Genomic DNA, 57,671 nt, shown 5'->3' with positions numbered 1-57,671 from the left:
TGAGCCAAACCTGACGACTGCCAAGGCAATGCTCCGAAAGAAACTTCATCAAAACCATTTTTCTGCAACCCTATCAAATACAGGCCACCGTCAAGGGACATTCCGTTTACCGCTGTACCCTTTTTCAATGCTACTGCCGCATCTTGAATAAGTGAACGGGTCAACAAAGGGGTATCATTACCCAGACAGATCACCGACTCATATCCTTTATCAAAAACCTCTTGTATGGAATTGGAAAGTCGTTCTCCAAAATTTAAACCGTACTGCTCCTGTTCTGTAAAATGAAAATAATCAATACCAGTAGATTTCACGGTTTGCATCACTCGGGTATTCAACACCTCCATAACGCCACTATGATGAGCCAGTTTTTTATGCAACGCATCTGCCTTTGCAGTTTGTGCAAAGAGAAGAATGGCGGTATTTGAAACTTGTTTTTTGATACGTATATATTAAGCAACCACTCCTTGGCAACTGCTTCCTGCTCCAGCGGTACAGCCGTAACAGTGTTGCGAAATTTGAATGGTACGATCGTTTAATAAATCTTCATTATAATCCTTAATGTGTTGGATCTTGTTAGCAACTTTAAGGTCCAACATCTGATTGAAATCACAATCGTACAGCCAGCCATCCCATGAAATAGAAATGGTGTTTTTACACATCAGGTTTTCTACTGCTGCTGGATTATATGCTTCTACAAGAGCATACATATAATCTTCATAATTCTCGCTTGCCACTAAGTAGTCTAAGAAACGTGCGATCGGCAAATTGGTGATGGCAAAAAGGCTGTGGAACTGGATATCAAAATCTGCTAACAAAGCCGCTTTCATTTCCTTTTCCATACTTGCTTGATTTCCTGGCAAATAAGCCCCGTTAGGATTGTAAACTAAGTCGAGCTTTAAGTCGCTGCCTGGCATTCCGTAACCGCGTTCATTGAGTTCTTGTAATGCCTTTATGGACTTATCAAAAACACCATCACCACGTTGTTTGTCTGTTTTTCCTTTGGTCCAATGCGGCATGGAAGAAACCACGTGAATGTTATGCTTCTTAAAGAAATCTGGTAAGTCGTGGTATTTAGGATTTGCTCTTATGATCGTTAAATTAGAACGAACGATAAAGTCTTTGATTCCGGCATCTGCAGCTTGTTCAACAAACCATCTGAAATCTGGATTCATTTCTGGCGCCCCACCGGTAAGATCTAAGGTGTGGGCTCCTGTTGTTTTAACTACGTCTAGAATTAACCTCATCGTGTCTCTAGTCATGATCTCTTGACGATCTGGACCTGCATCCACATGGCAATGAGCGCAAACTTGATTGCACATATAACCCACATTTACTTGAAGAATTTCTAAGGTATTAGGTCGTAAAGGCAACTCGCCTATTTCTTTAATTTTTTTAGCAAAAAATGGCAACTCTCCGTTTGAAAATGGATCGCCATTGAGGATCTCCATTTGCTTATTGATATTTGCTAAATCACTTTCTCTCTTTTTTAAAGAGGTTTTGGTATTTACAGCCATGAATTATGGTGTCTTTTGTTTAATTATTATGAAATTCGTGTCAACCAAATTATAGGTCGACCATTCGTTTTGATATGGTTGTACATAAATAGTCAGAATTATTTAAAAAGCTGTCACAAAATCATTTTTACAACATTAGTTAAGGGAACATTTATAATTTTATGGGAACTATTTATAAGTCGACAGGTTATTTTGAGTGGTACAAGCCTCATCCGTAACTCAAGTCCCCAACAGTGCAAGCGTTCCGACTTGGCTTCATTGAGTCAAATCCACCTTTACTTCACTCCGTAAAGCCCTTTTTGTTGTTGAACAGTAGTTTTTGTTCCTTTTCCAGCAGTCCCTCTGGTTTTCAGTTAGACAGACACCAATAAAAAACAGCTTTCACTAGTACTTAGATCAAATATAAATTACTAGCACGATCTCCTGAGATAGCAACTTGAAATATATGGCAAAGTGAAAATAATTTCTCAACCGACTTAGCTGCCGATGAATCTGCTTTAGCAGATTTTAGGGACAAGCGATACATACAACTTTGGTATAGCAGCCTAAACATCCTGCTTACATCTCTAGCTTGTTGACTTTATTCATCATTTGTACCCCGTGAACTAGCGTAGCTCCACCTTTAATTGCTCCGGCTACATGAACGGCTTCCATCATCTCTTCTTTAGTAATGCCTCTTTTTAATGCATCACTAGTGTAGGCGTCGATACAATAAGGACAATGTACGGCATGAGAAACGGCAAGTGCCATGAGTGACTTTTCTCTCGCACTTAAGGCACCTTCTTCAAACACTTTCCCATAATAGTCAAAGAACTTGGTCCCCAACTCCTCACTCCACTCTGTAATTTTACCAAATTTTTTAAGATCTTTAGGATCGTAATACGTCTTTTCCATGTTGCTTTATTTAAAAAATCGAAAGTAATACATCTCTATGGGAATTATTAATCTAACCGGTTCATTTCAAAAGAAAGTTTCTATAGGTGTTATCTAGACATGACTATATTTCGACCAAAAAAGCCCTCCAAACAGAAGGGCTTTTAACTCTTAATATATAATTGTTGTTACTTTTCTAAAGTAAAAATACGATAGCCATAAGGAGGAAGATCTAGGCTCGTCCCTTCTGTAAAGTTGACAGAACCGCCTCTTAACGCATCTGATATTTTTCCTTCTAAACCTTGTACTGCAGTCGATAGTCTTTCGTTTGAAAGGTTAGCCACATAGAACACTGTCGCTCCATCTTTTTCCCTTTTAATAGCGTATACGCTGTTATCGTCGCTTGTTTTTAGTCTCGTGTAACTGGCAGCATTTTTACCGCCGTTCAAAGCAGGATTGTTCACTTTAAGAGCTCCTAATTTTTTCATTAGTTCCCAAGTTTTTTGTTTTGTTTTTGGAATAGTATCCTTTTCAAAAAACTTTAAGCGATAATCCATATCGTATTCCTGACCAGAATAAATCAATGGCATTCCTGGAATCATATAAGAGAATGCTAACATGGTTTCTGCTGTTGCGCCCATTCGTTCTTTCACCGAACCATTCCACGAGTTTTCATCATGGTTGGTAATGAAATTCATAAGAATATCATCTTTCTCATAGTTCTTAGCATTGCGATCCATATAAGCATCCCATTTTTCAATAGAAGTTTTTCCTTGAGCCAACTCATTCATGATGTGATGTCCTTCCCAATTGTACCCCATATCAAATGCTTCTTTAAAAAGATCTTTCTTTTCACTTTCGGCCAACATAAATAGGGGCTTTTGATCTTGTAACTGTGCGTTAGCGTAGTTCCAAAACTCTGTAGGCACTTCATGAGCTACATCGCATCTAAACCCATCCACTTGGTATTCTGTAACCCAAAAAGACATGGCATAGGTCATGGCGTCCCATAAATCGCGATTTTCGTAATTAAGGTCGGCAGTATCGGTCCAGTCGGTTCCCGCTGGATGCATCATCTCACCATTTTCATCTTTGGTATAGAAGTCCGGATATTCCTCCATCCATACATGATCCCATCCGGTGTGATTGGCCACCCAATCCAAGATCACATACATCCCATTATCATGAGCAGTTGCTACTAATCTTGTAAGATCTGCTGATGTTCCTAAGTCTGGATTGATTTTCTTATAGTCTGCAACGGCATAGTAACTGCCTAAATATTTTTCTCGCTCTTTAGGATCCTTGATATCTTCAACGAGCAGATCTCCTTCTGCCTTTCTATTCTTTTCTGAAATAGGGAAAATGGGCATCAACCAGATCACCTTTACTCCTAATTCTTTAAGCTGTGGAATATCTTTAGTAAACTCATTAAAGGTTCCTTCTGGAGAATACTGCCTGATATTTGCCTCATAAATAATAGCGTTTTCTAGATCTTGATCCTGAATAGGACTGTACTCTTCTGTAATCGCTACGTCAACTACTTCCTTTTCTTCATTCTTACAAGCAAAAACAGCTGTTAAGGCAAGTAATCCTAAAATGTATTTTTTCATTCTTTTATTTTTAATTTGGTCTTTGTTGGTTCTCACTTATAAGTCAGATTCAAATGTACTCGTTAATTAATTTGTCGTGTTATCTTTCTTAGTTTTGATCTGTAAAATCATAAAGTTGCCAGGTTTTATCTGCAGGTATTTATCAGTTTCTATGGCGTTTATGGCGGTTCCGCTTTCGCGAAAGCGTGCATCATTTCCAGCTATATTCATACTAATGGCATTTTCATTAAATAAAACGGTGGTTTCTTCTCCAAAATAGCTGCGTTTGATCACTAGCAGCCCATTATTTTCTGCCATCACTTGTGTAGTTCCATAAAGTAAAGACATAGAATTGCGTCTCAAATGCACCAACTCTTGCACCAGTTGTCTCAAGTTCTTCTCCCGGTCTGAAAGTCCGTTAAACTTCATCATCTTGCGATTATCAGGGTCGTTTGCTCCTATGGAACCGTACTCGTCTCCATAATAAATAACCGGCACCCCGGGCATGGTCATATTAAAAGCTTGCAACATTCCCAATCGATCAAAAGCCGTAGAATCGCTCATCACTATGTCACGAGTCCAGCCGGCTTTTTTAGCATCTTCATCAAACGTTACATCACCACTCGCATAGCTGATAAACCTCGCTCGGTCTTGATTTCCAGAAATATTTCCCATTAAATGATGGTGGCCGTAATATTCCAATCCTTTTTGAAGGGTCTCCGTAAGATTTGCATAATTCCCGTCTTTTGTAGCAAATGCACTTACCGCAGCATCGTATTGATTGAAGTCAAATTGGGCATCTAACATTCCTGTGCTTACATAACCTCTTATCAAATCGTACGAACCGTAGGTTTCCCCTATTTGATAAATAGGCCGGTCGGTATTGTTACGTACTTTTTGAGTAAGTGTTCTCCAATAGGTTTCAGGAACGTGTTTGGTCGCATCATGACGGAAACCGTCTAATTTGTATTCAGTTACCCAATATAAAGCCGAGTCGGTCATTTTTTCTACGACTTCTGGTTGAGAGAAGTCTAGGGTAGGCATAAACGTATCAAACCAAGTCGTCAATCTATGGTCGTCCCAACGCTCTGTGTTTAAGCTTCCGTCTTCAAGGTATAAATTAGTCGCCCATTCTGGGTGTTCTTTATATAAAGGATGTTCTTCATGCACGTGATTTGCCACATAATCTAGAATGACATTCATATCGCGTTGGTGCGCTTCTTCAATGATTTCTTTCAGGAGTTGCTCATCTCCAAATCTGTAATCAATCTTGGTATTAGAAATAGGCCAGTAGCCGTGATAACCGCTAAACTTGGTGCGTGGCTCGGGCCACAAACCATAAGCCCCTTCTGGATTTTGAGTAATAGGGGATAACCAAACCGTATTGATTCCCAGGTCTTCAAAATAACCCTCTTTGATCTTTGCCAAAACACCCGCAAGATCACCACCCATATAGTTGGCTTTGGGCAAAATATCTGGATCTGGCACTGGCTTTGTATTGGATTTATCTGCGTCAAGGAAACGATCTACCATCATAAAATAAAGTACTTGCGCATGAAAATCATTACGAGCTAATTGAGTAGGGTCTTCTACTACTTGTGCATTTTGAACTGGAATCAATAAGTCGTTGGTACGTCCATTGGCATCGCTGGCATACACACGTACCAATTGTGTTTTTGAAATGCGCTTGGAGAAATCTTTTTTAGGCAATTGGACCGTATAGGTGTTTTCGTTAGTGGTTTTTACCGCTTCTATAAGCTGGTTTTCATAAAGTACAACCAACTGATCTAGTGGCGCAGAAGCTTGAAAAGTAAACGCTTGATCTAAGATTTCCCCATAAAAAAGCTGTGCAGGATCTGCCAGGCGACTGTTGTCTAACAACCGATTAAAACCACCCATACCATTACTAATGACACCAGGTTCATTTCCTGTTAGTGTCTCTTCCTTTCCATCTTCTAAGAATAGGTATTGAAACTTGCCTTGTGGGACAGTGGCTTTGTAAACCAATTGTTCTCCGTTATCCTGTAATTCTTTACTGGCCCAATTGGTAAACTCTCCTTTGATACGGACATTCTTAAAATTCCCATCATAAGGGATTTCAATAAGCTTAGTGTTGCTTTTAAAGACGGGAATATCGTTCCTGATCCCTTCTGTCCATAAAGTGATATAGGAAATAAACGGGGCGTCTTCTTGCAATTCAAACGTATACAGGCTGTCTACCTGAATGGACTCCCGCTCTGTGATCCCGTCACCTACACTAACACTATCTACCTTTCTTGTTCCTAAATAATCGGCATATAGAACAGCGGTGTTTCCTTGAGAAGATTCGTATATAGGAGTTGTCATCACCTCGATCACACTAGCTTTTGCCAATTCCTCTTCCTTTTTAATATCGCAACTTATCATAAGTAAAATGATAAGCAGACTAAGTATTTTTTTCATTTTATATTTTTTTCTTCTTTTTTACGGAAGTGTTTTTACTTTTTCCTTTTCACTCTTGCGTGAACACCCTTTGCCTATCGGCATTTCCCTCAAGGGAAAACCTTTATTTTAAGCTAAAGCGATAAGATGATCAAACTCCCAAAGTATCGTCTTCCCTGGAGGGAAGATATGAGTTGGGTGTTGGCGATGTTCTTACTCTTGCGTGAGTCCCATTGTCCTTACTTCGACAAGCTCAGCACAAGTCGAACATTATGCATTCCTCTCTTTGCACTTATAGGATGCCAGAAAGGGGGAAATCTAAAACCGTCTAAATCAACTACCAAGTTTATCCAAGTCTATTACTAAACTTGTTTTTCCTTGGACCTTTATATTTTTATTCAAATCAAATAGTTCGTTCGTTAAAATATCTTGACCCTTTTTTCTTCCAGCCAATCCTTCTTCAAAACGTTTAAGGTCTAAAGTTACTTCTTCTGTATTATTATTGATGATCACCATTACACTATCTACTCCATTTTCTCTAAAGTAGACATAACAATTGTTCTCCGGCACGTATTGAAGCAATTTTCCATGGTGAATCACCTCTTTATTTTTTCGGTAATTCAAGAGTTTCTTAGTGAATTCTTGAAAGGCTTTTTGCTCTAGAGTTGGGTTTTTAAAAGCATCTACCTCATCATCGTTCCATCCCCCAGGAAAATCTCTTCTGATGTCACCATCGCCATCGGTATCTCGGTTGCCCCCCATTCCTATTTCGTCACCATAATACAATTGCGGAATTCCTCTAGTGGTCAATACTAAAGTCATGGCCAGTTGGTATTTGGCTAAGTCCCCTTGGTATAATCCGCTGCCATTGATTCGGTTGGTATCGTGGTTTCCTGCAAAAACTAAAATATTGTCACTATTTGGATATAAGAAATCATTGACAAAATTCTCATAGACTTTTATCATTCCTTTATCCCATTGCTGATCGTTTTCGTTAAACGCACTTGTGATCGCATCGTGTAACGTAAAATCCATCACACTAGGTAAATGCGTATTGTACTCCTGAATGGCAGCGATTTTAGAATCTTTTTGCCAGTAAGCAATTTGCGCTTGATCGTGCAACCAGGTTTCCCCTACAATGTTAAAGTTAGGATACTCCTCCATGATGGCTTTGGTCCATTTTGCAATGCCTTCTTTCTCATTATAAGAATAGGTATCTACTCGCAATCCGTCCAATCCCGCATATTCTATCCACCAGATCGTATTTTGAATCAAATAATTCAAAACCGTCGGGTCACTTTGATTGATATCTGGCATGCTGCTTACAAACCAGCCTTTCTCTGCATAAATTGCATCTCTTTTACTCACATGAGGATCCATTTGTGTAGTCTGTCGGTACGATGAGTTGGCATATCCTGCAACTGGAAAATCCTTTCCTTTATTATCGTCAAATTGATGTATCCAAGTGGGCATAGGTAAATCTTGCATCATCCAGTGGGTAGCACCCCAATGGTTGGTCACATAATCCATGATCAATTTCATGTCTCTTTTATGCAATTCGTCACCCAGTTGTTTGTAATCGGCGTTGGTACCATATCGTGGATCGATGCGATACAAGTCGCTCTGTGCGTAGGTATGGTAGGAATAACGCTCGTCATTATCTTCTAACAAGGGCGTACTCCATATGGCAGTTGCTCCTAAATCATCTATATAATCCAGATGATCTATCATTCCTTGAATATCGCCTCCATGACGCCCGCCTTTCAGGTCTCGGTTTGCCTTCTCAGACATTTGATCAACACTGTCATTAGATGGGTCGCCGTTTGCAAATCGGTCGGGCATGATTAAATAAATCGCATCGCTAGAATCAAACCCTTTTCTTGAGCTGCTTTCTGGCTCCCGTTTTAAAATATCATAAGAAATGGGAATCACATCGCCCTCTTCACAGTCCCCATTACACAGTTCGATCTGATAGGTATTAGGCTCCAGATCCATATCAAAAGTAACCAACAGATAATTTGGACTCTCGGTTTTTCTAACGTGGAGAACGCTCAAGTCGCTACGTACCTGGTCGTATTTAGAGATGTTCTCTCCATAAAACAGGACTTCTACTTCGTTGTGTTGCATTCCACTCCACCAGAATCGAGGTTCTATGTGTTCTAGAGGTCCTTCTAGCTCGGTAATTTGTGCAGTTACCGCTTTCGCGAAAGCGAAATAAAAAACAACACTTAAAAGAAAAACCAGTTTATTCATGGTTTAGGCATTTACTAATTGAGGCTCCAAAGTGATGTGTTCACCATTGAGAATGATCTCTTGAGCATGCTTTCCTTCTAAACTTACTTTAGTTCCAGCAGAAGTTACCTGCACTTCTATAATCTGATGTCTAAAGTTGATTTTAAAACTAAAACCCGTCCATTGCTGAGGAAGTTTGGTCGTGAAACTAGGCTTGTTATCAATAATTTGAAGGCCTCCAAAACCTTCTACAATGCTCATCCATGTTCCTGCCATACTGGTAATATGACAACCCTCTTCCACTTCTTTATTATAGTCATCCAGATCGAGACGAGAAGTTCTTAAATAGAACTGATACGCTTGATCCATACGGTCTAACTTTGCTGCTTGTATACTGTGAACACAAGGAGAAAGCGAGCTTTCATGAACGGTTAAAGGTTCATAAAAGTCAAAGTGTTTGGACAGTTGTTCTTTGGTAAAATGATCTTCAAAAAAGTAAAAGCATTGCAACACATCAGCCTGTTTGATGTAACAACTTCTCAAAATACGGTCCCAAGACCATTTCTGGTTGATAGGTCTGTGTTCTTTAGAAAGCTCGTTTACTGGAATGATTTCTTTATCCAAAAATCCGTCTTGTTGCAAGTAGACTCCTAACTCTTCATCAAAAGGCATGTACATATTTTCTGCCACCTCTAGCCATTCAATGGTCTCTCGATCTGTAAGCTTAGTTTTAGCCATGATGCGATCGTAATCAGCTGGGTAATATTTTTTTACTTTATGAATATGTTCTACGGCATACTCGATACACCATTTTGCTAAGTAATTGGTATACCAGTTATTGTTGACATTATTTTCATACTCATTAGGCCCAGTAACACCTAGAATCATGTACTTCTTAGCTGGTTGTGAATAAGTAGCACGTTGGTGCCAAAATTTTGCAATAGCAATCATCACCTCCAATCCCATTTCTGGAACGTACCTGTAATCTCCTGTATACCTGATGTAATTGTAAATAGCAAAAACCATTGCCCCGTTGCGGTGTATTTCTTCAAAGGTAATTTCCCACTCATTGTGAGATTCTTCGCCATTCATAGTCACCATTGGATATAGAGCAGCTCCAGAAGAAAACCCTAATTTCTTAGCATTTTCAACGGCCTTGTCTAGCTGCTCATATCTATATCTCAATAAATTACGTGCTACCTGTTGATCTTTGGTAGCCATGTAGAAAGGAATACAATAAGCCTCTGTATCCCAATAGGTAGAACCTCCATATTTCTCTCCAGTAAATCCTTTAGGACCTATGTTAAGACGAGAATCCTTACCTGAATAAGTTTGATTCAATTGGAAGATATTAAAACGAATCCCTTGCTGCGCTTTGAGATCACCGTCTATACTGATATCTGCCATGGCCCAGATGTGAGTCCATGAATCTGTCTGCAATTTAAGCAAACTTTCATAACCTAATGCAGTCGCTTTATGTAAAACAGCCTTTGCAGCGTTAAATAGGTCCGAATGTTCATGATTTAAACTAGAAACATAGCCGGCATACTTAATAAGAGTAACGCTTTCGCCTTGAGCAATATCACAAACAGCTTTATGCCTAATCAAGGTATCATTCTGGTCAAAATGCTCAGCATATTGTAGGTGTTCGCCATTTTTAATCAACTCCGATTGCATGAAGGTCGTTACGTAGAAGTTGGTTTTATTGGTTCGACTGCGCACCAGGCCTTGATGACCCTCAGAAAGCAGTTCTTCTACTTCCCAAAACTGATCATCCCAGTTGGTATCTTCATTGGTAATTCCTGCATCGATATAGGGTTGAAAAGAAATTCTTAAATCTCCTTTTACAGCTGTCACTTGATAGTTCATTACGGCAAGCTCATCTATGTTTAAACTCATCAACCTGCGCGCAACTACTTGAATGGCCTTATCATCAGAAAAATGAGCGACAAAAGAACGCTCGTACCAGCCTTCTTTCATATTCAGTTCCCGACGGAAATCGCTCACTGCTTGAACTGTAGCCAGGTCCAACTCTTCTCCATCTACAAACACATCTATTCCTATAAAGTTAGGTGCATTTAACACTTTGGAAAAATATTCTGGATAGCCATTTTTCCACCATCCTACTCTGGTTTTGTCTGGATAATAAACGCCAGCTAGGTAACTCCCTTGAAAAGAAGCTCCTGAATATTTTTCTTCAAAATTTGCTCGTTGCCCCATGGCACCGTTACCTATAGAAAAAAGGCTTTCGCTAGACTTTACTTGAGAAGGATTCCAGCCCTCTTCAATTATAGACCAAGCGTTGGGAATGATATATTCTTGATTCATTTTTTACGACTTAATAATAGGTTGATATAATCTTGAGGCATCTCTGTAAAGTGGGTAAACACCTCATCTGCCTCATGAAGTATGTTCTCTTCTCCCAACCCAATGGAAATCATTCCAGCTCTATTGGCAGCCTGTATTCCTGCAACACTGTCTTCAAAAACAATACTGTCTTGAGGCGTATAATTTAGTTGCTGGCAAGCCTTAAGGAATACTTCTGGATCTGGTTTGGCTTTAGTCACGTCAGTTCCATCTATAATGACTTCAAAGAGGTCTCGTATGCCTAGCTTTTGTAAAATAGGTCGCGCATTTTTACTGGCACTACCTAAAGCTATAGGTTGATCTTGCTTTTTTAAGTTTAAAAGAAAGTCATGCACTCCTGGCATAATATCTTTAGTGCTCAGACTTTTTATAAGGTCCAGATACTCTTCGTTCTTTTGATCCATTTTTTGTTGAAAAACTTCTGGAGAGATTGCTATATCTCCCCATTCTAAGATTTTCTTAAGCGAATTCACCCTAGAAACTCCTTTCAGTTGTTCGTTTTCATCTTCTGTAAAATTGATGTTTAATGATGCCGCTAATCGCTTCCAAGCTATAAAATGAAACTTTGCTGTATCCACGATAACGCCATCTAAATCAAATATGAATGCTTTTTTACTCATTTATTCGTTTGTAATGGCAGGCTGATAGGTAATCGCCTTTTTATTTGTAATTAGTAAATTAGAGAATGCGGCAATAATTAAAAATAGCCCAGCGATAGTCATGGCGTGAATGGATTCTTCTCCAATTAAATGATGTAATAAAACCACTCCTCCTATCGCAGCTATAATTTGTGGGATCACAATAAACATATTGAAAACCCCCATCATCAATCCCATTTTAGAGGATGGAACAGCGCTGGATAGCATCGCATACGGCATGGATAAAATACTCCCCCAAGCAATACCGATGAGTCCGAATGATATGTAGAGGTTGTCTGGCGCCCCTGGACTGTAAACCATATACAAGAAACCAAGGCCCCCGGCAAGCAAACTTCCCATATGAATATATTTTCTATTGATGGACTTGTATGCCGTATAGAAGGTGAGAAGTAGTGCAAAAATCATGGAGGTTAATCCATAGATACCCATTTTAGAACCTACGTCATCACTAGCTTCATTGTAAGCTTTATCTAAGCTTTTGTATGCTGCTTTTGAAGCATCACTTAAAAATATGATTTCATTTTCTGAAGACCTAACCGCAACTTCTTCTCCATCCTCATTAGTTGTTAATTGGGCAAACTCCATCACATCGGGTTTAGGGGCGTTATAGATATGGCTGGTTAATGCTGGGTTTGCCAGTGTCCACATCGCAAAGAATGCAAACCAAGAGAAAAATTGAACCACTCCCAATTTTTTCATGATCAAAGGCATTAAGGCATAGGTGCCTAATATGGTACCTACCATTCCTTTTTTCTCTTCTGGCACTCCTGCATCATCAAATGCAGCCATTTCATTAGGAGTGTATTCTTTTGTAGTAAAAATAGTGATGAGGATAGAAGTAATAAAAACAAAAGCCCCCACCCCAAAAGCTACTTTAACAGAGTCAGGAACCACTCCAGGAGCCGCTTCATTTGAAATTTCTAAGGTATTGTTGACCCATTGAGGCAAATTACTGGCTACCCATGTCCCGACACCTATGATTAAGGTTTGTACTACAAATCCATAGCTGCGTTGGGATTCTGGTAATTTATCTGCTACAAGTGCTCGGAACGGCTCCATGGAGATGTTAATAGAAGCATCTAACACGAGTAGTAAGCCCGCCGCCATCCATACTTCGGAAGAATAGGGCATAAACAGTAAGGCAATAGAACTCAAAATGGCCCCTATAAGGAAAAAAGGACGACGACGTCCCAATCTTTTGTGCCAAGTATTATCGCTGAGGTACCCTATAATCGGTTGGACTATAAGGCCAGCAAGAGGTGCTGCGATCCATAACAATGGAATCTCAGATTCTTCTGCTCCTAATGTTTCAAAAATACGTGACATGGTAGAGCCTTGAAGGGCAAAACCAAACTGAATACCGAGAAATCCAAAACTCATGTTCCAAATATCCCAGAAACCTAACTTAGGTTTTTGCATATCGCTATTGATTTAATGACGATAAGCCTTATGACTTATCAAAACTTATAACGTGTGTGAAGAAGATAAGTTTTGATGGATCAGGATGGTAACTTTAAAAAATCCCTCCAATTCTTCGACAAAGATATAACTTTTAACCGAGGTGTAAAATTACTAATTTAAGGTGTAGATTCTCTTTCTATAAGTGTAGTTTTTACGATAACGGTTTCGTAAATTTCGTTATCGTGATTTTTGGACTCCAGCTTTTCAATAAGTATTGCAGCAGCAACGCCTCCCATTTCTTCCCCATTTTGACCAATGGTAGTTAAAGTAGGACTTGCAAATTTAGAAAGTATCCCATCTGTAAATGCAACAATAGCGACATCCTCTGGTATTTTTTTACCTGCCTTTTGCAAGGCTTTACTCGCCATAACTGCAAATAGCTCATTCACTGCTACTATGGCATCAAAATTATTGTTTACTACAAAGTTTTCGATATCCTTTTCACAACTATCAATATCTTCTATTTTAAGAAATTGACGGTCTTCTACTTCAAAACCCCGTTGTTGCAATGCTTGCTTAAAGCCTTGAGAACGCAACCTACCTACATTAACATAATCTACCGTACTTATGATTCCTAGGCGTTTCCTGCCCTTTCTCAATAGGAACTCCGTCGCTTCATGGCCAGCGGCAACATCGTCAATAATCACCTTATCACAAGATATATCATTAGACACACGATCAAACATGACAACAGGCATTCCTTGATTCGTTACCTCTCTTAAATGATGAAAGTCCTGTTTTTCCATAGTCTCTTTTGATAAACTCATAATAAAACCGTCTATACTTCCATTTGCAAGCATATCCATGTTCACCACTTCTTTATCAAAACTCTCCCCAGACAAAGTAATAATTACCTGATAGCCCTTTTCATTTGCTACGCGTTCCACTCCCGAAATAACTGTCGCAAAAAAATGATGAACTATTTCGGGAATAATGATTCCTATCTTTTTTGTCTTCTGATTTTTAAGACTTAGCGCAATGCTATTAGGCTTGTAATTGAACTCCCTTGCGTACTCTTTGATCTTGTCACGAGTTTCCATACTTATTTCATGAGAATCTCTCAAAGCCTTTGAAACAGTTGATATAGAAACTTTTAGGTCCTTTGCTATTTTCTTGAGTGTTATCTTTTGAGCCATTATAACCGGGTTATGAATAATTAAAAGTATCGCTTTTGCGAAAGTGAAGATAGTATAAAAAAATACGATCTTTTACCGAAAACGTTTTCGTAGAATGTCATAAAAAAAAGGTTTTGTTAACCTTAACTTTACATAATTTAGCTGCCGTGTGTGAAGAAGATGACACTAACAATTAATTAAATCAAAAAAATGAATCAAAAATTAAAAGTAATTTTACTGTTATTTTTATTACCCTTTTTTGCATTTGCTCAAAGTGTAATTACTGGAACAGTATTCGAATCTAACGGACTTCCAGCTTTGGGCGCTACTGTTTCAGTAAAAGGAACATCTAACGGCACATCGACAGATTTTGATGGAAAATACAAGCTAGACAATGTTCCGAGTGATGCCATTATTGTATTCTCGTTTATAGGGTATACCACGCAGGAAATAGCTTTTACTGGACAGAGTTCAATTGATATCACGTTAAAAGAAAATCTTTCTGAACTAGACGCTATCGTCCTTATAGGATATGGTAGCACTAAAAAAGAAAATGTAACCGCCGCACAAACAACTGTAAAAGCCGATGAGTTCAACAAAGGGGCTATAGTCTCTCCAGGTCAACTACTGGCGGGTAAAGTGGCAGGTGTGCAAGTTACTGATGCTTCCGGTCGCCCTGGCGACGGACCAGTTATTAGAGTGCGCCCTGGATCTACTTTAGGTGGAAACCAAGACGCTCTATATGTAGTAGATGGAGTGCCATTAGATCAACGTAATGCTAGCCTTAATACAATCAACCCAGCCGATATCGAGTCGTTCACTATTCTTAAAGACGCAAGTGCTACCGCTATATATGGTAACAGGGCTTCTAATGGTGTCGTCCTGATCACTACCAAAAAAGCAACTTTAAATAGTGATCTTAAATTAGGATACGATGTTCAATTTGCTGTCAACCAAGTTCAAAACTACGCTGATGTGTTAAGTGCGGAAGAATTTAGACAATTGGTAATAGATCAAGGTAGGGATACATCAGTGTTAGGTACTGCCAACACTGATTGGCAAAATGAGATTTACCAAAATGGTACTAGAGCCATACATAACTTTACTGCCGAAAAAGGTTATGAGACGACTTCTATACGCGCATCACTTGGTTATACCAACGAACACGGTACTTTATTAAAATCCGGTTATGAAAGAGCTACCTTAGGACTTAACATAAGACAAGATTTCTTAAAGGGTGATTTAAAATTAAACTTTACCTCTCAAATGTCTCAAGAAGAAATTAGAAATGCCGATGGTGGTGCTATAGGCGCAGCGGTAGTTTTTGATCCTACACAATCTATTTTCAATACAACTGGAGCCTTTGGCGGTTATTTTGAATACACCAACACTACAGGACCAGAACCTAATGCACCTCGCAATCCATTAGGATTATTGAATAGTTTAGATTCTCAATTAGATAATGCTCAAGCCAGATTAAATCTTAATGCTGCTTACAACATCAGAAAAATTCCTGGTTTGAAATTTACAGGTAATGCAGGTATCGACTATAACGAATTTGACAGTTACTCCATTAGAGACTTCAACTCTGGTGCTGGAGCTCGAGGAAACAACAGGAGTTTTAGTGAAGGGTTTAGAAGAAACCAATTGATCGATGGACGTATTGATTATAAGAGATCTTTAGAGTCTCTAGCTACCGATATGGAGGTAACCTTAGGTGGAAGTTATCAAGATTTTGTTCGTCAAACCACTGGACGTTCTACCGTAAACAACAGCTTACAAGAAAACCCAGTAGGCATAGACGAATCTACCTTAGTAACCGCATTTGCAAGAGCATCATTTGATATTAAGGATTTATTTGTTTTATCAGCTAGTGCTTCCCGTAACGGTAGTTCTAGGTTTTCTGAAGAGAACAGATGGGCTGATTTCTATGGAGCTAGCGGAGCGATAAAATTAACCAATACTACTATTGTTCAAAATAGTGGTTTTCTATCACAATTAAAGATTCGCGGTGGATTTGGTCAGACAGGACAACAGGATATCCCTGTATCTTTTGCATTTTTATCCGTTTTTACGCCAGGACAACCTCAGGCAGCGGTGCAATTTGGAGATCAATTTGTAACTACGATACGCCCAGAAGGAGCTATTGATTTGAAATGGGAAACTACTGATCAATGGAATGCCGGTATCGACTTAGGTTTCTTTGACGATCGTATTACTGGTAGCGTAGATGGTTTTTATAGAGAAACAAGTGACCTGTTGCTCTTTGGCCCACTTCCAGCAGGTGGATTAGAAAATGGGAGCTTTCAGAATGCTGGCTCTACCTTAAGTAGAGGTATCGAGTCGAGTATTTCCATAAAAATGATTCAGTCTGAAAACATCAACTGGACCCTATCGGCAAACGCCACGGTACAAGAAATAGAAATTACCGATCTTGCTGGAGCTCAAAATGCTCCTGTACAGGTAGGAGGAATTTCTGGTGGCGTTGGAAACACAATTCAAGAATGGTCTGTGGGATTTGACCCTACTACCTTCCACGTTTTCCGTCAAGTGTACGACCAAGATGGAAATCCTTTAGATGGTGTTTTTGTAGACACTAATGGTGATAATATTATCAACGATGCGGACCGAGTTCGGTACAAAAAAGCAAATCATGATGTATATTTTGGATTCACTTCTAATTTCAATTATAAAAATCTAGATTTAAGTTTTACCCTTAGAGGTGCAGCCGGTGGGTACAACTACAACAACGTCGCTTCTAATGCGGCTAACTACGGTAGTATGTTCCCAACAAACACGCAGAATCCTATTTATATCAATTCTCCTGTAGATATTTTAGATACCAACTTCTCTCAACAAAGGTTGTTCTCTGACTATTATATTCAGAAAGCTGATTTTATCAAATTGGACAACATTTCGTTAGGTTATAATTTCCCTGGAGACAAAGTAGACATAAGAGCTTCTGTAACAGGAACTAACCTTATAACTATTACCGATTACGACGGAGTGGATCCTGAAGTATTCGGTGGGGTGGACAACAATCTTTTCCCTCGTAACCGAGGACTAATCTTTGGATTAGGGTTTAAATTTTAAAAAAGCAATACTATGAAAATATACAAATCAATTATCTTTTTATTTCTTGGGATGCTTGTATTTACTGCGTGTGAAGATGCACTTACAGTAGAGCCAAGAGATAACCGGGTCACAGAAGCAGAGTTATTTCAAGATCCTGCCACTTATCGTGGTATCATTGCCAAAGCTTATGCTGGTCTTGCCGTTGGCGGCCAATCTGGTGGTGACGGTGATGCCGATATTTCAGGAATCGATGGTGGTTTCTCCAACTATCTCAGATTATACTGGAACATGCAAGAACTGACTACAGATGAAGCGATTATCGCTTGGAATGATGGTACCATCAAGGACTTACATGGTCATGTATGGACAGATGGTAATGAATTTATCAATGCCATGTTCTCAAGAGTAAATTATCAAATCGCCGTTTGTAATGAGTTTTTAGCTTTAAGTACCGATGCAAAACTAAATGAATACAATATCCCAGCCGATATCAGAGCAGATGTTGTAAAGTATCGCGCTGAGGCAAGATTTCTTAGAGCTTATTCCTACTATCATGGAATGGATCTTTTTGGAAAATTACCGTTTAGAGATGTGAATTATGATCCTGCGGTATTACCAGAAGTGAAAAATCGTGCTGAACTATTTGAATTTATCGAATTAGAATTGCTCGATATAGAAGATGATATGGTAGACGCTCGTATGAATGAATATGGTCGAGCAGACAAAGCGGCCTTATGGATGCTTTTATCAAAAATTTACTTAAATGCTGAAGTTTATACTGGAACAGAAAGAAACACAGACGCCATTACCCAATTGAACAAGGTAATCTCGGCTGGATATAGCATTCCTACAGTACCTTATGCGTACAGTTTTCAAGCTGACAACAATCGCAATGGTGCCGAGAGCGAATTTATCTGGACCATCAATTATGACGGCTTAAACACACAAACTTTTGGTGGTACTACTTATTTAACTCATGCACCAGTAGGTGGGAACATGGATCCAACAGAATTTGGTATCAATGGTGGATGGGGAGGTATTAGAACTACACCAGAATTTGTTGAATTATTCCCGGGAGAAGAGAACTCTGCTGACACTAGAGAAACCTTCTTTACTGATGATCAAACAAAAGAAATTGATGACGTAGGACAATTTAAAGATGGCTTTGCTATTCAGAAATTTAAAAACATCAACGTAGATGGAACTGCTGGTGTGGATCAAGTAGGTGATTTTGTGGATATAGACTTCCCTGTATTTCGTTTATCTGATGCTTACTTAATGTATGCTGAAGCGGTATTGAGAGGTGGATCTGGTGGAGATCTCAACACTGCTGAAACCTACATCAATAGCATAAGAGAAAGAGCTTATGGAAACACTAGTGGTAATGTCAACGCTGGACAAATAGACTTAGACTTTATACTAGATGAAAGAGGTCGTGAATTACACTGGGAATCACATAGACGTCAAGACTTAGTGCGTTTCGGTCAGTTCACTACTTCTAAAGTATGGGCTTGGAAAGGAAATGTACGAAATGGTACCACAACGGCTGCTTACAGAAACGTCTTACCTATTCCAGCACAAGAATTAAATCAAAATCCTAATCTACAACCACAAAACACTGGTTACTAATCTTATAAATCAAACACAAATGAAAAAGTTTTCAATATTAATACTTTCGTTTTTAGCTATCGCAGCAGTTACCTCTTGTGATGATACCGATAGCGAAGAGTTTTCGTTAGACACGAATAGCTCTGGAGAAATTATTTTATCTCCTGAAGTAAACACCTTTGAGGTGACAGAGACAAATGGTGCAGATCTTGCCGAAAGATTTTCATGGAACAGAATCACTTTTGAAACTCCTGTTCAAATTGATTATCAGTTAGAAATGGATCTCGAATCAGGGGACTTCAGTGCACCGGCCATATTAGGCGCTAACAACAGCACCAATGCCGCAGTTACATTTAATGCTTTAAATGATGCCGCCCTTGGTTTAGGTGCTGAACCAGGTACGGCTAGTAATTTTAAATTAAGAGTAAAAGCCACTACGGCGTCTACAGCTGTAAATCCAGTATTTTCTAATGAAATCACCGCTGTCATTACTCCGTTTGAAGCTTACCCTTTTAAACCATTATACTTAGTAGGCGCTGCAACAGAGCCGGGATGGAATAACGGTGATGGAAATGGGCAAACTAACCCAGCTCTTTATGTAGATATCAATGATGTGAACAAGCATTATTACACAGGTTACTTCAATGCTGATGCATTTAAAATTCTTTCTAACCTAGGAATGTGGCAACCGCAGTACGGAGAAAGAAATGGTGCTGTAGGTGTCAATGATGGTGCTGGAAATGACCCTAACGTTTTTTCTGCTCCTACAGCTGGGTATTATGACTTCGCTATAGATGTAACAGGAGTAACTAATACTTCAGAAGGTTCTTCAAGCTTTAGCATGGTTCCAAACACAGCTGCTGCCACGGCACCCACTTACTCGAGCATGGCGATTATAGGTGCCGCTACTCCTAATGGATGGAATGATCCAGATACGGACCTTACTCAGTCTACTTTTGACCCTCACAAATGGGTAGGTCGTGATATTGTATTAGTAGCTGGTGAAATGAAAATCAGAGCAGACGACGATTGGACAAATAGCTGGGGTGATGCCACATCTCCTTACGCCGGACAGGGCAACAATAATAACGATCCAAACATTACGGTAAAGGCTGGAACCTACGATATATTCTTCAATGATTTAGACGGAAGTTTCTTGCTTATTCCGCAAGAATAATTTTATAATTTACTTAATAAAAGGGCTGCAAGCAGCCCTTTTTTTACCACAAATTCAAGCTATGAAAAACTTTACTTTGTGTTTGATGGCCTTCATTTGTTTCACTTTCGCGAAAGCGCAAGTAACAACAACACCGTCCACACCAACTCCAACAGATCAAGTAACACTAACTTTTGACGCCACAGGAACAGCCCTAGAAAATGCTACAGGTACCCTTTATGCCTACACTGGAGTGAATATTAATGGAACTAGGTGGCAGAATATAGTCAACAGTAGTTTTAACGATAACACCACTGCACCTCAATTTGTGAATACGGTTGGTAACATTTATCAACTGACGCTAGGAACAAGTATTAATCAGTTTTATAACGTGGCTCCCGGGGATGTAGTTTCTGAAATTTGCTTGGTTATCAGAAATGCCACGGCAACTGTTCAAACTAGTCCAGACATTTTTTTAGATGTTTTCTTACCTGGATTGAACACCGTAATAACATCACCTCAAGATGGAGACATCTTTAACTTGAATCAAAATATTACTATTTCAGGTGACTGCTCACAAAACACAGCTCTGGACCTCAGTGTTAATAATTCTAGTATAGCAACTACTACAGCTATGACTATTAATGGTTCTTATACCTTTACTACGGCTGGTTCTTATGACATCACCATAACAGCAACTAACGGAACTGATACGTCAAGTGATACCGTAAACGTGTTTGTACCTGGTGCAACTCAAAATCTGCCCCGTCCGATAGGTCTAAAAAATGGAGTCAATGAGAATGCCGACGGTAGCGTTACTTTCCTTCTTGCCGCTCCTCTCAAAAATGATGTGTCTTTAATTGGAAGTTTTACCAACTGGAATCTGGACACCAATTACCAAATGAATAAAGACGGAGATTATTTTTGGATCACTGTTCCTGCTACTGAATTCTCAGCAAATACCGAGTTTATGTATCAATATCTTGTAGACTTTGATATCAAAATAGCCGATCCTTACAGCCAATTGATCTTAGATCCAGGAAGCGATCCCTTTATTCCTACAGGTAATTATCCTAACCTACCTGTGTATCCGTTAAATGAAACTACAGGTGATGTTACCCTATATACCTACCAGAAAACGCCTTACAACTGGACCACAACTAACTTTACGAGACCGGATAAAGAAAATCTAGTGGTCTATGAATTACTCGTAAGAGATTTCTCAGAGCAAGACAGCTATCAGCAGGTAATCGACCGTATGGATTACTTAGAAACTTTGGGAATCAATGCGCTTCAATTAATGCCTATTAACGAATTTGAAGGTAGCGACAGTTGGGGTTATAATCCTAAACTTCATGGCGCTATTGACAAAGCCTACGGTACTCCGGAAAAATTTAAAGAACTGATAGATTTATGCCACTCCAAAGGTATTGCAGTTATTATTGATGTGGTCTATAACCACGCCTTCAGTCAAAGTCCTCTGTGTCAAATGTGGTGGGATCAAGCTAACTTTAGACCAGCAAGTAACAACCCTTATATGAATGTTACTGCACGTCATGATTTTAACGTAGGCTATGACATGAATCATGAGAGTTCCTTTACTCGTGACTATGTCAAACAAACCTTGCAATTTTTAATTGATGAATACCGAGTGGATGGATTCAGGTTTGATCTTTCTAAAGGATTTACTCAAAACAATACGTTAGGAAATATTGGGGCTTGGAATGCGTTTGATGCCTCTAGAGTCACTATATTAAATGATTACCGCAATACTATATGGAACGCCAACAGCACAGATATTTACATGATTCTAGAACACCTTGGAGATGATAGTGAAGAAAAAGCGCTTGCCGACGCTGGCTTTATGCTTTGGGGGAAAATGACAGACCAATACAATGAAAACGCTATGGGCTACAGCGGTAATACAAATATCTTTCGATCTTATTACAACTCCCGTAACTTTAATAATCAACACTTAGTTGCTTATGCAGAAAGTCATGACGAGCAAAGGTTGATGTATAAGAACCTTCAATTCGGTAATGACTCCAACCCTTCTCATAATGTTAGAACATTGCCAGTAGCTTTAGACAGACAAGAAGCGATTGCTGCAATGTTGTATAGCATTCCTGGCCCTAAAATGTTATGGCAGTTTGGAGAACTAGGTTATGAGTTAGATATTAATTTAAATGGCCGTACAGGCCGTAAACCTATTCCGTGGACTTTGGGTTATGATACCGATACCGACCGCATGGATTTATATCATGTAACGGCTACCATGATCAATTTTAAAACTTTATATCCAGATACCTTTAACAGCACCAATAACTTCCTTGATGTAAGTGGACTCATAAAAAGAATCAATCTTAACGGCTCTCAATTTGATGCGGTTGTTGTAGCTAACTTTGCGGTTACTGCTCAAAATGTCAATCCTAATTTCTCACAAACAGGAACCTGGTACGATTATTTTAATAACAACACCGCCATCAACGTTACTAACCCAACGGCCTTGATAAATTTACAACCTGGAGAATATAAGTTATACACGACTCAGCAATTACAAGACCCCTTAAGTAACGATGAGGTACTTCTCTCCTCTTCTTTAATTAAGTTATTTCCTAATCCAGTAACCGATGCGTTTAAGCTATCTGAAGAAGTAGAACGCATACGCATTTACAATGTATCCGGTCAACTCGTAAAAAGTTTTGAAGGATCGCAAGGCTATTATGGAATTAGTGATTTACAACAAGGGATGTATTTCGTAGAGTTGATACAAGATGATCAAGTACAGGTAGAACAACTCATCAAGAGCTAGGCATTTTTATCCCAATAAATAAAAATGATTGTTCCATCAATAGGATTTAGCCAGCAATTCCTTACAGCAACTCGAAGTTTTTTCAATCAACCAGTTGCACTAAGCCTATCTTGAGATAGGCTTTTTTATTTTTTTTAAAATCTAGTTATAAGATACCCTCAAGAGGAACAATTCAACTCTGTTAAAGTAGCGCCTATTTAAAAAGCTGTCGTTCCAGTAGAAAGGTGGTCATGACCACATCAAAATGTTGCTGAATGTCTACCGGCAGGTACTTGATCTTATTCTGCCCGCAACGCATCTTCAATTTCTCAAAATATTCCTTTACTACCTTCTTATATTCTTCTCTTACGTTGTCTGCATAGAGGTTGACGTATTCTCCTGTTTCCACATCTGTATACCGAGTGGGTCGATTGGAGAATTCAAAGTTGACCTCAGTAGCACTATCGTAGGTATGAAAAAGAACTACATCATGTTTATTATACTTTAAATGCCTTAAAGCTTCAAAGAGTTCATCTTCATGCCTATCGCTTTGGAACATATCTGTGAAAAGAAAAATAAGCGACCTGCGTTTGATGTTCTCTGCTATTTCATGCAGGTATTTATAAGTGTCTGTTGTTGTGGCACTAGGTGTACTGCTACTTATTCTAGAAAGTTGATCCAACAACATATGGTGATGCCGCTCACTTCCTTTTTCTGGAGCGTAATACTCGTACTCGTCAGCATAAATACTCAATCCTACCGCATCGCGTTGTTTCTTCAATAAGTTCATTAGACTTGCAGCAGCGAGTGCCGTAAACCCTATTTTATTAAGCGATCCTATTTCTTGCTTCTTAATAAGTGGATAGTGCATCGATGGACTATTATCTATAATAAGATGACAACGCAAGTTGGTTTCCTCATCATACCTTTTAGTATACAGCTTATCTGTTTTAGCAAATAATTTCCAATCGATATGACGGGTACTTTCTCCAGGGTGGTACATTTTATGTTCAGCAAACTCCGCACTAAAGCCATGAAAAGGAGATTTATGCATCCCACTTATATAACCTTCCACCACTTGGCTAGCAAGTAACTGTAAGTTTTTAAAACCAGTAGTTGTATTGAGCTCCCTTTGTATGTCCATAGGGTGAAGATAATAAAATAAAGCAGGAATTATGGAGGTGTCTTTTCTGCTTTTAGTGGTAATTTTAAATTTGTGGTATTCAGGTATGCCTAGCCAATTCCAGTGGACCATCAACTAATGAGATAGGCTGCTACAAATCTGAAAAAAGAGCATAAAAAAAGCCTGATCGAGCAAGAACAGGCTTTATGGCAAGGTACTTAAAGCTAGTTCAAAAGAGCATCTAAAGCATCGGTGTACGCATTTTTAGGAGCAACACCTACCTGACGGCCCACTACTTCGCCATTTTGAAAAACCAATACGGTAGGAATGTTACGCACGCCGTATTTTGCAGCAAATTCTTGATTAGCATCAACGTCCATTTTCCCTACAAGAGCTTTATCAGCATATTCAGCAGAAACCTCGTCAATGATAGGTCCTACCATGCGACATGGCCCACACCAAGCTGCCCAAAAGTCAACCAGCACTGGCTTGTCACTTTTTAATACGGTTTCTTCAAAGTTTGCATCTGTTATTTCTAGAGCCATGATATTTTTCTTTATTGTTTCTACAAAGTTAAACAAAAGTAAGCCCATAGTCAAAATACAAGTATTGTAGTTACTTATATCGATATTTTAGTTTTTAATGAACCTATATTCTAAGTGCATTCAATAAAAAATAAAGTAATAGATTTTAAGATTTTCCATGACAAAAAACCTGCTGAGGACTTGTGTACCCCAAGCATTTTCTATAAAAGGATCGTTCCAGTGCAGGATGTCGATCTTATGATGTTTGTGATATAAAAGTGAAAGATATGGCAGTTGTCATTTTGTAAAAGAAGCTGTTATATGGACAAAATATCATCCCTAAATAGCCTCTATCTCTTGCACCAACTCCACAAACATCTCCACACTGATCTGTTCTGGCCTCAGATTAAAAATCTGCATTTCTCGCATTTCATCAGGTAAATTCATTGTTTTTAATGAGTTTCTCAAGGTCTTACGACGCTGCTGAAAAGCTAATTTAACCACCTCCCGCAATTTGGCATAAGAGCAAGGTAACTTGTTGTAGTCTTCTTTTCGAATTAAACGCAACACACCACTATCTACTCTAGGTGGCGGATTGAACACTTCAGGTCCGACGGTAAAAAGGTACTCAGCATGATAGTAGGCTTGAGCTAAAACAGATAGTATTCCATATGTTTTAGAACCGTGAGAAGCACAAATACGTTTTGCCACTTCTTTTTGAAACATCCCTCCAAATTCTGGAATTTGATCTCTATTTTCAAGCGCCTTAAAGACGATTTGTGTACTGATATTATATGGGAAATTACCTATGATGGCAAAAGAACCCTCTCCATAAATATCACTTAAATCTTTTTTAAGAAAGTCTGCTTCTACCACTTCAAAGGTGTTTTCGTTGACAATTTTTGAGTGTTCTATAGGAAAGCTTTGCTTTAAATAAGCTACCGATTCTCGATCCAATTCTAGAGCAGTAACTTTGATTTCTTTTCTGATCACATGCTTGGTAAGCACTCCTGTTCCTGGACCTATTTCTAGTACCTGATCATAGCCTTTGTAACTCAAGCAGTCTGCTATTCGTATGGCTACAGTTTCATCTTTTAAAAAGTGCTGACCTAAGTGTTTTTTTGCAGTAACCCCTTTGTCTTGTGAAGTGTATTTAGGTTTGTATTTAGCCAAATTTTTTAGTTATTGGTGTATAGTTGATTAATTAAAGGGATATTATAGTTCCCTTTTTATTATAGGTAACGACTACCTACTAATTTCGTTTTACATGATATTCATCAATCAATTCCAGCTCTGTTCTAAAGGACAACACGCGCTCTCCAAATTTAGTAAGACCTTCTTGCCTTAATGCAGGAGCATAATCGTCGTAATATTGTTGAAGCGCATCTTTATCAATCGCTTTATACTGGATTGAGAATGTGCTGGAGCCATCTTTATCTTCTACAAGAACTCTAGTAAGTCTTGCATCCATAAATAGGCCCGTACCTAACACTTTAGCAATATACTCTCTTATCCACGGGATCCATTCGGACTCCAAAGAGGCATCCATATTACAAGTGACATTATAAATAATCATAAATAGATTGATTTTAATAAGCGTTAAAAAGCCTTTTCCTGTTCATCCCCACGCAACCTGCGATAGCGCCTACGGGCATCTACAAAATGAATACTATCGGCATGGTTAAATATTATTTTTTCAAAAAGATCTTTAGCTTTTTGAGGGTTTTCAAGTTGTTGTTGATACAACAGCCCCAGTAGGTAATACGCATCATCTGCAAGGATTCCATCTGCATAATTATCAATAATCAGTTGGTAATTACCTCTTGCTTTTTCAAAGCGCCCTTCTACTTCATAAAGCTGAGCTTGGTTAAGCAAGGCCTCATCTTCGATAGGATCTCCTTTATGATTTAGGAGTAATTGATCGTATAGGGTAATGGCTTCTGCTCTTTTGTTCTGATAGTGTTTTAATTCCGCTTTCGCGAAAGCTTTCAACGCAACAAAAGTAGTGTCTTCTATAGAGTGGTCTGCAATAGTGAGGCTTAACTGCATAGCGTCGTTTGCAATAAGCTTACTAGCAGCGCTGCGCAGCACCTTTAACTGAGTAAGGCTCCAAGAAAAATCGCCTTGAAAATAGCTGGTACGCGCTACTTTAAATTGGGATTCCTGAGAACGCAAATCATTGGGCAAATCATTCTGAATCTGGCTGTAATAGATCAGTGCTCTATTGAATTGCTCCTGCAACACCAGAATATCAGCCAATACCATTTTAACATCTGCTTTTTGAAATTTACTCAGACTTGTTTTCTCTAAAGCGACAAGTAAATCAATTGCCTCTTGAGGTTGATTTATTTTAAATGCTAAGAAGTTAGCATAGTCCAGTTGTAATCTAAACGTCTCTTTACCCCTACCGTAATAGATTAAGAGATGTTCGTAATCTTGTTTGATCTGTTCATAGGCTTCAGCGGTTGCCGCAGCAGCTTTTAATTTAATCTTAAGGCTTTGGGCGGTATACTTTACACTTATAGCTTGTGTTTCTTCAATCATGTAGTCCAGTATCTCTCCTGCTGCTTCCAGATCCTTCTCTTCAATAGCCGTTTCTACCAGATCTTGAATATTATACATATTGGTTGGATCACGCCTATAGATCGCCTTTTCTTGAATGAAGGCTTTTTTAAAATCCTTTTGCTGCACAAAAAGCCATGACAACAACTGATTGTAGGTAGGGTCTGGGTGTTCACGTAGGCGCAGCAACAATACTTTCCTTAATATCTGATTCCCTTCATTAGCTGCATCATCGGTGACATATTGAGCAAAAAGTGCTTGAGCACGAGAACGATAGACCGCATTTTGCTCTATCATTTTGATGTTGGTATCAAACATCTTTTCCAGATCACCTTTCTCTCCATATAATCTTGCTAGCTGATAATTGTAATTGAGCCGGTCATCGAGCGCCATTCCTTTTTCATAGGCGGCAATAGCCCTATCCAGTTCATTGCGCTGTTCAAATCTATCGGCAATCTGATAGGTAAGTTGCGGTAAGGAATCTATAGCAGTTATGGCTTTTTGATAGTACCTGTTAGCTACACTATCTTTTCCTTGCAAGGTAGCGTTATAACCTCTTTCAATGGAAAACAGCTCATCGCGAGGTGCTGTTTTCTGAGCGATATCGATTAATGAATCTACACTTTTATAGCGTTCTAATTGCTGATAAACCTCTATCAACGCAAATACGCTTCTAGGATTACGCTTATTGAGTTCATAGATTTTTTGATAGATTTTTAAGGCTTTGGTGTATTCTCCTTGATCCATATAGTTTTCGGCAAGCTTAACATCTTGAGCAAAGCCCATGAAACCAAAAAGCACTGCAGCAACTAAAAAGAGAGTACGCATAAGATATAAAAGTTAATCTATCGCATCAAAACCACAATAAGGGATCAATACTTTAGGGATATGTAGGGCATTATGGACTTGAAAATTTTCAAGAATACTGGCAAGAATGCGGGGTAAAGCTAAGGAACTCCCATTTAAAGTATGGGCCAGTTCTGTTCCTTTATCTCCGGTTCTGTAACGCAATTTCAACCGATTTGCTTGAAAGGTCTTAAAGTTGGAAACACTGCTTACTTCTAACCATTTTTCTTGAGCGGCACTGTACACTTCAAAGTCATAAGTTAAGGTAGAAGTAAATCCTAAATCACCTCCACAAAGTCTTAAAATACGATAAGGCAATTCCAACTCTTCAAGAATTCCTTTTACATGCACCACCATGGCATCTAGGGCAGCATCACTCTGATCCGGATGCTCGATACGCAAGATTTCTACTTTATCAAATTGGTGCAAACGGTTCAATCCTCTTACGTCACTTCCATAACTTCCAGCCTCACGACGGAAACATGGGGTATAACCCGTCATAGCAATAGGAAAGTCTTTTATCTCTAAAAGACTGCCGCGATATAAGTTGGTAATAGGCACTTCAGCTGTTGGGATCAAATACAGGTCATCTATACCGACGTGATACATCTGTCCTTCTTTATCTGGTAACTGACCGGTTCCATAACCACTGGCTTCATTAACCAATAAGGGTACTTGCATCTCCTCATAACCAGCAGCCGTATTTTTATCTAGGAAATAATTGATCAACGCACGTTGTAATCTCGCGCCTTTATTTTTGTATACCGGAAACCCAGCTCCAGTAATTTTATTCCCTAGTTCAAAATCAATGATGTCGTAATCCTTCACTAATTCCCAGTGCGGTTTTGCCCCCTCATGCAATATTGGTAGGTCTCCATATTGGAAAACCACCTCGTTATCCTCATCGCTACTACCAGCAGGAACGCTGTCTTGAGGTATGTTGGGAATCGCATATAAAATGGTCTGTAATTCTTCGACAACAGCACTCAGTTGGTCACTCAACTGTTTGGAAGATTCTTTTAGATCAGTTGTTTGGGCTTTGAGCTCATTTGCTTCAGCGACATTTCCAGACTGAAATAAGTCTCCAATCTCTTTAGAAAGCTTGTTGCTTTTTGACAGGGTTTCATCTAGTTGCGCTTGAAGATTACGGCGATTTTCATCCACAGCAATGGCACTTTCCAATAAAGGAAGCGCATCGATGTTTCTCTTTTGTAAAGCTTTTGCAAAAGCCTCTTTATTTTCACGTATTTCTGCTATTTGAAGCATGTGATCTTATTTAAAATATAAAAAGTAAAATTAGGGATTATCGGTAACATAACTACTCTTAAGTGTGGCTTAGTTTTTAAGCAGCTCCTTTTCTTTATCAAGAGAAGAAGGTAAAATCCAGTTATGGTGTTTAAAATGACTCCATTCTTCCTGAGCAAGATCTACTGTAGGGTCCGTAAATTGCTTTCTAATTCGTCCGTTTATAGATACTTTTAAGTCTGCATAAACCTCGATTGCTTTGCCTTCTTCAGCGTATATTTCCTCTAGTTCTTGAGCAAATTGCCAAATAAAATCAGGCTTTGATTGTACAGACGACTGCTGTTTAGGACTCAAATAATCCTTTAACCGGACAGCTGTTTTCTTACCGGTATCTTTTTCCACTATATAAAATGTCCCTGATCCAGCTCTACTGCGCAGCATCATGCGCCAGCTCAATCGATGCCCTTCTTCAGTCCAAAGCACGTCATCTTTTATGATCCAATGCCGTAAAGGCAATAGGAGCATGACCAAAAGAAAGAGCGTTCCAGAAAGGACAACAAAGTTCTTTGATTTAGGGACCATAACTTCCGCAGCGGCATAATAGGATTTCTTCCAAAGGAATCTTTTATGTAACAGCTCCGTAGAAAAGAAAAAGAGTAAAAAGGACAAAGCGAGATACGGAAAAATGCCGATTTGGAAAACCACACTATTAAATACATGAAAAAATACAGAGGCACTAACAGCAAACCATCTTGTTTTTTTCCAAAGCAACATGGGCACGATCAAGAGATCAAAGAATAATCCAAAATACAGTATGGCTTGATGTACCCAGTCCTGTTGTAGAATATCAAAATTCCTACCTCTTGTGCTCATCAAATATCTAGGAAAACTACCATCTAACCAATCTGGATAAAATTTTGCCACGCTCGCATACGCATAGATGATTCCCAAAAATGTAATGATAAGTACATAAATCCATCTGGACATGTGCTCTTTTCTGAACATAGGATGCTGTATAGCATCCAAAGAAGCTGATCGATTTGCTGGAAGCAGCAACATTAAAAAATTGAGAAGCATTAATAAATAGCAATGGTTGTTATAGCTGCTCTTTTGCATTAAATACACATAGGCCCAACTGATGGCATAGAACAATAGAGCCATTCGGTATTTATAACCCAACATGACCAGTAGCCCTGCAATTCCCATAAGGACATACAAGACATACATCCAATTTCCAGGAAGTGGTTCTAGGAATTCAAACCCTATAAAAGTAAAGGTAAAATCAGGCTCTATAAAAAGCCTGTTTACCGCACCTAATGCAATAGAGCCAAAAGCCTCACAAGCAATAAGCAACCCAAACAGCATTCTAAAAAGAACCAGAGCCGTATTATCTACTTGTGTAAAAAGCCATCTATCCCAGTTGCTGTGCATAAAGCCTGGTGTTATTCTCATCCAACTGCATGGCTGCTACTAGATCTGTAAGGTGAGGAAATTTCTCTTCATTTCTCAATCGTTTATGAAAGAAAAGTTCCATCTCTTTGCCATAAAGATCTTCTTTAAGGTCTAAATAATACGTCTCTATAGTCTGTGAGGCATCGCTAGAAATCGTCGGGTTGGTCCCTATGTTAGTCATTCCGTAAACACGCTGGTTATTGATTATGGAACTTGTAATGTATACTCCTGGTGCTGGTATGATTTTATAAGATTCTTTAACAGATAGGTTTGCTGTAGGATAGCCAATGGTACGTCCTATTTTCTTTCCAATAATAATGACTCCATGAAGGCTGAAATACCTATTCAAGTATTTATTAGTAATTTCAATAGACCCGTTTTCCAATGTGGCCCTTATCTTGGTGCTACTTACCGTTACTTCTTCTACTTCTTTTTTTGAAATCTCGACGACTTCAAAATCAAATTCTCGTGCATATTCTTTCAATTCTTTAATGCTTGCCGACCTATTAATTCCAAATCGGTGGTCATAACCTATCACCACAACTTTGGCGTTTAAGCGATCCACAAGGATGTCTTTTACATAGTCAATAGCAGTAGTTCTAGAAAAAATAAGGGAAAAAGGATGGATCACAACATTTTCAATCCCTTGACTTGCTACAAGGGCCACACGCTCATCGATAGAATTGATAAGCTTAAGGTCCTGATCTGGTTGTAACACCATTCTAGGATGCGGAAAAAAAGTAAGAAGAACACTTGTCAAAGAATCTCTTTGAGCTCTGCTTACCACTCGTTTTAGAATTTTTTGGTGTCCGTGATGCACTCCGTCAAAAGTGCCTATGGTTACCACAGCGCCTTTAGAAGCTTTATATTGATCAATGTTGGTATAGGTGTTCAATTTAGGATGTTCTTTGAAAGCATGCAAATTATGATAATCTCCTCACATTTGGAGACTTTTAAGAGCCTTTTAATGCTTGTAATTTGATGTGTTGATTGGTTGTTGTCTCGCTTTCGCGAAAGCGGAACCTCCATCCAACTATTCTCTTTCTATAAATCACTTCCCATTATACTGGTTCATCGTGTTAGCAAGTCCTGCGTGCGTAAAAGAAAGAGCCATTTCAACAGCTGTGCTCAAGCGTTCCGGCAGGGCTTTCTGTTCGTCCTTATTCCACTCCCCTAACACATAATCTACCTGGCTCCCCTTTGAAAATTCGTCAGAAATTCCAAAACGCAATCGAGCATATTTAGGAGTATTTAATGTGATTTGAATGTCTTTTAAACCGTTATGACCTCCATCAGTTCCTTTGGCCTTCATGCGTAAAGTACCAAATGGAAGGTTCAAATCATCTGTAACGACAAGAATGTTTTCTATGTCGATGTTTTCTTGTTTCATATAAAACTTAATCGCTTTACCACTTAAGTTCATATAGGTATTTGGTTTTAATAATAGGACGCTTTTACCTTTATGAGTAATACTTGCAACCTCTCCTAACTTTAAAGTTTCAAAAGCAGTTTCCTTGCAACTAGCGATCTCATCCAGTACTTTAAAACCTATATTATGCCTGGTTTGCACATATTTTGCGCCTGGATTTCCCAGACCTATAATCATGAATTTTTTCATGGGATCCTTTTCATTTAGAATAGTCGTGATGGTAGCTTCACGAACAAGTATTTTTTTAAGCCAATTCAACAGGCTATGGTGTAAAAATAAAAAAAGCTGCAAGAACTAAATCTTGCAGCTTCTATATCATATAAAAATTGGTTATTCAGCAGCTTCTTCATCTTGAGAAGAAGGAACATCTGCTGCTTCAACATTATCACTGTCGTCATCTTCGATGACCGCAGTACGAGAAGTTTTGATCATCACTACTACTACTGAGTCTGGGTGCATGATTTCATATTCCGCTACTCTTAAATCACGTACGTATTTCTTATTTCCTATTTTCATAGGAGTAATATCTATAGTAATAGAGTCAGGCAAGTTAGCTGGTAATGCTTTTACTTTTAGTTTGCGATTATTACGACGTAACACACCACCATTAAGAACACCTTTTGAAACTCCTTCTAGAACTACTGGCACTTCCATTGTTACCATTTTATCATCAAAGATTTGATAGAAATCGGCATGTAAAAGAAGTTCTCTTACTGGATGCCATTGCATGTCTTGAGCAATTGCTTTGAATTGACCATCATTACCTAGATCGATAACCACGGTATGTGCATCTGGAGTGTACACCAATTTTTTAAATGCTTTCTCTTCTGCTGAAAAGTGTATAGGCTCGTCTCCTCCGTAAATTACGCAAGGAACCAATCCAGCATTACGTAAGGCTTTAGTTGACTTTTTGCCCACGCTTTCTCTTTTTGATCCTAAGATCGTGATTGATTTCATGTTATATATATTTAGTTAATGAAATTACATTATAAAGTTGTCACTGATTGATTCATTGTTTTGCACACTTTGCATCACTCCGGCAAATAATGCCGCGCAGGAAAGCACTCTAATTTTAGGGCTTTCTTGTTTTAACGGGATCGAATCGGTAACGATTAATTCTAATAATTGCGAATTATTGATACGCTCATAAGCTTTACCTGATAGGATCGCATGGGTACAAATAGCTCTAACGCTTTTTGCTCCTCTTTCCATCATGACGTCCGCAGCTTTAGTAAGTGTACCAGCAGTGTCTACCATGTCATCTACTAAGACCACATTTTTTCCAGTCACATTACCAATCAACTCCATATGGGAAATCACATTTGCTTTCTGACGCTGCTTGTAACAAACCACTACATCACTTTCTAAGGTCTTGGCATAGGCATAAGCGCGCTTAGAACCTCCCATATCTGGAGAGGCTATCGTAAGATCTGTTAAATTGAGACTTTTTAAATAAGGTATAAATAAAGAGCTGGCAAAAAGATGGTCTACAGGCTTTTCAAAAAACCCTTGGATCTGATCGGCATGCAAATCCATAGTAATAATGCGAGTTGCCCCTGCAGATTCTAAAATTTTAGCGATCATTTTTGCACCTATAGGCACCCTAGGTTTGTCTTTACGATCTTGTCTCGCCCAACCAAAGTAAGGAATCACCGCTGTAATATGTCTTGCACTAGCGCGCTTGGCAGCATCGATCATCAAAAGCATTTCCATAATGTGGTCACTACTAGGTTGTGTAGAGCCAATAATAAAAATGCGACGTCCTCGTATAGATTCCTCAAAGGACGGTTGAAACTCTCCATCACTAAAAGTAGAAAAATTCACCTTACCTAAAGCGGCCCCATACTTGTCTGCAATAGCAGCTGCAAGGTCCATACTCTGACGACAGCCGAATAATTTGGCATCTTGTTGTAAAGCGTAATTCATATTAACATCTTTTAAGACGTGATTTTAAGGCTGCAAATGTACTTATAATTTTAGAGACGCTATTCTAAATAACAAGCAATTTGTATTTAATAAGTATTTTTATTTAGTACTTTTGTCCCTCCAGTTTAAAAAATGCCTCAGTGGTGGAATTGGTAGACACGTTGGATTCAAAATCCAATGCTTTACGGCGTGCCGGTTCGATTCCGGCCTGAGGTACATTAAAAGAGCTCTTTTTTGATTTTAAAAAGGCTCTTTTTTTTGTTTATGAAAGGCTTCTTATTGTTAACAATTAGATAACACTAGTAGCAAGAAGGCTCTTAGCCACTGCATAGCCCTGGTTTTATTAATGATTAGATTTGTTAAATGTGATCATTATGCCCCTATTCCCTAAATTTTTAAAGCTACTTTTAAAAATGTTGTGTTATTTTCGCAGCATAAATTATATATTTACTCCTTAAACAGAAAATTTAAATTAATTCAATAAGTCAAATGAAACGATCCCTTTCAATTTTATTCACGGCAGCCATGACATTAGGTGTTACTGGTGTTGCTTCAGCCTCAGCATTAGTACAAAATGCTACTGAGACCAAAACGACAGAAACTTTCCACCAAGTCCTAAAGAAAAACTTTATTGATGGAGGTCCTGGATTTATGGCAATCGTTCTAGTCTGTCTTATATTAGGACTAGCTATTGCCATTGAAAGAATTATCTATTTAAATCTTTCTACAACAAACTCTAAGAAACTTGCTGCAGACGTAGAAGAAGCTCTTAAAAATGGGGGTATAGAAGCTGCCAAAGAAATTTGTCGCAATACAGAAGGACCTGTTGCTTCTATCTATTATCAAGGACTTGATAGAGCTGACGAAAGCATTGAAGCCGCTGAAAAAGCAGTTGTTGCTTATGGTGGGGTTCAAATGGGCCAACTAGAAAAGAACGTTTCATGGGTATCTTTATTTATAGCACTTGCTCCAATGCTTGGATTTATGGGTACCGTAATAGGTATGATTGGATCCTTTAACAGTATTGAAGAGGCGGGAACTATGGAGCCTTCTCTAGTAGCTGGTGGTATTAAAGTCGCGCTATTAACAACCGTATTTGGACTTATCGTAGCCATTATTCTTCAGATTTTTTATAATTACATCGTTTCTAAAATCGATAGTATTGTAAATGATATGGAAGATGCCTCTATCACTCTTATCGATATTCTTGTAGATTACAAGAAAGGTAAGTAATTCATCATAACAAAAACAAATCATGGTTTTACATAAAGCATTAAAATACCTAGTTCTTCTTTTGAGCCTTATAGCAATGGGATTCTTTTTCTATACGCTTGCTTTAGGTGATGAAGCCATTGAACTCAATACGGGAGACAGCCAAGCGGTTACCGTATCTCCTCTTATATATCTTGCGTATATTTCGCTCGTCCTCACTGTAGTTATTGTACTTATCTTTGTAATTAAAGGGTTAATGACCAATCCAGCGGCTCTTAAAAAAGCAGGGATATCAATAGGATTATTGGCAGTTGTAGCGCTGATCTCTTATTATGCATTGGCCGATGACAGCGTTGTGGATATCAATGGTAAGGTAATTGAATTAGAAGACGGAGAACTACTTACAGCGGGAACCTCTCGCTGGATTGGAGCTTCTTTGTACATGTTCTACATCCTTGCAATTGTTGCTGTAGGAACCGTCGTGTGGTCGGGAATAAGCAAACTCATAAAAAAATAAATTATGGCTAGAAGATCTGCACCAGAAGTAAACGCGGGATCGATGGCAGACATCGCATTCCTACTATTGATCTTCTTCCTGGTTACCACCACGATTGAAGTAGATAGTGGTATTGCTAGTAAGCTACCACCACCACTTCCTGAAGATGTGAAACCACCACTGATTAAAGAAAAAAATATTTTTCAAGTCGTTGTAAATGCTGAAAACCGTCTTCTTGTAGAGGATAAGGACATGGAAATAGGCAAACTAACTGATGCGGCTGTAAAGTTTTTGGATAACGGTGGAGGAACGGACCCTAGAGATGTTTGTAGCTATTGTAGAGGTGAAAAAAATCCAGAATCTTCAGACAACCCTAAGAAAGCGGTAATTTCACTTGTTAATGACAGACAGACCTCCTATAAAATGTATGTAGCGGTTACTAATGAGCTCGTAAGGGCTTATGCCATCCTTAGAGATCGGGAAGCAAAGCGTTTGTATAACGAAACCTACCAGTCTATGACAAAAAGGTCGGACGATTGGCCAGCAGATGAAAAAGAAAGCCCAGAATACCTAGAGCTGCAAAACAAACTGGAAAAAGTAAGAGAATTGTTTCCAAGAAACCTCTCTGAAGCTGAACCTCAAAATAGAGAATAATTATGTCTAAGTTTAAGAAGAAAAAGAGTGGTGAATTACCTGCGGTTTCAACAGCATCACTTCCAGATATCGTTTTCATGTTGTTGTTCTTTTTTATGGTCGCCACGGTAATGAGAGATGATGAGCTTCAAATTGAGAATAGGCTTCCACAAGCAAATCAAGTAGAAAAGCTTGCTGAAAAAAAGAAGATCGTTACTATTTACATAGGTAAACCTAATCCTAATTTTATCAAGCAATTTGGAATTTCTGAAGTGATTCAACTAGGAGATAAAATCTCTCCAGTCAGTGATGTACAGACATTTGTCAACACTAAGAGAAATGCCATGGATGAAGATGATAAAGATTCCATGACCGTTTCTTTAAAAGTAGATCAAAACTCCCAAGTGGGAATCTTGACAGACGTGAAGCAAGAGTTAAGGGAAGCTATGGCTCTTAAGATTAGTTATACTTCTATTGAAGGTGACCCTTTAAAAAACTTAAAGAAATAGTCTTTTGGTCCCTACAATTTTTAAAATAGCCGTTCTTGTAAGAACGGCTATTTTTATACCTTTACTTTTGAACTGTAGCTATACCATATGAAGTTTATTTCCCTTCTTTTATTGTTTTTATTAAGCACATTCTCTTCCGTAGCTCAAGAAAAGAAGCAGGAAGAAAACGCCATACCCAGCGTAGTGGATTCTCTGTATAGAGAAGACCAGTTCTATGTTGGACTCTCTTTTAACCTCATCAGTAATAAGCCTAATTCTTTCTCTCAGAACGGGTTTTCTGGAGGTGTTCACATAGGTTTTATTAGAGACATGCCTATCAATAAGCGGCGCAATCTAGCAATAGGAGTCGGACTGGGAGTTTCTACTAATACTTACAACTCCAATCTTTTTATAGATGAAACACCAAGCGGATCGACTACTTTCAGCATTATTGAAGACAATACTAACGTAGATCGCAATAGGTTTAACACCAACCTTCTGGAGATGCCTATTCAATTGAGATGGCGTACTTCCACTCCTACTAATTATAGCTTTTGGCGCATTTATACTGGAGTGAAACTCTCCTACATCTACAATTATAAAGCAATATTTAAAAATGCCGAAAGGAGTAGTATACTTACTGATATTCCAGAATTGAATCGATTGCGCTATGCGGCAACGCTTACTGTGGGAAATGGAAGTTTTAACGCCTTTGTGCAGTATGATTTGATCACTTTATTCGATAAAGATGCTTTAATAGATAATCAGCGAGTTGATCTACAACCCATCAAATTTGGTGTTGAATTTTATATGCTTTAAGTAATTCTTCTCTAAGGTAAAGAATAACTAAACGCAAGCACCTGACTTATCAATCCTACTGCAACGCCAAAAATAAGTTCGTGACCTTTATGTGCCTCCATACTCAACCTAGAGGTTGCTGTAAGACCAGAAACAATCCCCATAAGAGCCATAGGGAATAAAAGATTTATTCCTTGAATAAAGGAAAGCATGATTAAAAAACCCAAAACACCACCTGTAGCCATTAAGTGAAGACTTATTTTATACCTAAAAGCCGTCATTAAAGTAGCGACCAAGGTTGCGATTAAGATTCCAATAAAAAAGTAATACAATGATAGATGCAGGCCGTCTCCAAAAGCTCCTCGCAACAATATAATTAACAATATCATGTAGACCAGTAAAGGAGTAATGCGCTCCTTTGTGCTGGAAAGGTGAACACTATTTACCACGCCTAATATCTTCAGCATCGTATAAACGAGTAAGGGAATGGCAGCTGTAAGGATAACAATGAGGTACAATTTTAAGCGCACGCTCTCTGGATCATTATAATAGTTGAAATTAAAATACCATAGCGCTACTAAGGAAGGGATAAACAAGGGATTGACAAGATAGCTCCACAGTTTTAGAAACCACTTCATAGGCTCTAAATCTCTTTTCTTAAACGTGCTACAGGAATATCCAGTTGCTCTCTGTACTTCGCCACTGTTCTACGAGCAATGGGGTATCCTTTTTCTTTGAGAAGTTCAGCTAGCCTTTGATCGGTAAGCGGCTTTTTCTTGCTTTCTTCATTGATAACCGTTTCCAAGATCTTTTTAATTTCCCTAGTAGAAACTTCCTCTCCATCGGTATTGGTCATGGATTCTGAAAAGAATTCTTTGATCAATTTAGTCCCATAAGGAGTATCGACATATTTAGAATTTGCCACACGAGAAACGGTAGAGACATCCATATTAATTTGGTCAGCAATATCTTTTAAGATCATAGGTCTTAAATTGCGTTCGTCTCCAGATTGAAAATAAGCTTGCTGGTAATGCATGATGGTAGACATCGTAATAAATAAGGTTTCTTGTCGCTGCTTGATGGCGTCTATAAACCATTTTGCTCCATCTAATTTTTGTTTAATAAACATCACCGCATCTTTTTGAGACTTGGTTTTTTCTTTAGCTTCTTTATAACCCCGCAACATATTAGAATAATCTCTAGATACATGCAGCTCTGGCGCATTACGCCCGTTAAGAGTGAGTTCTAATTCTCCATCTTTAATTCTAATAGTGAAATCAGGTACTACTTGTTCTACCACACGGGTACTACCGCCTGCATAAGAACTTCCAGGCTTGGGATTTAAATGCTCAATGTCGTCTATAGCAGCCCTTAATTCATCTTCGGTAATGTCGTATTTGGTCATTATTTTCGAATAATGCTTTTTACTAAAGGCATCAAAGGAATCCCTTATTAACTTTATAGCGATCTCATTACTTTCTGTTTTTCGCTTTCGCGAAAGCTGTAACAGCAAACACTCTTGCAAATTACGAGCGCCTACCCCCGCAGGGTCCAATTCATGAACTACTTGAAGTACTTTTTCCACCTCTCCCACCTCTGTATACAAGTTCATAGTAAAAGCTAAATCATCAGTAATGTCTTCTAAAGATCTTCTTATATAACCACTAGCATCAATACTCCCCACAAGAAACTCTGCAATAGCTCGATGTTCTTCAGTTAATCTTATGGTGTTGAGTTGCTCTAATAAGGTTTGTGTAAATGACTTTCCAGCAGCATAGGGTATGCTTTTCTCATCGTCATCTGCGCTGTAATTATTTGCTTTGGTACGGTATTCAGGGATATCGTCATCACTGAGATAATCATCTACATTAATATCGTCGGTTTCAATAGATTCATTTCCATCCTCGTAATCTTCTTCGTTAGAAAACTCATCGTACTCATCATCAGTTTTTTCTTTTCCGTCATCTAAAGCAGGGTTTTCTTCCAGTTCTGATTTTACCCGTTGCTCAAAAGCCTGCGTAGGTAATTGTATCAACTTCATCAATTGTATTTGTTGAGGTGATAACTTCTGGGACAATTTAAAATTTAGTGACTGTTTAAGCATGGTTGTTTTGTGACTAAGTAAAAATACTAAAAGCCTATTTGATTAGAGACAAAGTTGTTACATTTATGACAACCCTAAACTCTTGGCCTCCTTCCAAAGAGAAAATCCCGATTTCTAGTGGAGAAATCAGGACTTCCTTATAATTGAATTGTTTTTAAAAAGAAGCGTTCCCGGGCGTACGTGGATAAGGGATCACATCTCTTACATTCCCCATTCCAGTTACAAACATAACCAGTCTTTCAAATCCGAGACCGAACCCGCTGTGCACCACACTACCGAATTTACGCATTTCTAGGTACCATCCTAACTCTTCTAAAGGAATACCCATCGCATCCATTTTTCCTTTGAGGACGTCATAACGTTCTTCACGTTGCGACCCTCCTACTATTTCACCTATTCCAGGAAAAAGAATATCCATGGCTCTTACGGTTTCACGACCTTCACTATCGGCATCGTTTAACCTCATATAAAAGGCCTTGATTTTTGCGGGATAATCAAATAAAATAACAGGGCATTCAAAATGCTTTTCTACCAGATAACGCTCGTGTTCTGATTGTAGATCTGCCCCCCATTCATCAATGATGTATTTGAATTTTTTCTTTTTATTAGGCTTAGAGTTTCTTAAGATATCTATTGCTTCTGTATAAGAAACACGCTTAAAGTTGTTCTTTCCTATAAAGGCAAGTTTCTCTCTTAATGGCATAGGACTGCGCTCGGGCACTGGCTTGCTTTTATCCTCTTCTATTAACCTGTTTTCTAGAAACTCAATGTCATCAGTACAATTCTTAAGAGCATAATCGACCACGTATTTGATAAAATCTTCGGCCAGATCCATGTTGGCATCCAGATCGTTAAAAGCTACCTCAGGTTCTATCATCCAGAACTCGGCTAGGTGACGAGACGTATTGGAATTTTCTGCTCTAAAAGTTGGTCCAAAGGTATATACTTGACCTAATCCCATGGCATAAGTTTCTGCTTCCAGTTGCCCAGAAACAGTCAGATTAGATTCCTTTTCAAAGAAATCTTCTTTATAATTGATAGTACCGTTTTCATTCAGCGGCAGGTTTTTAGGATCTAAAGTGGATACCCTAAACATTTCTCCTGCACCTTCAGCATCACTTCCTGTAATGATAGGCGTGTGTGCTTGATAAAAACCGTTCTCATTAAAATATTTATGTACCGCATAAGATAATGCCGCTCGTACACGCATCACTGCGCCAAAGGTATTGGTACGCACACGTAAATGTGCTTGCTCTCTAAGGGTTTCTAGCTTATGTCTTTTAGGAGATAAAATTGTTTTCTTCACCTCTTCAGGATCTGCGCCTGCAAGAACTTCTATTTTAGTAGCTTGTAGTTCTACTCGCTGTCCAGAACCTTCACTTTCTACCAGTAGACCTGTGACAGCAACAGCGCTGGCAACAGTAATTTGATCTAATAATTCTCGATCAAAATTCTCTGGCGCTATCACAGCTTGCAAATTATGAATGGTAGAACCATCGTTAAGAGCTATAAATCTATCGTTTCTAAAACTACGTACCCAACCTTTTACGGTCATCTCGACCACACTAGGGTCAGATTGGAGTAGGACTGCTATTCTTTTCATTGGTTTTCTTGATCAGTTGCGTACGGCAAATATAATTTTTATGAGCCGTTAGCGCAATTAATAATGCTGGTAAATGTGGTGCTGTTTGTGGGGGTCTCGCTTTCGCCTTGAGCGATATAACAATTAACTTTAGCATTTATAAAAAAGGAACAGGAGGTGTTCTCTATTCCTCCTCATCATTAACTGGTTCAACCAAAGGAATCGCGGGCTTTTTAAACGTGCGCTCGTTGGCAATGCTTCTCTCTAAAGAAAGCAACATACTAGGCAATAGTAATAAATTTGCTGCCATCGCAAAAAGCAAGGTAGCACTCACTAATGCTCCTAACGCCACCGTACCTCCAAAACTAGAAAAGGTGAAAGTCAAGAATCCGAAAAACAGAACTATAGAAGTATAAAACATACTCACACCCGTTTCTTTTAAAGCCGCGTAAACCGACCTCTTAATTCTCCAGTTGTTTGCAATGAGCTCTTGACGGTATTTAGCTAAAAAATGAATAGTATCGTCTACAGAAATACCAAACGCAATGGAAAACACTAAAATAGTAGATGGCTTTATAGGAACACCTATATAACCCATCAACCCGGCGGTAATGAGTAACGGCAATAAGTTAGGTACTAATGATACAAAAATCATACGTAAGGACCTGAACATCCACGCCATAAAAAGGGCGATGAGGACAATGGCCAGTGATAAAGAAAGTATCAAGTTATTAACGAGGTAATCCGTTCCTTTTTGAAAGACCAATGCCTTTCCTGTCAGGGTTACTTCATAACGATCTTCGGGAAAAATAGTTTTTATTTTCTCTCTCAAGTTTTCTTCTACGCGTTGCATGCGATCGGTACCCATGTCCTTCATAAAAGTAGTCATACGTGCATATTGACCCGTACTGTCCACAAAACTTTTCATTAAAGAACTATCCGTAGCGCTTTTCTTTAGCAGTTGAGACATGGTAACCGCGTCATAAGTAGAAGGCAAGTCAAAATATTCTGGATCCCCACCATAAAAAGCCTGCTTACTGAATTTAACAGCAGACACCAGTGACATAGGTCTAGAAAGCTCTGGTGTTTCAATGATATGCTCTTCTAGTTTGTTTAGTTTTTTGAGTGTTTTAAGAGCGGTTACTTTTTCGTTTTTACTATAAACTACTAGTTCCAATGGCATAATGCCGTCAAAGCTCTCTTCAAAAAATTTGATATCCTTATAAAACTGCATTCCTTTAGGCATGTCTTCTATGAGACTACCGGAGACTTTGATTTGATAGATCCCTATAAAACTCAAAATAAGAACCACAACACTAGTGATATAGATAGGAATGCGCTTTTTCTTAACCATGCGCTCGTTCCAGGCCACAAATCCGTTGATCCAAGTTTTACCGAGGTGTTGTAAATGTCGCTCCTTAGGTACAGGTAAATAACTATAAACAATAGGAATAATCATCAAACTCAGTAAGAATATGGCGATAATACAAATACTGGCTACTACACCAAATTCTACCAACAACTTACTTTCTGTAAAGATAAAAGTCGCAAACCCGCTGGCAGTAGTAAGATTAGTCATTAAAGTGGCATTACCTACTTTAGTAATAACACGTTGCAATGACAAGGCTTGATTCCCGTGTTTTTTTATTTCTTGTTGGTATTTATTGATCAAGAAAATACAATTGGGAATCCCGATCACAATAATCAAAGGTGGGATTAAAGCCGTAAGCACCGTAATTTCATAACCTATCCATCCTAAAACACCAAAAGCCCACATCACTCCTATGATCACCGTGATGATGGAAATAAACGTCGCTCTCCAAGACCTGAAGAAAAAGAAGAAAATCCCAGAAGTAATTGCCAATGCGGCGATTAAAAACATTCCTATCTCATCAACAATATTCTGAGAATTGAGTGTTCTGATATAAGGCATTCCAGAGGTTCTGATCTCCAACTCGTTTGCATTGGAGTATTCTTGAACAAGTGGCTGGAATTTATCCATAATAAAAACCACACGCTGCTTTGTGTTAACAATCTCTTTCTTTAAGTAAATAGCGGTACGTATCACACTATCATTTTCTGAATAGATCAAGTTTTTATAAAAAGGCAAGTCATTGAAAAGCTTCTTTTTAAAAGCTGCCAACTCCTGATTATTTTGAAGTGGTTCTTGGAGAACAGGTGCTATAATAAACTGCGTATTGTCTTCTGTCTTTGATAGGGTTGGTAAATTAGAAGTAGAAAGCACCAGCTCTACTTCCTTAAAAGTGGCTAAGGTATCTGCCAACTCATTCCAAGCGTTAAAACGTTCAAAGTCGTCTACATTTTTATTTTCTACCCCCAAGATGATGAGGTTGCCCTCTTCGCCAAATTTATCTAGAAATTTGTTGTAATCGTTATTTACAGGATGATCATTTGGAAGAAGATTGGCTTCCGTATGAGTGAATTGCATGTACTTCCACTGTGTGGCAAAAGCCATAGTTATGATCACAATAAGCCCAAGAATAACCTCCCTATTTCGAAGTATCAGTCTTGCAATACGGTTCCAAAATCTAAAACTAAATAACTTTTGCATGCATTATTTTAAAGCCTTCAAAGGTACTTTTAAAACCCGTGATTATTTAGCGATTCGTTATTTAATCTATGGTGCACCGTATAAATTAAGAACCCTTACTACCCCCTGAAGAGTTGGATATCATTTGAACCGAATGAAAGGCGAAAATTTTAAAGGAGTTTTCAGCTGCTTTTTGCAAACTAAAGCTCTAAATAGAAGGTAAATTTTATGGCAATATTATCTGCAAAATCTGGAAGATGGTAGGCGCCGTAACGGTAACTCGCACTCAACCCAAAACCAAACAGCAATTTATTCAACTCAAAACCACTCTCAAAATACCCTTTTTCTAAGGTAGTGATCGTTACATTTTGATGACGCTGTGCATGGTCTAAATCGCCCCAAGCAACTTTAGAAATTAAAACCATTTCTGGCTTTAAAAAAGAGAATATAGTAAAGGGGGCAAAGTGATGCTTGACTTGACCTACCAGGAGTTGATCAGAAAAAAATTCATTGAAATACATGGTCTCAAAACTACGCCTACCTGCAACCGAAAATCGCTGTAAGATCTCATCTTTGTTAGGGGCATTAGGATAGGCGTGGTACAGATGCGTTAAAGGCACTTCTCCTGAACTGTAATGACCTTCTAACAGGAGTTCTGTACTGGACTTATCTGTTCTTTTAAAAGCATACTCCACCTTACCTGACAATTTAAGGTAATTAAAATTACTTGCTGTAAATCCTTTAATCCCTTGTGTGATTTGCCCACTTAAAATAGGATACCCTCTAGTTATTTCTTGATATCCTTTTGGTGTACGCATAAATTCACTTACCGGGCTCCACCTTGCTCCTAGAGAAACCTCCGCTAGCACATAATCTGTAAAAACCTCATCCTCTAAAATGAATTGGTAATTTGTTGTTGGTGTAACTCGCTTTCGCGAAAGCGAGACCTCACTAATCACAGAAGGAACTAAACGCTGTTGTAAGGACATACCATATTCTTTATACAAGTAGAAGGTAGGGATGTTGATCAATCTAGGCTCAAAAAGCGAGTATACCCTAGCGTCTGTTAAAAAATGCTCTGCCGCAAACTCCGTAATATCGTCCTGTTTGTACATAGTAAGCCAGGTGTTTTTTTCCTTACTGATGCGGTAACCTAGTCCTATTTTATGTTTGAATACGGCGTCTTTAGTCCCATAAGCCAAGTAGCCATTAATTCTAAAACTTTCGCTCAGCTTCTCATTAGTCTGGCCACCTATACCTAATCTAAAAGCTTCATAATCGTTGTATTTAACTAGATATTTCAAATCAACATCCACGACACTTACTGGGAAATAACCTATTTTAAACTTATCTAGCATTTCCAATTTACGAGTGATTTTTGTGGCATCTACAATACTGTCCAAATTCATAAACTGAGCCAGCTCTGAAGTAGAAAAAGCATCTTTTCCTCTCTCTTTTTCCCAGTAGGCTTCTTGTTGGTGTATAGCCGAATCCTGAACATCTATTTTAAGACCACGCCTGCCGTAATCCAGGCTTTTATTGGTGGTAAAATTAGAGTTAACCGCTTCAATAATCAGATAGAGCTCTTCGGCAATTTGCTCTTGATCATAGGTGCTTTTCTGAATTCCTACTTCTAATCTTGCCCCAAAGAGCTCTAGCTCTTTTTTGGTCTTTTCTTGTCGCACATAAAGCTTTCTTGAACTGTTGTACCATAGCGAAAGTAAATCGTCGTACACAAAATCGTGATACGCGTTGATATAAAGAGCTCCTGACTTTTCAAAAACAGCTTTTGCTACTGCATAAGTGTGCTGATCGATGTACAGAAAACCTGAAAATAACCTGGATTCATTTTCTTTTCTAGGGAAAAAATTCAATTTAGTAACCGTTCTGCCCTCAATGATCGAGTCCGTAACTATTTGAAAGTGATATAAGGAAATAGACTTCTCATTCAGTGGGCTGATGTATTCTTGATCAAAAATGATGTACTTCTCATCATATATATTCTCTGACTGAAAGTCGATATGGTAAATAGGATAAACAGGCTCCTCAAAACCAGGCATGTTTGCCCCAGTAATAATTTCTTTATACCCTTTTATATGATCGTAATTATGTCGGGATGTTTTTTCTGCATAAAGGACGCCTGTTTTCTTGAGCGTTTTACGCAATTCTGTTTTTTTATAGCCTGGGCCCGTTAAGGCCTCCGGGTCTCCAGAGACTTTTAAGTTTTCATAAGCATCATAACGGTAAGAATTAAGCTTATGAGAGGGGTCATTTTTCTTTTTAGAAATAAGAACTTTGGTCATTAACAACTCTGCCTCTTGCACACCTTGCTGCTGTGCAGCTGTAATAGTGCACAAAAACAACAACAGAATTCCAAAAAATAACCTCATAAAATTAGGACTGGTTTAGCAATGTTAAAAATAGAACAAGTGCAGCATTAAGTTGTTGTTCTTAAGAGAACATGAACAGCATCAAAAAGGCTGGCTAAAAGGCATAATGTACTATCACAAGGAACAAGTCGAGTCTATAAGTACTTATGTACTAAAGGTTTTAGACGAGATACGGTTGCCACTTAAGTGTTTTGTTGCTTTTTTGAGAGCCTTTGTTCTAGGAAAAAATGGACGTGTTTATTACACCGTCATGATCTCTTTTTCCTTCACTACCAGATGCTCATCAATTTTTATCACATACTTGTTGGTGAGATTTTGCACCTCTGCTTCCGCATTTTTAAGCAGGTCTTCTGAGATATCGAGTTTCTTAAGTTCGTTCATCGCCACCTTACGATCGTTACGCACTCCTATTTTTGCTTCTTCACCTTCTGCTTTTGCTTGTTTGGTAAGGTCTTTACGCCGTTCTTCTGTGAGTGCGGGAACGTTTATAATAATACTCTCTCCATTATTCATTGGGTTCAAACCTAGGTTGGCATACATGATACCTTTTTCTATTTCGGTAATCATTCCTTTTTCCCAAGGTTGTATACTTAAAGTTCGTGCGTCTGGAGTAGCAATATTAGCCACTTGAGTCAATGGAGTCTGACTGCCGTAATAATCTACCATAACGGTACTTAACATAGCAGGCATGGCTTTACCTGCGCGTATACTCAATAATTGTTTTTCTAAATGTGTGATAGCGTTATCCATGTTTTCTTTGGTGCTATCGAGTATGAAATCGATTTCTTCTGTCATCACTACTATTTTTATAAGATGCTAGGCACTATAATGCCGTATTTATAATTGTACTTTAGTTCCTATGTTTTCTCCCTTTAACAGCTTGATTAAATTTCCATGCGTATTCATATCAAAGACAATAATAGGCAATTCATTTTCCTGACTTAAAGTAAAAGCCGTGGTATCCATTACTTTAAGACCTTTACGCAAGACATCTTCAAAGGTGATGAAGTCAAATTTAGTTGCAGTAGCATCCTTTTCAGGGTCTGCTGTATAAATTCCATCTACTCTAGTTCCTTTAAGAATAACATCTGCTTCAATTTCTATAGCCCTTAGAACAGCGGCACTATCAGTGGTGAAATAAGGATTCCCTGTTCCACCACCGAATATAACTACACGCCCCTTTTCTAAATGTCTCATCGCCTTACGTCGTATAAAAGGCTCTGCTACTTCATTTATTTTAATAGCCGTTTGTAATCTAGTAGGCACGCCAGCGTCCTCTAAAGCACTTTGCAGCGCCAAACCGTTAATCACCGTTGCCAGCATCCCCATGTGATCTCCTTGCACGCGGTCCATACCATTACTAGCTCCCGCCACACCTCTAAAAATATTTCCTCCACCTATTACAACGGCAACTTCAACTCCTAGATCGGTTACTTCTTTGATTTCTTCAGCATATTCTGCCAGGCGTTTTGGATCTATACCGTACTGTCGCTCGCCCATTAAGGCCTCTCCAGAAAGTTTTAATAATATGCGGTTGTATTTCATAAGGTTGTTGTGTGTCTTGCAAATATAAATGAATTAGAAAACCTATTAAATTTTTTATTGGGAGATTGCTAGGTAATTAAAACCCCTTTATTACGCTAATTGGCAATGCTGGTATAAAAGCCTTATTGTTTTGGTGGCATCACATCCCTATTTAGTCACTGCCCGGACATTGCACTCACCAACAGTTCTCTAGTGCAGCGCAACCAGATCACATGCGATAGAAGTTATTCTTAAAATAGTCCCTTATACCTATTCCATTTCAAGTGATGCCATCGAAATCAACTTAAAGTTAGGCTTGTTTTTGATGTTACATTTATATTTAATTTTTCAAAGGGTATCTTTGACCTCTAAAATCGGTAATATGTTCCAAATAGGAAAAACCATCATTTCTGATGACCTTCTTGAAAAAGACTTTGTGTGCAATCTTACGGCATGTAAAGGCATTTGTTGTGTCGCTGGAGAAGCAGGAGCCCCCCTGGAACAGAAAGAACTGGACATTCTCGATCGTGAGTTTGAAAATATAAAACCTTTTTTACGTCCAGAAGGGATTGCTGCTATTGAAGCGCAGGGCACCTGGATTGAACGAGAAAGTGGTGAACTAGAAACACCACTGGTTAATGGAGCCGAATGTGCTTACGCTACCTTTAAGAAAGATGGAACAGCGCTTTGCGGGATCGAATCGGCTTATCGAGACGGTGCAACTACTTTCTACAAACCCATTTCTTGTCATTTATACCCAGCGCGTATTCAAGAATACACCGACTTCAAAGCCGTGAATTACCACAAATGGCAAATTTGTGACGATGCTTGTGAATTAGGTGAAGAATTAGGAGTTCCTGTCTATAAATTTTTAAAAGAACCTTTGATAAGAAAATTCGGTCTAGAGTGGTATGCCCAACTCGAAGAAATTGCAAAAGATTTTTAAGTACGTTTTTTAAAATCTGCGCTTGAAAAATGATTTTTAGGTGTTTCGCTTTCGCGAAAGCGTGAATAACTTCTACCCTCTTTTTTTTAAATTTAATCCTAAAGACCACCTCCAAACTGGGCTGAACATTGATGAAAACTGCGATTTTTAAGCTCTTGTTTCACAAATACATGCAAAAATCCGTTAAAAGTTCAACACGCTGTACAGCAATAAGTTGAACGCTGCATTTTGGATTTTGTTAAGAAACTTCTTATGTTGAAAACTTGTGAAAAAGCTAAATGTTAAATTGCCCATAACGCCTTAAACATTCTTCATCTTTGTTATCCCGAGATTTAAAAAGTAACAGCGATAAATAAAAAGTACACATGCAAACTACACAAGAACCTATATTACAAGACAACCCCAACCGATTTGTCATTTTCCCTATTCAACATGATGATTTATGGGAATGGTATAAGAAACAACAAGCGTGTATTTGGACTGCTGAAGAAATTGATTTACAAGTTGATTTAACGGACTGGCAAAACTCCCTTAACTCTGACGAACGCTATTTTATCAAGCATATTCTTGCATTTTTTGCAGCGAGTGATGGAATTGTTAATGAAAATCTTGCTGAGAACTTTGTGAATGAAGTGCAGTATTCTGAAGCTAAATTTTTCTATGGTTTTCAGATCATGATGGAAAACATTCATTCAGAGACCTACTCGTTATTAATAGATACCTATGTAAAAGATGATAAGGAAAAAGACCAGCTGTTTAAAGCTATCGAAAATTTTCCTGCTATTAAATTAAAAGCCGACTGGGCAATGAAATGGATAGACAGCCCGTCTTTTGCTGAGCGTTTGATCGCTTTTGCAGCAGTAGAAGGGATTTTCTTTTCTGGTGCCTTTTGTTCTATTTACTGGTTAAAGAAACGCGGTTTGATGCCTGGACTTACTTTTTCTAATGAATTGATCTCTCGTGATGAGGGTATGCATTGCGACTTTGCAGTACACCTTCACAACCATCACTTAATCAATAAAGTACCTAAAGAGCGTATCAAAGAAATTATTGTTGATGCTTTAAATATTGAGCGTGAATTCATTACCGAGTCACTACCGGCCAGCCTAATAGGAATGAATGCAAAATTGATGACACAATACCTTGAGTTTGTGACCGATCGTTTGCTTGTTGAGCTAGAATGTGAGCCGGTATACAACGTTACTAATCCGTTTGACTTTATGGATCTAATAGGAATGGAAGGTAAAACCAACTTCTTTGAAAAAAGAGTAGGAGAATACCAAAAAGCCGGAGTCATGAACAGCACTAAAGAAGATAAGAGCACTATGGACTCGTTCTCTTTAGATGCCGACTTCTAAAAAGAAGTTCATTTAAAAAGCTTGCAGTCCACCGACTGTCGCATTGTAGTTTAGAAAATATTTCAAGGTATTTTCACAAGTGTTAACCCAATTGTTTGAGACAGGGAGTACCCTCCTTATCTCTCCACCCAAAAACGAGTTCAATATGTTTGTAGTAAAAAGAGACGGCCACAAGGAGCCAGTAATGTTTGACAAAATCACCGCAAGAGTGCGTAAATTGTGCTATGGACTAAGTGACCATGTGGATCCTGTAAAAGTTGCCATGCGTGTTATCGACGGATTGTACGATGGTGTTACTACAAGTGAATTGGATAACCTCGCTGCAGAGACTGCGGCTACCATGACGACTGCACATCCAGATTATGCTAGATTAGCGGCACGTATCTCTGTATCTAACCTACATAAAAATACCAAAAAGACGTTTACTGACGTCATTACGGACTTGTATGAATATGTGAATCCGCGTACAGAGAAAAAAGCACCTATGATTTCTGATGAGGTGTATCAAGTAATTCAAGATAATGCCGACCGCTTGAACTCGGCTATTATCTATAACCGTGATTTTGGGTACGATTACTTTGGGTTTAAAACATTAGAACGTAGCTACCTATTAAAGATTAACGGTCAGATTGCCGAGCGCCCACAACACATGTTGATGCGTGTGTCTGTAGGGATTCATGTTGATGACCTTGATGCCGCCATAGAAACCTATGAGTTGATGTCAAAAAAGTTCTTTACTCATGCAACGCCTACCCTATTTAATGCAGGTACGCCAAAACCTCAAATGTCTTCTTGCTTTTTATTAACCATGCAAGATGATAGTATCGAAGGCATTTACGATACCTTAAAACAAACTGCTAAGATTTCCCAAAGTGCTGGGGGAATAGGATTATCTATACACAACATACGTGCAAGGGGCTCTTATATAGGAGGTACTAATGGAACTTCTAATGGTATTGTTCCAATGTTAAAAGTATATAATGATACCGCTCGTTATGTAGACCAAGGTGGAGGAAAACGTAAAGGTTCTTTTGCCATTTATATGGAACCTTGGCATGCAGATATTTTTGACTTCTTAGATCTTAAGAAAAACCATGGTAAAGAAGAGATGCGAGCTCGTGACTTATTCTATGCGATGTGGATGTCAGACCTTTTTATGAAAAGAGTAGAGACCAACAGCACGTGGACTTTAATGTGCCCTCACGAGTGTCCTAATCTTTACAACGTTCACGGAGATGAGTTTGAAGCTCTTTATACCAAATACGAAGAAGAAGGAAAAGGGCGCAAGACTATTCAGGCTCGTGAGCTTTGGGATAAAATATTAGAATCACAAATCGAGACAGGCACCCCTTACATGTTGTACAAGGATGCCGCAAACAAAAAGTCCAATCAAAAAAACTTAGGTACCATAAGGTCTTCTAACTTGTGTACCGAGATCATGGAGTACACTTCTCCAGACGAAGTTGCTGTGTGTAACCTCGCCTCTATTGCGCTACCTATGTTTGTAAAAGACGGCGCCTTTGATCATAAAGCCTTGCATAAAGTAACTAAAAGAGTAACGCGCAATTTAAACAAAGTAATAGATCGCAACTATTACCCAGTTAAAGAAGCCGAAAATTCTAACATGCGCCACAGACCTGTAGGGCTAGGGATTCAAGGTCTTGCAGATACCTTCATTATGTTGCGCCTCCCGTTTACCTGTGACGAAGCAAAAAAATTGAACTCTGACATTTTTGAAACACTGTACTTTGCCGCTTGTGAAGCTTCTATGGAAATGGCACAAGAGGAAGGTCCTTACTCTTCATTTGCTGGCTCTCCAATGTCACAAGGAGAGTTCCAATTCAATATGTGGGGAGTTAACGATGACCAATTAAGCGGTCGTTGGAATTGGGCCGATCTTAGAAATAAGGTAATGGAACACGGAGTGAGAAACTCGCTACTTGTTGCCCCTATGCCTACAGCGAGTACCTCTCAAATTCTAGGAAACAATGAAGCCTTTGAACCTTATACTTCTAACATCTATACCCGTAGAACACTTTCTGGTGAGTTTATCGTTGTCAATAAGCATTTATTAAAAGACCTAGTTGATTTAGACCTTTGGGATGACAGCTTAAAAAATGCCATTATGAGAAACAATGGCTCTATTCAGGCTATAGAAGGAATTCCAGAAGATATTAAAGAACTTTATAGGACCGTTTGGGAACTAAAAATGAAAGACATTATTGATATGTCTCGTGAAAGAGGTTACTTTATTGATCAATCTCAATCATTGAACCTATTTATGGAAAATGTGACTACCTCTAAGTTAACTTCTATGCACTTTTACGCCTGGAAAAGTGGTTTGAAGACTGGAATGTACTATTTAAGAACTAAAGGAGCGGTAGATGCTATCAAGTTTACCGTTACTAAAGAAAAGAAGGCAGTGGCAGTTGCTGCACCAGTAGAACTTCCTGTCATCAACGCTACAGCGCCAGTTCAAGCTGCCCATACCTTGAGAACACAAAAGCAAGCGCAAGAAGCGATACCAGTGCAACCACAGGTGGCACAGTCAGTGGCTCCTCCACAAACATTGTTTGTAGAAGATAGTGCCCCTGCAGCTGCAAAAGTGATGAATGAATCTAAGCCTATTGTAAACACCAACGTAGTTACAGAGAACGAAGAGATGAGTGCAGAAGAATACCGATTAATTCTTCAACGCGCTAAAGAAGCAGCCAGCAATGGTGACGATTGCGAAATGTGCGGATCCTAAAACGTTCTATTTACTTCAATCTATAAAAAGTCCGATCAGATGATCGGACTTTTTTTATTGGTAATTTGTCTAGTCCTGAAATAGCCCTACACTAAAACTAACGTCCAGCACCCACCTGACAAGGACTTTTAGTGCACAACAAATTAAAAATCTTCTTTTTATAAAGCACAACCCCCACATTTTTTTTTTGCAGAACTATTTTTTCCCTGGCACCTTTTATTTATTCCCCTGTACTAAATACCAATCTACCCATGCATCCATTTGCTCTACCGATTGTAATCTTAAAATTAGTTCTCTGTTGTTGTCTAATAAAAACATGGTAGGGGTGGCAAATACATAATACTCTTTTACTGCAATGCTGTTCCATTTTTGATAATCACAGACGCTTACAAAAGGAAAGATGCTCGCAAAACTTTTAAATTGTTGCTCATTTTCGTCTAAAGACACATAGACCACTTCAATATCTTGCTGCTTCCATTTTGAATAGTAGTTGGCTATTTTGGGCAGTTCTTCGGTACACTTGGGGCACCAGCTCGCACCAAATACCACCACCGTATAGTTGCTTTTTATGTCAGAGAGTTTTCTGGGTTGTTGCGTATCCTTATAGCCAGGAGCAACGATTTCTTTATCAAAAACAATATCAGGAGCCGTATTCCCCTTCTTCATCGCTCGATAACTTTCTAATTGCTTGGCAAGATTGGTATCTAGGGTGCAGCTTGTTTGGTTTAGCACTTTTAAAGCCAAATACTCCGACGCTTGAAACAAGCTGTGGCGCTCCAATAAATCAAAGAGATAGCCCATAACTTCATTGAGTTTTTGCTCGTCTTTTACCAAATTAACCATCATGGCATCAATAGAATGACGCATTTCTACAAAAACCGAATCCAATGAGCGACCACTGTTTTCTATCAGCCAAAAATGGCTCTCCATGGCATCTTTAAACAAACCACTTTTATACAAGCGTTGGTCGGTATGATCTAAAGCCCTAAAAGCAGCGATCGTAGCCGGAATCTCTTCTGTGCGGTATTGAGCAACTGTTGACACAGAGCTCACCAACTTACGCGTAGGTAACAACCAACTCACATAGCTGGCTTTGGGAAGTTTTGCTAAAAATGCAGCATCCTCATTTTTGATGCGTTGCTTTTCAGTTTGTATGCTATGGGCAGGGCGTTCTTGCACTGAAAATAATGAATCTAGCGTGTACATCTTCTCCAAATACATCCATGCACTCAGAGCCTGCTCTCTTTTGGGATGTTCTTGGGCATACTGCCCCAACCATTGGTTTTCCTGACCTTTGATAATTTTAAGAGTTTCGGTGTCGCTCAGTGTTTCACCAAACAGTTCTATAGCCTCACCACTTAGAATGACAAACAAAGGCGTATCATCAGCCGATATTAAGTACCCAACCCCATAATCTGCTTTAGAATAAGTCATATTAAAACTCCCTTTTTCATCGATGGTGGCGGAAGCGATAGGGTAGGTTTTGAGCCCGTTGAAGCCTTCGAGTCTAATGTCTTGTCCTGCTAACTGTGTTAGATTTCCAGTGATGCTTTGGGCAGTCAGTAAACTGGTGTACAATAGAAGTGGTACTAAAGCTAAAATTGTTTTTTTCATTATTTTAAATTTAAAAAGGGTTGTAGCCTACTTATGTTGCAATCCTTAAGGCAACGAACAGCGTTTCCGTTTGCTCGGTTGTTGGTGTTCATATTGGCAGTGCTGCTATTGAAGTTGAGGTTGCGCGAATTGGTGCTGCTAACCGTACTGCTCCAATAGTTGCCGTTGGTACCAGCATTGTTGAGCGAACCATTGCTGTTGTTGCGGTTGCCCGCCATGGGCAATAAAACATATCTTTTACACATCGTAAAACAAAAATTCATTTTACAACTGATTGCTCTTGTATCCGTTCTTTTTGAAAAAGCGGACGCTATGTTAGGATTAAATGCTGCACACTCCATACGTTTTGTTTTTCATTCTTTCGTACGAACTCCGGCAGTGTATTTTTGCCATGAAGCCAATTGCTTCGACAATTCTTCTACTTGCATATTTAAAGCTACAAACCCTTTTATTCCTATTATTTTTAAGTCTTTACACAAACGAAGCAACAGCCGAATAACTTCCACATTCTGTCTTGCTTGGTCAATAAATTGTTCCCGGTTTTCTTTTTTACTTTTATTCGCTTTATAAATATTAAGAAGCATATCTATTGTTTCGTTCTTTAATCGTTCACCTAGCGTATATTTATATTCTCTTGAAAATACTGCTGTTCGCTGATAGGTTTGAATTAATAAATCATAGCCTAATTTGTAAACTGGTAGTTCGGAGAAAAGTGCCATTGCCAAAAATCTTCGTTAATAATTACTTTTTTAAAATTCCGTTCCACAAAATAAAAATCATAGAAACGTTTGATTAACTTACCCATCATTGCTTTTCTCAAATTGTATGAATTGGCATGTTGCACATAGCCTAAATAAGAGTTGAGTGTTGCTCTAATATCGCATAATTGTTGCCAAGTAAACTGCGGTACTACAGCCATAATTTTATTTATTTCTTGTATGGCATGATAAAAATTATTTTTTGTTCGGTTGCCAACATAAGTAGCATGTTGATTTATTATTTGACCTAAAAACGGGATGCCTTCTTCTATTGATTTAAGTATTATTTTGTTTGGATGGACCGTTAGTTTCAAATTTGAAAGTAAAAAATTTGAAAGCTTTGGGATTAACGATTCTAAATAATTTTTATCGTTGTGAAAGAAGAGCATATCATCTACATATCTTCCATAATATCTTAGTTTAAATTCCTTTTTTATAGAATAATCAAAGTCATTCATATACACGTTACCAAAAATTTGCGAAGTCAAATTGCCAATTGGCAAACCTGTATTAGCGAGACTGTTAAACAAACTCTTTGATGGGGGCAAGCCTAACCAATCTGATTTATTACCTTTAATGCGACAATTTTCAGCAACATTATTGAAAATCGTTTGCCTTATCAGGTAAATTAATGTTTCTCTGCTTATTCCTAAAAAACTCATTTTATTTTGGGGTAGCATGCTCAATACCTTCTCAAACAATATATGATGATTCATATTCATAAAATACGCCTCAATATCCAATTTTAAAAAATGCGTGTCCTTTGTAAAATCTTGACTGCACGAACGCATAAAACCTTTGGCTCTATTGATGCCAAAAAGAGTGCCTTTACCTACTCTGCAGCTATAGGTGTCGTGAATTAGTTTGCTATCAATAATAGGATAAATGCATCGATAGACAAAATGATGGATTACCCTATCTGTAAAATCTGCTGCAAATATCTCGCGCATTACAGGTTTTTGAATGATAAAAGCAATACAAGGTTTAGGTGTGTATTTTCTCTCAAAAACAGCTTTTGCAAGTTGATGTAAATTCGTTTCCTGATTTAACTCAAAAGCCAACTGATTATGGGTATTTCGTTTGTTTTTGCGGGCTTGCACATACGATAAATGTAATTGATATAAAAGTTGTTCAAATGTTTCCATTTTTTCGTTCTAATTGTTGAACTTCTTCTTTCAACTGCTGAATAAATCCTAGACTTTGCATAGGTGTGCTATTGGCTAAGTCAAAATTCTTTATGATAGTAACAATACTTTCCAAATTATCTATTGACGTGTAGGATGGTTCCGGCTCATTAACCAAATTACATGGTTTTTCCTTCTTTAAAGTTTCTGCCCATACTTTATAATTGCTTTTGACTGCCGTTTCGTCTAAAATAAAAACAACATCGTTACCGCTTACTTCAAAACGAGAGGCACCCATTCTTTCCGAGATAAATTCCAAAGTCAATTTCCCTTTTTCTACCTCACTAACCGGAAAACCCAAACTTAACACCTCTGCACTTGCACTTTTTACATATTTTGAGCTTACTTTATACTCCTTTATCTTTTGCACAAACACCATGGCATCTGCATTGTAACACTTGTAAAACAAACCTTCTTTAAAGAGGGTAAATACTGTTTTATCTTCACTGTATTGTATTTTTTCTTTTATTGTCATTTTTTAAAAAAAAATTCGACCCTGCCTGCGGCAGGCAGGCGCTGCGCGGTATTTAAACCATGCCACCCTAAAGGGATGGCATGGTAAAGTGTCAATCCCGATAACTATCGGGACAAATCGCTTCGCTAATCAAAGTGTCAATCCTTAAGGCAACGAACAGCGTATCCGCTAGCTCGGTAGTTGGAGTTCATATTGGCAGTGCTGCTATTGAAGTCGAGGAAGCGCGACTTGGTGCTGCTAACCGTACTGCTCCAATAGAAGCCGTGGGTACCAGCATTGTGGAGCGAACCATTGCTGATGAAGCGGCGGCCCGCCATGGGCAATTTAAGTGGTGAGACAAAGGCTCCATCTGCATCGTCGTTATCACTACCCCAACTTGCGATTTCGGCTGTCCATTCTGTTTCGGTTGGTAACCTATACCCACTTGGGCATGGGTTGTTAATGCCGTTTACGCCCTGCCATAAATTATCGTTTTGAGTAGATCGCCAATCGTTAGATTCAGTTATAAAAAGAGCATCACCAGGTGTATCAGTTGCACTCTGTGTAGTAGTTTGAGATGATTCTCTTAATTGATGCCCATCAGCACCTCTTCCCCACTGGTATAAATCTCCGTAAGAATCCGCATCGGTACTGCTTGTTGCTACTTGGGTGGCTCCCAAGTTGCGGTCCATCCATACTTTATTGGTAGTTGGGTTGATAACATTTGGGGTTGGACCTGATGCTGCAGCCGCAGTGCCACCCAGTAAAGTCACCCAAGCAGCTCCATTATACAATTGCGCTTCACCATTCGTACCACAATTGGTGCAATACACCATTAATCCTTGGGCTGGCGGAACAATAT

46 protein-coding genes and 1 tRNA gene (1 of these 47 running past the window's edge) are annotated in these 57,671 nt (G+C 38.6%); 13 read left to right on the top strand and 34 right to left on the bottom strand.

What is annotated here, in order from left to right:
• The 10 genes from KG732_RS04545 to KG732_RS04500 all read right to left on the bottom strand — a co-directional run.
• A protein-coding gene (locus KG732_RS04545; protein WP_300980317.1) for a DUF2064 domain-containing protein crosses the window boundary here: on the bottom strand, positions 1-377 show its 5' portion. It extends 244 nt beyond the left edge of the window; only the first 377 of its 621 coding nucleotides appear in the window; it begins with the start codon at positions 375-377; the stop codon falls past the left edge of the window.
• A 72-nt stretch (positions 378-449) separates the two neighbouring features.
• Positions 450-1,514, bottom strand: a complete 1,065-nt coding sequence (gene arsS / locus KG732_RS04540; protein WP_213521299.1) for an arsenosugar biosynthesis radical SAM (seleno)protein ArsS — start codon at positions 1,512-1,514, stop codon at positions 450-452.
• A 558-nt stretch (positions 1,515-2,072) separates the two neighbouring features.
• A complete protein-coding gene (locus tag KG732_RS04535) occupies positions 2,073-2,408 on the bottom strand; it encodes an arsenosugar biosynthesis-associated peroxidase-like protein (protein WP_213521298.1) in 336 nt (111 codons plus the stop codon).
• A gap of 167 nt (positions 2,409-2,575) precedes the next feature.
• Positions 2,576-3,997 (bottom strand): alpha-amylase family glycosyl hydrolase, encoded by a 1,422-nt coding sequence (locus tag KG732_RS04530; protein ID WP_213521297.1) that lies wholly within the window; start codon positions 3,995-3,997, stop codon positions 2,576-2,578.
• Positions 3,998-4,063: 66 nt separating this feature from the next.
• Positions 4,064-6,418, bottom strand: a complete 2,355-nt coding sequence (locus KG732_RS04525) for an alpha-amylase family glycosyl hydrolase (RefSeq protein WP_213521296.1) — start codon at positions 6,416-6,418, stop codon at positions 4,064-4,066.
• 312 nt (positions 6,419-6,730) lie between these two features.
• The gene (locus KG732_RS04520) at positions 6,731-8,650 is read right to left on the bottom strand and encodes an alpha-amylase family glycosyl hydrolase (RefSeq protein ID WP_213521295.1); all 1,920 of its coding nucleotides are present in this window, start codon (positions 8,648-8,650) and stop codon (positions 6,731-6,733) included.
• 3 nt (positions 8,651-8,653) lie between these two features.
• On the bottom strand, positions 8,654-10,957 hold the full coding sequence (locus KG732_RS04515; protein WP_213521294.1) for a glycoside hydrolase family 65 protein: 2,304 nt from the start codon (positions 10,955-10,957) through the stop codon (positions 8,654-8,656).
• Entirely contained in the window at positions 10,954-11,616 is a 663-nt protein-coding gene (pgmB, locus tag KG732_RS04510; RefSeq protein WP_213521293.1) for a beta-phosphoglucomutase, read from the bottom strand. The genes KG732_RS04515 and pgmB overlap by 4 nt, the downstream gene beginning before the upstream one ends.
• Positions 11,617-13,074, bottom strand: a complete 1,458-nt coding sequence (locus tag KG732_RS04505; RefSeq protein ID WP_213521292.1) for an MFS transporter — start codon at positions 13,072-13,074, stop codon at positions 11,617-11,619.
• A gap of 158 nt (positions 13,075-13,232) precedes the next feature.
• Complete coding sequence (locus KG732_RS04500; RefSeq protein ID WP_213521291.1) at positions 13,233-14,252, bottom strand: LacI family DNA-binding transcriptional regulator; 1,020 nt, start codon at positions 14,250-14,252, stop codon at positions 13,233-13,235.
• Between the two features lie 189 nt (positions 14,253-14,441).
• Between KG732_RS04500 and KG732_RS04495 the strand changes: the two genes are divergently transcribed.
• The 4 genes from KG732_RS04495 (at position 14,442) to KG732_RS04480 (ending at position 22,882) form a co-directional block, all read left to right on the top strand.
• Entirely contained in the window at positions 14,442-17,324 is a 2,883-nt protein-coding gene (locus KG732_RS04495) for a SusC/RagA family TonB-linked outer membrane protein (RefSeq protein WP_213521290.1), read from the top strand.
• A gap of 12 nt (positions 17,325-17,336) precedes the next feature.
• The gene (locus KG732_RS04490; RefSeq protein ID WP_213521289.1) at positions 17,337-18,935 is read left to right on the top strand and encodes a RagB/SusD family nutrient uptake outer membrane protein; all 1,599 of its coding nucleotides are present in this window, start codon (positions 17,337-17,339) and stop codon (positions 18,933-18,935) included.
• A gap of 19 nt (positions 18,936-18,954) precedes the next feature.
• Positions 18,955-20,091 (top strand): SusE domain-containing protein, encoded by a 1,137-nt coding sequence (locus KG732_RS04485; RefSeq protein WP_213521288.1) that lies wholly within the window; start codon positions 18,955-18,957, stop codon positions 20,089-20,091.
• 61 nt (positions 20,092-20,152) lie between these two features.
• Positions 20,153-22,882, top strand: a complete 2,730-nt coding sequence (locus KG732_RS04480; RefSeq protein ID WP_213521287.1) for an alpha-amylase family glycosyl hydrolase — start codon at positions 20,153-20,155, stop codon at positions 22,880-22,882.
• A 193-nt stretch (positions 22,883-23,075) separates the two neighbouring features.
• On the opposite strand, the gene KG732_RS04475 is transcribed toward KG732_RS04480, so the two are convergent.
• From KG732_RS04475 to KG732_RS04425, 11 genes are all read right to left on the bottom strand, one after another.
• Positions 23,076-24,005, bottom strand: coding sequence for a DUF58 domain-containing protein (locus KG732_RS04475; RefSeq protein ID WP_213521286.1), 930 nt, complete (start codon positions 24,003-24,005; stop codon positions 23,076-23,078).
• 203 nt (positions 24,006-24,208) lie between these two features.
• Complete coding sequence (gene trxA, locus KG732_RS04470) at positions 24,209-24,577, bottom strand: thioredoxin (RefSeq protein WP_367271481.1); 369 nt, start codon at positions 24,575-24,577, stop codon at positions 24,209-24,211.
• 270 nt (positions 24,578-24,847) lie between these two features.
• A complete protein-coding gene (rsmA, locus tag KG732_RS04465; RefSeq protein ID WP_213521284.1) occupies positions 24,848-25,681 on the bottom strand; it encodes a 16S rRNA (adenine(1518)-N(6)/adenine(1519)-N(6))-dimethyltransferase RsmA in 834 nt (277 codons plus the stop codon).
• A 79-nt stretch (positions 25,682-25,760) separates the two neighbouring features.
• Entirely contained in the window at positions 25,761-26,084 is a 324-nt protein-coding gene (locus KG732_RS04460) for a DUF4286 family protein (RefSeq protein ID WP_213521283.1), read from the bottom strand.
• 23 nt (positions 26,085-26,107) lie between these two features.
• Positions 26,108-27,898 carry a tetratricopeptide repeat protein gene (locus tag KG732_RS04455; protein WP_300980315.1) on the bottom strand — a complete coding sequence of 597 codons (1,791 nt, stop codon included), beginning with the start codon at positions 27,896-27,898 and terminating at the stop codon, positions 26,108-26,110.
• Between the two features lie 12 nt (positions 27,899-27,910).
• On the bottom strand, positions 27,911-29,182 hold the full coding sequence (gene serS, locus KG732_RS04450; protein ID WP_213521282.1) for a serine--tRNA ligase: 1,272 nt from the start codon (positions 29,180-29,182) through the stop codon (positions 27,911-27,913).
• 69 nt (positions 29,183-29,251) lie between these two features.
• A complete protein-coding gene (locus tag KG732_RS04445) occupies positions 29,252-30,613 on the bottom strand; it encodes an HTTM domain-containing protein (protein WP_300980314.1) in 1,362 nt (453 codons plus the stop codon).
• The gene (locus KG732_RS04440; protein WP_213521281.1) at positions 30,573-31,508 is read right to left on the bottom strand and encodes a bifunctional riboflavin kinase/FAD synthetase; all 936 of its coding nucleotides are present in this window, start codon (positions 31,506-31,508) and stop codon (positions 30,573-30,575) included. Before KG732_RS04440 ends, KG732_RS04445 begins: the two co-directional genes overlap by 41 nt.
• Before the next feature lie 156 nt (positions 31,509-31,664).
• A complete protein-coding gene (pth, locus tag KG732_RS04435; RefSeq protein WP_213521280.1) occupies positions 31,665-32,231 on the bottom strand; it encodes an aminoacyl-tRNA hydrolase in 567 nt (188 codons plus the stop codon).
• A 141-nt stretch (positions 32,232-32,372) separates the two neighbouring features.
• The gene (locus tag KG732_RS04430; RefSeq protein WP_213521279.1) at positions 32,373-32,999 is read right to left on the bottom strand and encodes a 50S ribosomal protein L25/general stress protein Ctc; all 627 of its coding nucleotides are present in this window, start codon (positions 32,997-32,999) and stop codon (positions 32,373-32,375) included.
• 24 nt (positions 33,000-33,023) lie between these two features.
• Positions 33,024-33,968: a ribose-phosphate pyrophosphokinase gene (locus KG732_RS04425; protein ID WP_213521278.1), complete on the bottom strand. Its 945-nt coding sequence runs from the start codon at positions 33,966-33,968 to the stop codon at positions 33,024-33,026.
• A gap of 134 nt (positions 33,969-34,102) precedes the next feature.
• On the opposite strand from KG732_RS04425, the gene KG732_RS04420 reads away from it, so the two are divergent.
• The 6 genes from KG732_RS04420 to KG732_RS04395 all read left to right on the top strand — a co-directional run bounded on the left by KG732_RS04420 (position 34,103) and on the right by KG732_RS04395 (position 37,616).
• Positions 34,103-34,184 (top strand) — tRNA-Leu (locus tag KG732_RS04420).
• Between the two features lie 273 nt (positions 34,185-34,457).
• Positions 34,458-35,201 (top strand): MotA/TolQ/ExbB proton channel family protein, encoded by a 744-nt coding sequence (locus KG732_RS04415; protein ID WP_213521277.1) that lies wholly within the window; start codon positions 34,458-34,460, stop codon positions 35,199-35,201.
• Between the two features lie 22 nt (positions 35,202-35,223).
• Positions 35,224-35,697 (top strand): hypothetical protein, encoded by a 474-nt coding sequence (locus tag KG732_RS04410; RefSeq protein WP_213521276.1) that lies wholly within the window; start codon positions 35,224-35,226, stop codon positions 35,695-35,697.
• A gap of 3 nt (positions 35,698-35,700) precedes the next feature.
• A complete protein-coding gene (locus KG732_RS04405) occupies positions 35,701-36,330 on the top strand; it encodes a biopolymer transporter ExbD (protein WP_213521275.1) in 630 nt (209 codons plus the stop codon).
• A gap of 2 nt (positions 36,331-36,332) precedes the next feature.
• Positions 36,333-36,818 carry a biopolymer transporter ExbD gene (locus KG732_RS04400; protein WP_213521274.1) on the top strand — a complete coding sequence of 162 codons (486 nt, stop codon included), beginning with the start codon at positions 36,333-36,335 and terminating at the stop codon, positions 36,816-36,818.
• Between the two features lie 87 nt (positions 36,819-36,905).
• Complete coding sequence (locus KG732_RS04395) at positions 36,906-37,616, top strand: porin family protein (RefSeq protein ID WP_213521273.1); 711 nt, start codon at positions 36,906-36,908, stop codon at positions 37,614-37,616.
• 11 nt (positions 37,617-37,627) lie between these two features.
• On the opposite strand, the gene KG732_RS04390 is transcribed toward KG732_RS04395, so the two are convergent.
• From KG732_RS04390 to pyrH, 7 genes are all read right to left on the bottom strand, one after another.
• Complete coding sequence (locus KG732_RS04390) at positions 37,628-38,233, bottom strand: hypothetical protein (protein ID WP_292890625.1); 606 nt, start codon at positions 38,231-38,233, stop codon at positions 37,628-37,630.
• A gap of 5 nt (positions 38,234-38,238) precedes the next feature.
• Entirely contained in the window at positions 38,239-39,699 is a 1,461-nt protein-coding gene (gene rpoN, locus KG732_RS04385; RefSeq protein WP_213521272.1) for an RNA polymerase factor sigma-54, read from the bottom strand.
• A gap of 154 nt (positions 39,700-39,853) precedes the next feature.
• On the bottom strand, positions 39,854-41,302 hold the full coding sequence (gene asnS / locus KG732_RS04380) for an asparagine--tRNA ligase (RefSeq protein WP_213521271.1): 1,449 nt from the start codon (positions 41,300-41,302) through the stop codon (positions 39,854-39,856).
• A gap of 163 nt (positions 41,303-41,465) precedes the next feature.
• Positions 41,466-43,853: an efflux RND transporter permease subunit gene (locus tag KG732_RS04375; protein ID WP_213521270.1), complete on the bottom strand. Its 2,388-nt coding sequence runs from the start codon at positions 43,851-43,853 to the stop codon at positions 41,466-41,468.
• A gap of 179 nt (positions 43,854-44,032) precedes the next feature.
• The gene (locus KG732_RS04370; protein WP_213521269.1) at positions 44,033-46,222 is read right to left on the bottom strand and encodes a DUF5686 family protein; all 2,190 of its coding nucleotides are present in this window, start codon (positions 46,220-46,222) and stop codon (positions 44,033-44,035) included.
• Positions 46,223-46,462: 240 nt separating this feature from the next.
• Positions 46,463-47,017 (bottom strand): ribosome recycling factor, encoded by a 555-nt coding sequence (gene frr / locus KG732_RS04365; protein WP_213521268.1) that lies wholly within the window; start codon positions 47,015-47,017, stop codon positions 46,463-46,465.
• Positions 47,018-47,059: 42 nt separating this feature from the next.
• Positions 47,060-47,767, bottom strand: a complete 708-nt coding sequence (gene pyrH / locus KG732_RS04360) for a UMP kinase (protein WP_213521267.1) — start codon at positions 47,765-47,767, stop codon at positions 47,060-47,062.
• A gap of 361 nt (positions 47,768-48,128) precedes the next feature.
• On the opposite strand from pyrH, the gene KG732_RS04355 reads away from it, so the two are divergent.
• The 3 genes from KG732_RS04355 to KG732_RS04345 all read left to right on the top strand — a co-directional run bounded on the left by KG732_RS04355 (position 48,129) and on the right by KG732_RS04345 (position 52,799).
• Entirely contained in the window at positions 48,129-48,692 is a 564-nt protein-coding gene (locus KG732_RS04355) for a DUF3109 family protein (RefSeq protein WP_213521266.1), read from the top strand.
• Between the two features lie 365 nt (positions 48,693-49,057).
• Positions 49,058-50,050: a ribonucleotide-diphosphate reductase subunit beta gene (locus KG732_RS04350; protein ID WP_213521265.1), complete on the top strand. Its 993-nt coding sequence runs from the start codon at positions 49,058-49,060 to the stop codon at positions 50,048-50,050.
• A 145-nt stretch (positions 50,051-50,195) separates the two neighbouring features.
• The gene (locus KG732_RS04345; protein WP_213521264.1) at positions 50,196-52,799 is read left to right on the top strand and encodes a ribonucleoside-diphosphate reductase subunit alpha; all 2,604 of its coding nucleotides are present in this window, start codon (positions 50,196-50,198) and stop codon (positions 52,797-52,799) included.
• A 216-nt stretch (positions 52,800-53,015) separates the two neighbouring features.
• On the opposite strand, the gene KG732_RS04340 is transcribed toward KG732_RS04345, so the two are convergent.
• The 6 genes from KG732_RS04340 to KG732_RS04315 form a co-directional block, all read right to left on the bottom strand.
• The gene (locus KG732_RS04340; RefSeq protein WP_213521263.1) at positions 53,016-54,413 is read right to left on the bottom strand and encodes a peroxiredoxin; all 1,398 of its coding nucleotides are present in this window, start codon (positions 54,411-54,413) and stop codon (positions 53,016-53,018) included.
• Entirely contained in the window at positions 54,413-54,754 is a 342-nt protein-coding gene (locus tag KG732_RS04335; RefSeq protein ID WP_213521262.1) for a hypothetical protein, read from the bottom strand. The genes KG732_RS04340 and KG732_RS04335 overlap by 1 nt, the downstream gene beginning before the upstream one ends.
• A gap of 12 nt (positions 54,755-54,766) precedes the next feature.
• Positions 54,767-55,132 (bottom strand): four helix bundle protein, encoded by a 366-nt coding sequence (locus KG732_RS04330; protein ID WP_300980357.1) that lies wholly within the window; start codon positions 55,130-55,132, stop codon positions 54,767-54,769.
• Positions 55,096-56,316, bottom strand: a complete 1,221-nt coding sequence (locus KG732_RS04325; RefSeq protein WP_213521260.1) for a reverse transcriptase domain-containing protein — start codon at positions 56,314-56,316, stop codon at positions 55,096-55,098. The genes KG732_RS04330 and KG732_RS04325 overlap by 37 nt, the downstream gene beginning before the upstream one ends.
• Positions 56,303-56,830 (bottom strand): hypothetical protein, encoded by a 528-nt coding sequence (locus KG732_RS04320; protein WP_213521259.1) that lies wholly within the window; start codon positions 56,828-56,830, stop codon positions 56,303-56,305. The genes KG732_RS04325 and KG732_RS04320 overlap by 14 nt, the downstream gene beginning before the upstream one ends.
• A 137-nt stretch (positions 56,831-56,967) precedes the next feature.
• A partial coding sequence (locus KG732_RS04315; RefSeq protein ID WP_300980313.1) for an FISUMP domain-containing protein occupies positions 56,968-57,671 on the bottom strand: 704 nt, incomplete at its 5' end.

The sequence above is a fragment of the Nonlabens sp. genome, from assembly GCF_018401815.1.
Taxonomy (GTDB): domain Bacteria; phylum Bacteroidota; class Bacteroidia; order Flavobacteriales; family Flavobacteriaceae; genus Nonlabens.
The sequence above is the reverse complement of the archived record's forward strand: the minus strand, read 5'-3'. Positions and strand labels throughout refer to the sequence as shown.

Bases quoted from the DNA above. Each gene is read 5' to 3' on its own strand.
- KG732_RS04475 (WP_213521286.1), bottom strand. From the start codon at position 24,005: ATGGACATACAAAGGGAGCTCAATACAACTACTGGTTTTAAAAACTTA.
- KG732_RS04325 (WP_213521260.1), bottom strand. From the start codon at position 56,316: ATGGAAACATTTGAACAACTTTTATATCAATTACATTTATCGTATGTG.
- KG732_RS04390 (WP_292890625.1), bottom strand. From the start codon at position 38,233: ATGAAGTGGTTTCTAAAACTGTGGAGCTATCTTGTCAATCCCTTGTTT.
- KG732_RS04530 (WP_213521297.1), bottom strand. From the start codon at position 3,997: ATGAAAAAATACATTTTAGGATTACTTGCCTTAACAGCTGTTTTTGCT.
- frr (WP_213521268.1), bottom strand. From the start codon at position 47,017: ATGACAGAAGAAATCGATTTCATACTCGATAGCACCAAAGAAAACATG.
- pth (WP_213521280.1), bottom strand. From the start codon at position 32,231: ATGAAAAAATTCATGATTATAGGTCTGGGAAATCCAGGCGCAAAATAT.
- KG732_RS04455 (WP_300980315.1), bottom strand. From the start codon at position 27,898: ATGCGTACTCTCTTTTTAGTTGCTGCAGTGCTTTTTGGTTTCATGGGC.
- KG732_RS04425 (WP_213521278.1), bottom strand. From the start codon at position 33,968: ATGAATTACGCTTTACAACAAGATGCCAAATTATTCGGCTGTCGTCAG.
- KG732_RS04490 (WP_213521289.1), top strand. From the start codon at position 17,337: ATGAAAATATACAAATCAATTATCTTTTTATTTCTTGGGATGCTTGTA.
- KG732_RS04350 (WP_213521265.1), top strand. From the start codon at position 49,058: ATGCAAACTACACAAGAACCTATATTACAAGACAACCCCAACCGATTT.
- arsS (WP_213521299.1), bottom strand. From the start codon at position 1,514: ATGGCTGTAAATACCAAAACCTCTTTAAAAAAGAGAGAAAGTGATTTA.
- KG732_RS04375 (WP_213521270.1), bottom strand. From the start codon at position 43,853: ATGCAAAAGTTATTTAGTTTTAGATTTTGGAACCGTATTGCAAGACTG.
- KG732_RS04515 (WP_213521294.1), bottom strand. From the start codon at position 10,957: ATGAATCAAGAATATATCATTCCCAACGCTTGGTCTATAATTGAAGAG.
- asnS (WP_213521271.1), bottom strand. From the start codon at position 41,302: ATGAAAAGAATAGCAGTCCTACTCCAATCTGACCCTAGTGTGGTCGAG.
- KG732_RS04395 (WP_213521273.1), top strand. From the start codon at position 36,906: ATGAAGTTTATTTCCCTTCTTTTATTGTTTTTATTAAGCACATTCTCT.
- KG732_RS04405 (WP_213521275.1), top strand. From the start codon at position 35,701: ATGGCTAGAAGATCTGCACCAGAAGTAAACGCGGGATCGATGGCAGAC.
- KG732_RS04520 (WP_213521295.1), bottom strand. From the start codon at position 8,650: ATGAATAAACTGGTTTTTCTTTTAAGTGTTGTTTTTTATTTCGCTTTC.
- KG732_RS04370 (WP_213521269.1), bottom strand. From the start codon at position 46,222: ATGAGGTTATTTTTTGGAATTCTGTTGTTGTTTTTGTGCACTATTACA.
- KG732_RS04485 (WP_213521288.1), top strand. From the start codon at position 18,955: ATGAAAAAGTTTTCAATATTAATACTTTCGTTTTTAGCTATCGCAGCA.
- KG732_RS04445 (WP_300980314.1), bottom strand. From the start codon at position 30,613: ATGAGAATAACACCAGGCTTTATGCACAGCAACTGGGATAGATGGCTT.
- KG732_RS04320 (WP_213521259.1), bottom strand. From the start codon at position 56,830: ATGACAATAAAAGAAAAAATACAATACAGTGAAGATAAAACAGTATTT.
- KG732_RS04495 (WP_213521290.1), top strand. From the start codon at position 14,442: ATGAATCAAAAATTAAAAGTAATTTTACTGTTATTTTTATTACCCTTT.
- trxA (WP_367271481.1), bottom strand. From the start codon at position 24,577: ATGGGCTTACTTTTGTTTAACTTTGTAGAAACAATAAAGAAAAATATC.
- KG732_RS04535 (WP_213521298.1), bottom strand. From the start codon at position 2,408: ATGGAAAAGACGTATTACGATCCTAAAGATCTTAAAAAATTTGGTAAA.
- KG732_RS04500 (WP_213521291.1), bottom strand. From the start codon at position 14,252: ATGGCTCAAAAGATAACACTCAAGAAAATAGCAAAGGACCTAAAAGTT.
- KG732_RS04335 (WP_213521262.1), bottom strand. From the start codon at position 54,754: ATGGAGTGTGCAGCATTTAATCCTAACATAGCGTCCGCTTTTTCAAAA.
- KG732_RS04525 (WP_213521296.1), bottom strand. From the start codon at position 6,418: ATGAAAAAAATACTTAGTCTGCTTATCATTTTACTTATGATAAGTTGC.
- KG732_RS04345 (WP_213521264.1), top strand. From the start codon at position 50,196: ATGTTTGTAGTAAAAAGAGACGGCCACAAGGAGCCAGTAATGTTTGAC.
- KG732_RS04330 (WP_300980357.1), bottom strand. From the start codon at position 55,132: ATGGCACTTTTCTCCGAACTACCAGTTTACAAATTAGGCTATGATTTA.
- KG732_RS04340 (WP_213521263.1), bottom strand. From the start codon at position 54,413: ATGAAAAAAACAATTTTAGCTTTAGTACCACTTCTATTGTACACCAGT.
- KG732_RS04430 (WP_213521279.1), bottom strand. From the start codon at position 32,999: ATGAAATCAATCACGATCTTAGGATCAAAAAGAGAAAGCGTGGGCAAA.
- pgmB (WP_213521293.1), bottom strand. From the start codon at position 11,616: ATGAGTAAAAAAGCATTCATATTTGATTTAGATGGCGTTATCGTGGAT.
- KG732_RS04505 (WP_213521292.1), bottom strand. From the start codon at position 13,074: ATGCAAAAACCTAAGTTAGGTTTCTGGGATATTTGGAACATGAGTTTT.
- KG732_RS04460 (WP_213521283.1), bottom strand. From the start codon at position 26,084: ATGATTATTTATAATGTCACTTGTAATATGGATGCCTCTTTGGAGTCC.
- KG732_RS04410 (WP_213521276.1), top strand. From the start codon at position 35,224: ATGGTTTTACATAAAGCATTAAAATACCTAGTTCTTCTTTTGAGCCTT.
- KG732_RS04480 (WP_213521287.1), top strand. From the start codon at position 20,153: ATGAAAAACTTTACTTTGTGTTTGATGGCCTTCATTTGTTTCACTTTC.
- KG732_RS04400 (WP_213521274.1), top strand. From the start codon at position 36,333: ATGTCTAAGTTTAAGAAGAAAAAGAGTGGTGAATTACCTGCGGTTTCA.
- pyrH (WP_213521267.1), bottom strand. From the start codon at position 47,767: ATGAAATACAACCGCATATTATTAAAACTTTCTGGAGAGGCCTTAATG.
- serS (WP_213521282.1), bottom strand. From the start codon at position 29,182: ATGCTTCAAATAGCAGAAATACGTGAAAATAAAGAGGCTTTTGCAAAA.
- rpoN (WP_213521272.1), bottom strand. From the start codon at position 39,699: ATGCTTAAACAGTCACTAAATTTTAAATTGTCCCAGAAGTTATCACCT.
- KG732_RS04415 (WP_213521277.1), top strand. From the start codon at position 34,458: ATGAAACGATCCCTTTCAATTTTATTCACGGCAGCCATGACATTAGGT.
- KG732_RS04355 (WP_213521266.1), top strand. From the start codon at position 48,129: ATGTTCCAAATAGGAAAAACCATCATTTCTGATGACCTTCTTGAAAAA.